This window comes from Candidatus Moraniibacteriota bacterium (assembly GCA_016699875.1).
Classification (GTDB): Bacteria; Patescibacteriota; Minisyncoccia; order Moranbacterales; family UBA1568.
The window spans coordinates 115,343-173,013 of the sequence record CP064989.1 but is presented as its reverse complement, the minus strand read 5'-3'; the positions used below and the strand labels follow the sequence as shown (position 1 = coordinate 173,013).

Below are 57,671 nucleotides of genomic sequence, written 5' to 3'. Positions count from 1 at the left end.
TTTGTGTAACTGTCGGAATGATGACGACTGGTTATGATTGCCAAGACATTTTGAATCTCGCGCTTATGCGCCCGATCTTTTCACCGACTGATTTTATTCAGATCAAAGGACGAGGCACGAGAAAATTCACCTTTGAATATACCGACGAATACGGTGAAAAACACAAAGCGTCAAAAGACCATTTCAAATTTTTCGACTTCTTCGCCAACTGCGAATACTTTGAAGAAAAGTTTGATTATGACGAAATTTTGCAACTGCCAATCAAACAAAAAGGAACTGGCGGGGAAGGACCTGTCGGCGTTGATATTGATGAAATAGAAGTTTTCAATCCCGATAAAGTAAAAACGCTCACCGAAACCCCTGTCGGAATCGAGGGGATGAAAGTTGATCGCAAACTTTTTGAAAAAGCCCGTGAAGAATTGCAAAAAGACACGGAAGTAAAATCAGCCGTTGAAAACGAGCAGTGGGACAAAGCCGTGCAAATTATGCGCGACAAATACGAAGATAAACCGCAATTATTCTTAAATCTTGAAAAAATCCGCAAGAGTGAAAATCTTGATCGCCGTATTTCTTGGCGGGAATTTTTGGAAAGAGCTTTCGGCTTGATTGATGTTTTCAAGTCCAAAGATGAAAAATTGGAAGAGGAGTGCGAAAAATTTATCTCAATCTACAAGCCCGAAAGCAAATATGTTCCGCATATCAAAAATTATCTGAAAGCGTATGTTGCGGACGAAAAATTCCGCGAGATTATCAACAAAAAGCAATTTGCGGAGTTGAATGTGTACGCTGGGTTTACAATGTCGGAATTTAAGGAATTAAACGGCTGGCGGGAAACTGTTCCTGAATATGTAAAAGACTATGTATCAGTTAATCAATATATGAGATAAATTTGTGTATAAAGAAATAATTTTGGAAGCTTTAAAAAAAGTTGTTACAGAAAATGGATATATGGTCGGCGATTGCAACCGAGATATTCATGAGCAATCTTTGTCACATAGATTGGCGCACTATCTAGAAAATTCGGGACATTTCTCTGGCTATAATATTGATTGTGAATACAATCGTTTTGAAGAAAGAAGCAAGAGAAATAGTCAGAACGATTTAATAAAACCAGATATAGTTATTCATTCTAGAGGTAATCAAAACGATAATTTGATTATAATTCAAACAAAAAAATTTAATGATTCAGCTGATGAAATTGAAAATGCAAAAACAGATCTAAAAAATGATAAAGGTCATCTCAATTACAAATTTGCATTTTTGATAATTTTTCCAGAGAAAATGGATTGTAATTTCGAAGATATAATCTTTGAATATTGATATGCTTGATCAAGTTACAAAAAGAAAACTTGACTCTGCGAGGCAAATCCTTGTCGGCAAAGTGCCAGACCCCAAGGCGCAAGTTGAGCAAATCACAACCGCTCTCGTCTATAAGTTTATGGACGATATGGACAAGGAATCGGAAGAACTTGGCGGAGAGGCAAAATTTTTCGCCAACGGATTTTCGCAATACGCTTGGACGAAACTCTTGGATAACAGGCTTTCGGGACAAGAACGCCTCGATCTGTATGTTCAGGCAATTACGAATATGTCGAAAAATCCGCATATTCCGCAATTGTTCCGTGATATTTTCAAAGGTGCATTTTTGCCATACAACGACTCGCGTACACTTTCGCTGTTCCTCAAAGAGATCAACGAATTTAATTACGAACATAGCGAAAATTTAGGCAATGCTTTTGAATACCTGCTTTCCATTCTCGGAAGCCAAGGCGATGCGGGGCAATTCCGCACGCCTCGTCACATCATTGATTTTATCGTTGAAGTGGTTGATCCGAAGAAAAATGAAACAATCCTTGATCCCGCTTGCGGGACGGCCGGATTTTTGATTTCTGCCTACAAGCACATTTTGAAAACCAACAAAGAAAAACCACTCACGCCAGATGAAAAATTGAAATTGATGAATAATTTGTCGGGCTATGATATTTCGCCCGATATGGTGAAATTGGCACTTGTGAATATGTATCTACATGGATTCCCAGAACCAAAAATCCATGAATATGACACACTTTCAAGCGAAAAAAGATGGGACGAAACATTTGATGTAATAATGGCAAATCCGCCATTTATGACACCAAAAGGCGGAATTGTTCCCCACAAAAGATTTTCTATTCAGGCGAATCGCGCGGAAGTGCTTTTTGTGGATTATATCGTTGAGCATTTAACAATAAAAGGACGGGCTGGAATAATCGTTCCCGAAGGAATAATTTTTCAATCAAATAATGCTTATACGCAGTTGCGTAAAAAATTAATTGAGGATGGGCTTTTTTCTGTCGTTTCGCTTCCTGCCGGTGTATTTAATCCCTATGCGGGAGTAAAAACCAGTATCTTACTTTTTGATAATGAGATTTCAAAGAAAACAAAAAACTTTTTGTTTGTAAAAATTCAAAATGACGGTTTTGATTTAGGCGCGCAAAGGCGGGAACATAATAAAAACGATTTGCCTTTGGCATTGGAAGTTATCAAGAAATACAAATCGTCTTTAGACGATAAAAAATTTAGCGAAGACGAAAAGCAAATCGCTCATATTGTTTCCAAAGAAAAAATAATTGCGGCGGGAGATTATAATCTTTCGGGAGAGAGATATAAAACTGTGCTTAGTTATTCTAATGTAAAATGGCCTCTTGTAAAACTTGGTGATACTGTGATTGACATGAAAGATGGAGGCACTCCGTCTAGAAGAAAACCAGAATATTTTGGCGGGGATATTTGTTGGTGTGTTGTGAAAGATATTAAATCAGAAATTTTTGACACTACGGAAAAATTAACCAAACTTGGGCTGGAAAATAGTTCTGCTAAAGTTTGGCCTGTCGGATCAATAATTATTTCTTTGGGTGCAACTATTGGCAATGTTGGAATTGCAAAAGTTCCTACAGCAACAAAGCAAGGATTGTCTGGGATTGTTGTTGATAAAAATAAAATTTTACCTGAATTTCTAGCCCGTATTTTAGAAAACAAAAAAGAGTATATCCAATCTTTAGCAACAGGGGTTACGATCAAAGAAGTAAGGCCATCAAAACTTAAAGAATTATTTATTTTTCCACTCCCGCCGATTGAAGTTCAAAAAGAAATTGTTGAGCAGATTGAAAAATATCAACATATTATTGACAGCGCAAAACAAATTATCAGTAATTATAAACCAACAATCAAGGTTGATCCGTCTTGGCAAATTATCGAATTAGGCAATTTATTTTTGGACACAAAGCTTGGGTTAGTTAAAGATAAATCAATGCAAGCGGATGTTTTTCCATATCCATATATAAAAATGGATAACATCACAATAGACGGAAATCTAGAGTTGGATTCCGTTGCTCATGTGGAGGCTAGTAAAGAAGAATTAGAAAAATACATTCTAAGCGACGGCGATTTTATTTACAACACAAGAAACGCCCCGAATTTGGTCGGTAAATCTACTGTTTATCACGGCGAAGACGGAAAATATTTGTTCAACAACAATATTTTAAGGATTAGATTCAGAAAAGAAACTGATCCTGATTATGTTAACTACTATCTCAATACAGAGGAAGGCAAACAAAAAATAAAAACTTTGGTGAGTGGAACAACGAGCGTTGCCGCCATATACCAGAAAAATTTTGCGACAATAACTGTGCCGCTTCCACCGATTGAAGTTCAAAAAGAAATTGTTGATGAAATTTCAAAAGAAAAAGAGTGTGTGTCGGCTTCAGCAAAAACGATTGATATTTTTGAGAAAAAAATATCCCAGTTGATTAACGATATTTTATAGATATGCGCAAGATTGAGTATGATAAAACCAAAGACGAAGAATACGATCTCGCTTGCATAAAGTGCGACGGCGAGACTTGTCATAAAGTTTTATTTTCCGTGAATGTCTTGGAATCAGAAGACGAAATTTCCGTTTCGCGTTATTACGAAATAATTATTTGTCAGGGTTGCAAAGAGGTTTCTTTCCGCACAACTTCTTCTTGTTCTGAAGATATGAGCTATGACCCAGAAACTGGCGAAGTTTATTATGATGAGGATATAAAACTATATCCAAGCAGAATTGCTGGCAGAAAACAAGTTAAAGACATGTATTTGCTGCCAGATGGGGTTTTGAAAATTTATAAAGAAACTCATGGGGCTTTATGTGGTCGGCTAGGTATTCTTGCTGGAATAGGGATAAGAGCTTTGGTTGAATCTGTGTGCAGAGAAAAAGAAGCACGAGGTGCCAATTTGGAAAACAAGATTGATGATTTGGTTACCAAGGGCGTACTAACTCAAGACAGCGCAGAAACCTTACACAGCACAAGACTGCTAGGCAATAATTCGGCACACGAAACAATCGCCGCAAGTGATGAGGAGCTTGATATCGCAATGGATATTGTTGAAAACCTCATCAAAACTGTTTATGTAATTCCGCAAAAGGCAAAGCGTTTGAATAAGAAATAAAATATGGACTTAAAAAATTACTTCATATTGCAGAAGAAAAAATTCCACAAATAAAACCCTTATTTTTGCTTGTTTGTCGTACTTGGGGCAATTGTTGCTATGGATAATTTAGTCATTAATTTGGTTTTTTTTGAGTTATTTTAAGAGAAACAATTTAGGAGATGATTTTCAAGATTTTGAAAATTTTGAAAAAAACACAAGTATTAATATCGATATATTGAAACAGAAATCAACAGCATATTTGAGAGAGATAAAACAGCAGATGAAGCTAAATTGAAGCTAAATTAGCCGCCGTCCCGCCGAAAAGTTTTGGGGGCGAAGCCAAAGCAGGCGAGCAAAAAGGAAGGGGGGGGTGAGAGAGTCACTTTTTCTTCTGGTTTTATACTAAAAAACGCTTCTTGTGGAGTCTTCTTTGTGATAAGGTGAAGAAGTGTAACGGGTTTTTTTTCGGGATGCACGAACTGCTTCTTTCGTTGTCTTTTGCGGTGAAGAGTCTTGCGGCGAATGCCGGGAGGACATTGCTCACGCTCTCGGGAATTATCATCGGGACAGTCGCCATCATGACAGTCGCGTCGGCGGGGGATGCGGTCGAGGGATTCGTGCTCGATCAGGTGAAGAGCTTCGGGGACAATAGCATTCAGGTCGAGGTGAAGGTGCCGTCGGCAGGGCGGAATTCGTCCGGGAATGCGACGGGAATCGCGCAGGGTATACAAGTGACGACGCTCACGCTCGACGATGCGGATGCGGTTGCGCGCTTGCCGAATGTCTCGGGGTACTATGCAGGCATCGTTGGGCAGGCGCTCGCGAGTCGGGATGAGACAAACAAACAGATATTTCTTCTCGGAGCGACGGCGGGTGCGCCGCAAATTGATCGGAATATTGTTCTGACCGAAGGGAGCTTCTATACGAATGCCGACGATCGAGGCATTGCGCAGACAGTAGTGCTTGGCGCCGGTATCAAGAAAACGTTTTTCGGAGAGAGCAGTGCGTTGGGGCAGTCGATTACGATCAAAGGGCAGCGTTATCGCGTTGCGGGCGTGATCAAAGAGCGCGGCTCGACGGGGTTTGTCAATTTCGATGATTTCGCGTATATTCCTCTGCGTACCATGCAGAAGAAAATCCTCGGTGTCGACTACGTGAGCTTCTTCACAGTGGCGGCACGGGATGGCTCTCGCGTCGACGAGACAGCGCGAGAGATATATGATCTCTTGCGTGATCGGCACGATATTCGCAAAGCCGGGCAAGAGGACTATGCCGTGACGACCATCAAAGAGGCGCAGACCTTGGTGCAGTCGGTCTTTGGTGCGGTGCAAATTCTTTTGGTGGCGCTCGCGTCTATCTCGCTCGTTGTGGGCGGAGTGGGCATTATGAATGTGATGTTCGTGTCAGTTGCCGAACGGACGCCGGAGATCGGGCTTCGCAAGGCGGTGGGCGCGCGGCCGCGGGATATCTTGCGGCAGTTTTTGGTGGAGGCGATTCTGGTGGCGATTGTCGGCGGGACGATCGGGATCGCACTTTCGTTTGTGATTATTTTCTTCGCTTTCTCGGCGATTGCAGCACTTGGATTTTCGATTGCCTTTGTGTTTTCGATATACAATGTTCTGTTTGCGGTGGCGTTTGCTTTTCTGTCGGGAATAGTCTTTGGGACGTATCCGGCGTGGAAGGCGTCAAAGATAGATCCGATTCGGGCGATACGCGGGGAATAAACGGATGTGGATACGCTTGTGTTTGAGCGAACTCGAAATCTTCGGCTTTCAGTGATCAAGCAGATGGAGCTTCAGGCTTCGAAGTTTCCGGATGCGATCTCGCTTGCGCAGGGCGTGCCGAGTTTTGATACGCCGTCGTGCATCAAACGCCGCGTAGAGCGAGCGCTTCGCGATGGAGTGGTGGCGCGCTATTCGCTCTCGCCGGGTTTGCCGGAATTGCGCGAGCTTATTGAAGTCTGTTTGGCTCGCGAGAATATGTTCTATGATTGGCAGAAAGAAATAGTGGTGACGGCAGGATCTATCGAGGGCATTACGGCGACGATCTTGGCGATTACCAATCCGGGGGACGAAGTGATTATTCCGGAACCGACCTATACCTCCTATCGGGAAGTGATCATGCTTGCCGGGTGCGTGCCGGTTTTCGTTCCGCTTGATGAGGAGCACGGCTGGGCGTTTGATTTGGAGAAATATGAGCGGGCGATTACGCCGAAGACAAAAGCGATCTTCTATTGCAATCCGAACAATCCGACCGGTACGACGTATACGAAGGAGCAGCTTCTCGGACTGGCGGCGCTTGCGGAGAAGCACAACCTCTTTCTTATCTCCGATGAAGTGTACAAAGATCTTGTTTTTGACCGTACGGAAAAACTGTTCAGTCTTGCGGAAATTCCCGAGCTGCGATCGAGGGTGATTCGGCTTTTCAGTTTTTCCAAAACGTATGCGATGACCGGGTGGCGGATCGGCTATCTTCATAGTGACCGATCGGTTGTTGCGGAAATTCTCAAAGTGCACGATTCGTTGGTTACGTGCGCGCCAGTGATATCGCAGTATGCGGCGATGGGCGCGCTCGAGACGGCGGATGAGGATGTGGAACGGTTCAATGTAGAGTATCGGGCGCGCCGCGATCTCATATGTTCCCGTCTTGACTGGCTCTCGGAATTTTTCCGTTACCGGAAACCGACAAGCGCCTACTATGTCTTTCCGAAAATTTTGCAGCCGGAGATGTTTGATGAAAACGATGAATTTCCGGGAAGCCTCTCGTGGCGCGCGTCGCTTGGATTGCTTTCGTCGGCACAAGTGGTAACTGTGCCGGGCGTCGCCTTCGGGCAGAACGGCGAGGGACACATCCGATTCAGCTTCGGCAAGACGGAAGAAGAAATCAATCACGCATTCGATCGAATCGAAGCATATTGTCGAAAGCGTCGTCCTTAGAGTGTCTTTGTATCTGTGTTAGCGATTCCTTGTCTCTTCAAGAGTTCTCTATGCGGTGGATTCTGAAATTGTTTCTCCGATACTTTCTTAAATGTATGGCGAAGCTTGCGCTTGCACTTCACCGTCCTTTGGTGATCGCCATCGCCGGTTCGACGAACAAATCGTTTGTCAAGGATGAGATATTGGCGATACTGGAGAAGGAATCATGCTCGGTGCGGGTGACGCCGCGGAATTTCAATACCGATATCGGTATGCCGCTTTCCATTCTCGGGCTCTCAAGCGGGTATGGCGACTATCGGGCGTGGCTACCCATTTTGTGGCAGTCGATTCATGCGGTGTTTCGGTCTTCTTTTCCCCGGGTGATTGTCTTGGAATTCGGCGTGTCGGATCGTGGGGATATGCGGTATCTTCTCTCGATTGTCCATCCGGATGTTGTCGTTCTCACAGATATGACGAGCCGATATGTTGAACGGTTTCCGGGTGTCGATGCACTGGCAAAAGAGTATCGGCTTTTGGTGCGGAGTATGAAGCCGAGCGGAGTCTTGATATTTAACGGCGATTCAGAGAGGTTCCGGGAAATTTCGAAAGCGTTTCCGGGAAGTCGGACATCGTTTGGATTTTCAGACGGTTCCGAATGGCAGGCAAGGGAAGTCGGGCGCGTACCGACCGGTGAGTCTTTCTCCGTGTGGCGGGATGGTGCTTGTGCTGGAACGGCTCATGTCGATCGGTTTGGTGAACATCATGTTCTGGCGAAGCTTGCTGCTCTGGCTGTCCGAGAGCGTATAAGTGGTATTTTTTCACATGTCTAAATATGAATGTGTATTTTACGTAACCCTATGACCCTATGTTGGAGCTCAGTAGTAGAATTGAGAGAGCGCTAACCCACTTAATTGGATGGCCACTGTTTTTTGTTGCAATCTATTGGTGTATCACGGAGGGCGGTTTTGTTGCTTGGACAGGAGTCAACATCGTAGATAATGTGGTGCAACTTGACCATTCTCGACCGATCTATACTTTGGTAGTAATTGCTGCTCATTCGGCAAGTAGGTTTATTCTCACCTTTTTTGCCGCTGGTCTTTTCAGTGTATTTCTCTTTAGCTCAATAAAGACTAGAATAGTGTTCTCACTCGCAGTTTCTTTTCTGTGCGCATTATTTGTACTGTGGTTAGGGATGAATATAGCTATGCATACATAGCTTTGACAAAATTATCATGAAATTTTTTAATAACAAACCGGGGATAGATCGTTTGTTTGGTCTCCCGATTTCCTATGAGGTATCGGCGGGAGCGGTGGTGTTTCGACGTGAGCCGGACGGGATGCGGCGGTTTTTGCTTCTGCAGTATCGCCATCGGCACTGGGACTTTCCCAAGGGGCATGTGGAAGTGGGTGAGACATTGGAAATGGCGGCGCGCCGGGAAACGGAAGAGGAAGCAGGTCTCACGAATTTGCGGCTTGTACCGGGTTTTCACCGAAGGATACATTTTTTCTATACGGCGAAAGGGACAGAACGGGAGCGCCGCCGGAAGGAGGGTCGTGCGCTTCTTATCTTTAAAACGGTGCATTTTTTCTTGGCGGAAAGTGTGCCGGAAGCGCCGCCGGTTCGTCTGTCCGAAGAGCATCTCGATAGTGTCTGGCTGTCATTTGATCGGGCGGTTGAGCGGGCGACATTCGACAATGCCAAGAGTCTTCTCCGATCGGCACAGTCTATTTTGTCAAAATGACTTGACTTTGTTTGAAAATCGTGGTAGAAAGAATACGACCAGTTTCGGTCGTGTTTGGAGGTACATTAAAAATGAAAACTAGGACTAGGTTACTTGTCGCGTTGGGCGTCTTGTTGGTTCTGTCCGGATGTGCCGGACCTGGGATATTTCAGGGGAATGGCACAGCGCCAATAGTTGCTGGCAATCCCCAATCGAGCATGACGCCGCTCGAACAGTGCGAGCCGACATATCGGATCCACGGAGTTAATAAGGATTATCGGCAGTGTCTCACCGATTACATCATTGCCGGTCTTTCCGATGACCAGAGATTCCAGCTCAAATTTTCAAAAGCGTTTCCTCAATGTGTCTCGCTTATCAAGAGTCACGCGACACTGGACAGATATGGCAGATGCCAAGAATTGGGGTTTGCTTTTGCCAAGCAGAAGCAGCTCGTGAAATTGCGGGTGCGTATGGCAAAGAAGGATCGGAGGATTGCCACGAGCAAAGTGTCCCGTCCTGCTCGCCCCGGGAAGTCACGGAAATGAAGTCATATCTTCAACACCGGTTCACGGCAGGTGGAGCCATCAGTGTTACTTTTTGCCTCATCATTGCTTTGGCACTGGTTGGGCATATGTTCTTTCGTTCCGCTGTGCCGAATGAACAGCTGTCCTCTGTCCGAATGGATAGTCGACCAACGGCTTTCAAGTGTTGGCAATGGTCAGAACAATATCCTCCTGATGCTTACAGAAGGTGTCAGGATCGATCCTATGCTTCCTACGAGACGAGGCAACCACAGTGAAATATCTGAAGAATTTTTGGAAAGTACTCTCCCTTGGTCGGCTGGCTAGTGGTTGCATGGAAATCTTACGAATTCTTAGGGAGCGGCCGGTTGAGATACTGGCCGTCCTTGCAGTCATTGGATTTGTATGCATTTTCATTAGTCTCGCCGGGAAGATATTCCTTGGCTGGGGTGGGACATAGCTCGCTCTGATCAAGGAGGGGGTTAAAAACGATAAAGTATAGGCGGGTTGCAGAGATGTGATCCGCCTTTTCATATACTTGTGGAAACGTCAAGAGTTGCGAGGAGGCGAGGAAGTTCGTATACTGAGCGTATTATGAACAGACGACGTGCACTTCGGCTTCGGTTGCTGGGAGTTGTTTTTCTCACAGTTTTCGCGGGGATACTGGCGTATCCTCGTTCGGTGTCGCGCGTGCCGTGGCTCGGGTCGGCGGTCTTGGGGTTGCGCGTGAATCTCGGGCTCGATTTGCAGGGCGGTATTCACCTTGAGTACGCCGTGGATACGTCGCAGATTCCTGAGGAAAAGCGCAATGACGCGCTCCAGGCGGCGCTTGCCGTGATAGAGCGGCGCGTAAACGCATTCGGCGTGGGAGAGCCTTTGGTACAGCTCTCGCGTTCGGGCAGCGAGGATCGGATTATCGTGGAATTGCCCGGAGTGAAGGATGTGGACGAGGCGAAAAAGATGCTCAAAGAAACGCCCTATCTTGAATTTCAAGAGGATAACTCCGAAGCAGTGCAGAAGCAACTCGATGTCTTGAATGAATTATCAAAGAAACAGGCGGAAGAGGTGTTCGAGCGCATCAAGAAAGGAGCTGACTTTGCCGAACTGGCGAAAACGGAGAGTAAGGATCCCGGATCCGCTGATAAGGGCGGCGATTTGGATTTTGTGAAGAAGGGACAGTTTGTGAAGGAGTTCGACGACGTGCTTTTCAATTCGGATTTCAAGGTCGGAACTGTGTGTCCGGATCTCGTTGAAACATCTTTCGGGTGGCATATTATCAAGAAGACGGATGAAAAGGGCGAGGGTGATGATTATCAGGTGCGCGCTTCGCACATTTTGTTTCCAAAGCAGACGCTCGACATGCTGCCAGAGACAGCGCGATTCAAGTCAACCGGGCTCTCCGGTAAGAATCTGAAGAATGCTTTTGTGGATTATGGTGGCGGGCAGGGCTTGGGTCTTCCGCAGGTTTCGCTCCAATTCGATACCGAGGGAGCAAAGCTCTTCGCTGATCTCACCAAGCGCAATATTGACAAGCAGATCGCAATTCTTTTGGATGGCGATATTATCAGTGCGCCGACGGTGCAGGCGGAAATTCCCAACGGGCAAGCCGTTATCACGGGAAACTATACGCTTGCAGAGGCAAAGGCGCTTGTCTCGCGACTCAACGAAGGAGCGCTTCCGGCACCAATCACGCTTATCGGTCAACAAACTGTGTCGGCATCGCTCGGTGAGCAGTCGCTTCGGCAGAGTCTCTTTGCGGGTGTGGTGGGCATTGGCGCGGTGATGCTCTTTGTCATTGCTTACTACCGATTCTTTGGATTGGTTGCCGCGTTTACGCTTTCACTGTATGCCGGGCTTCTTTTTGCAATATTTAAACTCTCGAGTCTGACGCCATTTCCCATTACACTCTCGCTTGCTGGTATTGCCGGGTTTATTCTTTCGATCGGTATGGCTGTTGATGCGAATATTCTTATTTTCGAGCGGACCTGGGAAGAAATGAAGCAGGGGAAACATCTTTCGAAAGCTATTGAAGAAGGTTTTCGGCGAGCCTGGCCGTCGATACGCGATGGAAACTACTCGACGCTTTTGACCTGTCTTATTCTTATGTGGCTGGGGACGGGTTTTGTGAAAGGGTTTGCGCTCATTCTTCTTATCGGTGTTTTGTTTTCGATGTTTACGGCAATCGTACTGACGCGAACACTGCTTGATGCGTTCATTGGTTCGTGGACAGAGAAATATCCGTTTCTGCTCTTGCCGAAACGGAAACGTCCGGATACCTCTTCTTCTTTGTGAGTATGAAACGACTTATTCAGCAGCGGAAATATTTCTATGCGCTCTCGACGGCGCTCTTGGTGGCGAGCGTTGCTATGCTTTCTGTGTGGGGACTCAGGCTGGGCATCGATTTCAAAGGAGGGACATTGCTTGAAGTATCGTGGAGCGAGGGGAATGTTCCCGATCGAAATACTATCGAAGAACATCTGAAAGACGTTCCCGGCGTCGGGAGTTTGGTGGTGCAACCGTCAGGAGATCATGCGGCGCTTATTCGCTATGCGTCGTCCGATGAGACTATCAATGAGGCCGTACTTACTGAATTGAAAAAAATCGACGAGTCGGTCGAGTTAGTGCGTTCTGAATTTATTGGCGCTTCGGTTTCCGAGAGTATCAAGAGGAATGCCGTACTCGCGCTCTTCTTGGCGGTTATCGGCATTATTCTGTATATCGCTTGGGCGTTTCGCGGCGTGTCGCGTCCGGTGTCATCGTGGCACTATGGTGTTCAGGCGACAGTCGCGCTTGCGCATGACATCATCATTACGCTTGGAGCGTTTTCCCTGCTCGGTCATTTTTATGGCATGGAAGTTGGCGCGCCATTTATTGCGGCACTTCTTACGATACTTGGCTATTCGGTGAATGATACGATTGTTGTCTATGACCGTATCCGGGAGAATCTGATTCGATCCGGTGGCATGGAAGATTTCGAGGAGGTTGTCAATCAATCGCTGAATCAGACGATTGCCCGATCCTTCAATACGTCATTTACCGTTATTCTCGTGCTCATTGCGATTAGTGTTTTTGGAGGTGAATCTATCCGATCTTTTTCTTTGGCGCTTCTTATCGGTGTGGCAGCCGGTACGTATTCTTCCATTTATATCGCGACAGCACTCTTGGTATCCGGCAATATTTTCCGGAAGAAGCGTCTGCTTCGGAAAGCCGAACTTTCCTTGGCTGGGAATGCAAAGAAAAAAGAATCAAAACAAAAATCGGCCGGAAGGGAAGTCGTATCTCGATCTGTTTCATCTCCGACCTCTTTGGGACTTGGTGATGGGGTTCTTGGTTCAGCTCCTGTGACGCCCGGTGCGGAGGCCTCTTCTCCATCGGTCATTTCTCCATTAACCAAGCGTCGTCAGAAAAGACGAAAGAAGGGTATCAGGAGAAAATAGTTGTTTGCTACAGAAAACACATCTTTCTGTTCTTTTTCAGGAATCTGTGAGTTTCGGCAGGGTATCGTTTGTAGCGAGTGTTTGAACAGTAGAACAGTAGAATAGTAATTGCGAATTTATGTGGAATCCATTTTCCAAGAAACCGAAAGATGAAAAGAAGCCAAAAGTTGTTGAGAAGAAAGATGAACGAAGTTTTGAAGAACAACTCGCTTCGATGCCGGGTGCGCCGGATCCGAAAAATATGGGTGTGTTTCAAAAGTTTGCCATGAAACAGCTCATGAAAATGTCGCCGGCGGAGCGAGAGAAAATCCTCAAGAAGGCGATGACGCCGAAGAATATCATGAAGCATAAGGATGAAATCTTGGCACAGCTTGAACAAGCGAGGAAGAGCGGCATGATGTCCGATGATCAGTACCGCTTGGCGCGAAGGAAAATGGGAATTTAAAACGGCGTCATTCCCGCGAAGGCGGGAAACCAGGTTCCACAAACTTTCAGAGGGTATACTGCAAATTTTTTTGTAGAGTGTTTGTGTTTAGCGGGTGGTGACTGGATTCCCGCCTTCGCGGGAATGACGAGAAGGGATGATGTGTAAAGTCGGTAGAATATAAAAGATTAAATTGTTATGGATTCAGAAAAACAGAAGCTTGAAAAACAAATAGACGAGTTGCTTTCGCGCGGTGTGGCAGAGGTGATCGACTGGGAGCATTTGAAGTTGCGCCTTCTCTCCGGGGAAAAGTTGCGGGTGAAGCTCGGTATTGACCCGACGAGTCCGAATATTCATCTTGGGCGTTCGGTATCACTTCTCAAACTTCGGGATTTTCAGAAACTGGGCCATACGATTGTCTTTATTGTTGGCGATTTTACCGGGCAGATCGGTGATACAAGCGACAAGGAATCGGAGCGCCCGATGCTCTCTGAAGATGATGTGCATGCCAATATGGCGACCTATGCGGAGCAGGCGGGAAAGATCCTCGATATGTCGCGCGTGGAGATTCATGCCAATTCGACGTGGCTCTCTCGACTGGGTTTTTCCGAAATCGGGAAAGAGGCGGATGCTTTTTCGGTGGCTGAGTTTATTGCTCGTGATAACATCCGGAAACGCCTCGATGCCGGAAAGCGCGTCTCGCTTCGCGAGATGCTTTATCCGCTGATGCAGGGGCATGATAGTTTTGAGGTTTCCGCAGATGTGGAAATTGGCGGTACGGATCAACGGTTTAATTTGCTTGCCGGGCGGCGACTCCAGGAGCGTATGGGGAAATCCCCGCAGGATATTCTCACAACCAATCTTATTCTCGGTACCGATGGACGAAAGATGAGTTCGAGCTGGGGGAATACGATCAATCTGACCGATGAATCGAAAGATATGCTCGGGAAGGTCATGAGCATTCCCGACGAACTCATCGAGAGCTATTTTGTGCACTGCACGCGCGTGCCAATGGAAGAAATCAGCGCTCTTTTGCGGGAAAATAATCCCCGTGATACGAAACTCCGGCTCGGTTTCGAAATCGTGAAGCTGTATTATGACAGTGAGGCGGCGCGTGAAGCTGAGAATCATTTTGTCTCTACTTTTTCGAAACGGGAAATTCCGGATGACATTCATGAGGTGAAATTGACTGGCGATATGAGTCTGCTTGATTTTCTGGCACAAGAAGGATTTGCAACGAGTCGGGGCGATGCCCGGCGCAAGATCGAACAGGGCGGTGTTGAGGTGGATGGAAATAAAATCACCGATCGTGATTTCATCTTGACAAATTTTGGTAAATCATTGATAGTAAGGTGTGGCAAGAAAGATTTTGCCCGAGTAGTTTTCTGATCCAGTTCTTTTCTTTACATTTTCATATTTCTCGCGAAGTATTCTTCTTACTCTGATTGGAGGTATATTCAAAATGTCTTCTCATTTCAGCGTTCATTTCTGTGGGAAGTTAGTAAGACGTATTCCTGAAGAAGTAAGAGCTCAGCTACTTCAGAAGGTGCAGAGAATTCTTTTGAAAGTAAGATTTGCTCAGCCACAAAGAGTAACGGTTGTCATAAATGGAATTTATATCACCGTTGTTGTGGCTCCGAATCGCACTATTACCACCTATAAAGAGGGCACGCGAGCGCATAAACTGCATGCCAATAGGAGGAATGGTCGAAAAAATCGGAAGGATAAGAAGTTATCCGGAGGAAGAAAGAAGAGGTCTTCATCATAGTCTTTACATTCAACGGTCACCTCCTTAGAACAAGTATATATGAGGTGATCGTTTCTTTTTGACAGCGGAGAGGGGTGTGGATACAATGAGGGGTATGAATACAGATACTTTGGATGAGCTGAAACGGCTGGCGGTCTCGGCGTTTGAGAGGGTGGAGAGTTTGGATATGCTGCGAGAGAGCCAGGTGGAATTCTTGGGGCGGAAGAGTGCGCTCACGCAGTTTTTGAAGAGTCTTTCGACGCTTTCGCCGGAGGAACGGCGCGAGCTGGGAGGTCGTGCCAATGTGGCAAAGCGAGAGATTGTCGAAGCGTGTGAAGCGGCGACAGCACGATTGGAATCGGCGAGCTTCGATGCGGAGAAGGAATGGATCGATGTGACGGATCCGGGAGACGTGCTTCCGGTCGGACATCTTCATATTCTAACGCAGGTGGAACGGGAGATTTATAAGATTTTTCGGTCGCTCGGGTTTGATATTGCTGACGGTCCTGAAGTCGAGACAGAGTTTTATAACTTTGATGCTTTGAACATGCCGGCGCACCACCCGGCGAGAGATATGCAAGATACATTCTGGCTAAAATCAGGAATCAATGAGCAAGGAAAAATAAACAGGGAGCAGGGAGTTGAAAAGAAAAAAAATGACCGACTAGCGCTTCGATCTCAAACATCCGCGATTCAGGCCAGATACATGGAAACGCATACCCCGCCGTTTCGAGTTATTGTTCCGGGGAGATGTTTTCGGGCTGAAGCAACGGATTCGACGCATGAACACACATTTCATCAGTTTGAGATGCTTGCTGTTGAGAAGTCGGCGAACGTTGGGAATCTTAAGTATATGGCAGAATTTTTTTTCTCGCGGTTCTTTGGGAAAGTTGTTCATGTTCGGCTCCGTCCCAGTTATTTTCCTTTTGTTGAACCAGGGTTTGAATTCGATATTTCCTGTCTTGCTTGCGGTGGTACGGGATGTTCGTCATGCCGAGGTGCTGGTTGGCTTGAGCTTGGTGGGGCTGGTATGGTAAATCAAAATGTTTTTGTGTCGGCGGGATATGATCGGGATCGGTATCAAGGATATGCGTGGGGATTCGGTTTGGAACGTCTTGCTATGATGCAATATAAGATTCCCGATGTTCGCCTTTTTCAGAGTGGTGATCTTCGATTTCTCAACCAGTTCTAGTATCATATGAAATTCAGCTATCGTTGGCTCAAAGAACTTTCCGGAACAGAGAAAACTCCCGAGGAGCTCGCGGCTTTTTTGACGATGCGCGCATTTGAGGTGGAAGAAGTGGTTCCGGTGGGTTTTTCGCTGCCGGATATCGTTGTTGGAACAGTACTTTCGGTTGAACAACACCCGAATGCGGATCGCTTGCGTGTGGCGCGCGTGAATCTTGGCGAAGGAAATGAGAAAACAATTGTGTGCGGTGCGCCGAATCTTGCACTGAACCAGAAGGTGGCGGTAGCTCTGCCGGGAGCATCGCTTCCCGGAGATGTGTTTATCAAACAAACGGATATTCGCGGCGTTGTTTCCGACGGCATGATTTGTTCCCAGAAGGAGTTGGGTCTTGGAGAGAATCACGAAGGTATTCTTGTTTTGCCTGAAGAGGCGGAGGCAGGTACTGGAGTTGCGGACTTTTTGGCAACTGCGGACTCGGTGCTTGATGTGAAGGTGCTGCCGGATCGAGCACATGACTGCTTGTCACACGTGGGGCTTTCGCGGGAGATTGCCGCACTAGAACATCGGAAGATGGATTATGATTACGATGGACTCCTTTTGCCGAAGTCGGAGGATATGCTTTCATCTTTCTTCTCCATTTCACTTGAAGCGAAGGGGAAAAGTGATCGGTATATCGGGGCGCTCGTCCGGAATGTCACCGTTGATGTATCGCCCAAGTGGCTTGTTGACCGGTTGAGCGTCTTTGGAATGCGATCTATCAATAACATTGTTGATGCGACCAATCTTATCATGCTTGAGTTGGGGCAGCCGCTCCATGCATTCGATTGGGATGCTATTGCCGGATCAGAACAGAAGAAGATCGGTCCGCGCCTTGCAAATCCCGGGGAGACTCTTGTGCTCTTGGATGGGAAGTCGCACTTGCTTGACGCGGAAGATATTGTCATTGCCGATAGCGAACGAGCACTTGCTTTAGGGGGCATTATGGGTGGTGTCGCATCCGGAGTGACATCGAAGACGAAGCACGTGTTCTTTGAAGCGGCTCATTTTGATCCGGTCTCTATCCGGCGGACGCGGACGCGGCTTGGTATTGAGAGCGACGCCTCGGCTCGATTCGAGAAAGGTCTTTCTCCTGATCTTGCTGAGCGAGCATTGGTGCGACTCTTGGAGGTGGTATCACATATTGCGGGCGGTGAGGTAGTCTCCGTTTCTGAGGAACGCAGTGCTTTTGCTCTGCCGAAATCTATCGAATTTTCTTCGCGGGCAGTGACATCTCTTTTGGGTACGGACGTCTCGGTGAAAGAAATGAAGTCAATCTTGGAATTGCGAGGGTTTGAAGTATCTCTTGAGGAGAAGACGGTATCCGCTACGCCGCCACCCTATCGGATTGATGTTGAATCGGTTGCGGACATTGCCGAAGAGATTGGGAAAGGTATCGGCTATGATCGTATTGAGAGCGTAGCGCCGAGCTTTTTACTGGGTTCTCCTTCTGATGACCCGATCCGTGCTCACGAAGCCTCTCTTCGGGATTTCCTCTCGGCAAATGGATTCACGGAATCATATAACTATTCTTTCTATAGCGAATCGGATGCCAGTCGGCTGCATTTCGAGAAAGATGCCCACCTTTCTCTTGCCAATCCGATGAATCCGGATCAGACTTTGGTTCGAAAGAGTCTTTTGCCGGGGCTTTTGAAGAATATTGCTTTCAATGGCCGGCGTTTTCACGATATCAGAATGTTCGAACTTGGAAAGGTGTATGAGCGGTCTGGAGAATCTGTTGTGGAAACCAGGTTGGTGTCCGGGGTGGCTCGAGTCTCGTCGAAGCGTGGTGGTGAGGCGTCTCCTTTTGTCTTACTGATGTCAGAAATGGCCCATCTCTTGGATTCGCTGCGAGTTGTTTATTCTGTGCGCCCGTATCAGAATACCGCCTTGTCTTTGTGGCATCCCGTCCGTACGGCGGATATATTTTCCGCCCGTGGAGAGCGTATTGGTACCTTGGGCGAGGTGCACCCGGCGCCTCTCAAGGGGATGGGTATATCGGGGAGAGTTGCTGCTTTCGAATTCGATACGCGAGCATTGCTTTCGGCGATTCCGGGAGAAGGCATCTTTGCTCCGATCCGAAAGCAGCCGGAAACGTTGCGCGATCTTTCCTGTTTTGTTCCTTCGCGCACTACTGTCGCTGAGGTACGGGATTGTATCGTTTCTTCCGGTCAGGGATTGGTATTGGATGCTGAGTTGTTCGACCGCTATATGAGTCCCGATGAGGGGCGAAGTCTTGCTTTCCATATTCGCATGGGACGAGAGGACAGGGCACTGACTGGCGAGGAGGCCGACGTTGTCTTTGCGGGTATTGTCCGGGCTATTGAGACACATATCGGAGGGACTCTCCGTGTATCGTAGCGGGGAAACATTCTCGGAACGTGGCTTTTATGAGCCAATTTATCGAGTATCCGCTTGTGGGTAAACATTGACATTTCTTGTATTTTGTAGTAGTATTGTTTGGTGGAAATTGGTCTTTGACAAGAGGGGATATATCAAGGCGGGCAGGCAATTGCCCGATCCCACCTCGGTGGGAAGGGAGGAAAGTCCGGACACGTGCTGACGCGGCGATCAGGAATCAGCTTCCGGCAATCGGTCGGATATTGGGAGCTGAGTGCTGATAGCTGCGTCAGAAAATGGTAGCGGGTAACGCCCGTCGCTCGCGTTTCGGCGCGAGAGAGGTGCGAACAGAGACGCTCGAAACGGGAAACTGATCGAGGCATTTCGAGTGGCGACATTCGAAATGGAGCCTCTCGATATAATCGGGAGGGTGAAACGGCTAAATCCTTACTGGCGTGCAAGGCCGTACCAAGCTCTCTGTCCTTTGTGGAGAGAGCGTGGTGTGCCGCAAGGATTGTTGCGGCAACGCAACAACAAGAGAAATGATTGCCATTTATTTTTCTTGGAAAGATAAAGACAGAATCCGGCTTATCGCCCGTCTTGATATATTCCTTGGCTCTTATCTTCGTATCTTTTATGAAGCGATCGGAACTTTTCTTCAGTGCCATTCGCGTGCCGATGGATTACTGCATGATAGTTTGTGCGGCGCTTTCGGCATTTATGATTCGCGATCTTCCGGAGACGCGCATGTTTTTTGACCTTGGCCGCATTGGCGGCATATTTTCATTCGACGAATATTTCACGATTACACTTCTCACAGCTCCGTTTTTTCTACTTATTTACGCATTCGAGGGACTCTACGATATTCGCACGACGCGGAAGTTCTGGCAGGAAGCGTATAAGGTGTTCTCTGCGACGTCGCTTGCGCTCGTTGTTTTAATTATTGCGGTTTTCTTGAAGCGCGAATGGTTTTCGTCACGCTTTATTATATTGCTTGCGTGGACGCTCTCGGTTCTTTTTGTTGTTATCGGTCGATTTTTGATCCATTCGGTGCAGCAGTGGTTGTTGATACATCGGGGCATTGGCGTGCATCGAATTGTGCTTGTGGGGAGGAATGGCGTCTTGGAACGTCTCTCAAAAACTTTTATTGAGAAGCCGTGGCTTGGATATCGTCTTTCGGCGACAATCGGTTCGGCAAGTATTCGCGAGATCAAAGAAATCCGGAAAACGCGGGGTGTTGATGAAATTATTGTGTGCGATCCGTCCGTGCCCGATGAAGAACAGACAAAACTGCTCGACTATTGCCAGGTGAACAATATCGTCTACAAATATATTCCGACAACACTTCAGACATCGCGGTTCTCTATTCGAATGTTTGAGGGGGAACCATTTATTGAAGCGGAGCATACGCCGCTCGATGGGTGGGGAAAAATCTTGAAACGTGCGTTTGATATTATCGCCTCGGCACTGCTCATCGTGCTCTTCTCACCGCTCATGCTTGTAGTGGCGATTCTTATCAAGTTGGAAGATCCGGATGGTCCGGTGATTTACCGAAACAAACGCATCGGCGAAGATGGGAAGGAATTTTTCGTCTACAAATTCCGCTATATACGATGGAAGTACTGTATTACGAAGGAGAATCCCGACTTCGAACACGCGCTTGCTTATGAACAGCAGCTTATCGCCGAGCGGAATGTGCGCGATGATGTGCTCTACAAAATCAAGGATGATCCGCGGAAAACGAAGGTCGGATCATTTATCGAGCGTTTCTCAATTGATGAGTTGCCACAATTCTTTAACGCGTTCTTGGGGTCTATGAGTCTGGTCGGACCGCGACCGCATCAGGCGCGCGAGGTGGAGAAATATAAAGAGTATCACCGCCGTCTCCTGACGATCAAGCCAGGCGTGACCGGTATGGCACAAGTATCGGGCCGTTCCGACCTTTCGTTCGAAGGCGAGTATAAACTCGATATTTTCTATATCGAGAACTGGTCGCTGTGGCTCGATATTTCTATTTGCCTCAAAACGCTCCGCGTGCTCTTGCGACGGCGAAGAAATGTGTGAGCATGTTAGGCGCCTTTCCGGTAAAAATTCTTTTTTGCTTGTCTTACACTTCGTACGAAAGCCGCAAAAAAGAATTTTTACCGGAAACGCTTTGTTTTCTTTTTTCCTGTGCTCTCATGATATTGTTGGAGATCTGCGGTTCTATTCTTTCTGTTTGACGTATGCGTATTGCCACTGATTGGAATGACTACGAATTGATCGATGCCGGAGACGGAGAGAAGCTGGAACGTTGGGGGGAGTTTATTTTGCGACGTCCGGATCCGCAGGCGATATGGCCGAAAGGAAACGGAAAAGAGTGGGAAGCGCCTCACGCCCGGTATCGTCGGAGTCGTGACGGCGGTGGCGCGTGGGATATTGTCCAAGATATTCCGAAGACATGGACGATGCGATATCGTTCGCTTGTTTTTCGTATCGAGCTCATGGGATTCAAGCATACGGGTTTATTCCCGGAGCAGTCAGTGAATTGGGACTGGATGGCTGAGAAAATCCGATCGGCATCGAGGCCGATTCGCGTTCTCAATCTCTTTGCCTACACCGGCGGCGCGACGGTTGCGGCGGCAGCCGCCGGCGCGGAAGTTTGTCATGTGGATGCCTCGAAGGGTATGGTGACGCGCGCGAAGGAGAATCTTGAGCTGAGTGGACTTGTCAATGTGCCAGTTCGCTTTATTCCCGACGATGCTCTGAAATTTGTTGAGCGGGAAGCGCGACGCGGACATCAGTATGATGCGATTATCATGGATCCGCCTTCATTTGGACGCGGTCCCAAAGGAGAGATATGGAAAATCGAGGAGCAGCTCTTCTCTCTCCTTGAGCAGTCGGCAAGCATCTTGTCGCAGAATCCGATCTTTGTGCTCGTCAATTCCTATACGACCGGACTCTCTCCGCAAGTGATAGAGAATATGCTTGCACTGACTGTTGGAAAGAAGTGTGCTGGCTCCTGCTCGTCATTCGAACTCGGCCTTGCAACAAAAAGAGATTCTCTTATCCTCCCGTGCGGTTCTTCCGCCCGGTGGGAGAAGTGAAGTATGCGGATCGGCGGCGGTGCCTGATGAAAGAGTTGAGGCAGAACTTTCCCCAGAACGGCATTCGGTACGATTTTTCATGATGAGTTGATGGCGCTTTGGGCGCTGTTTTTGTAACAATTTCTGTGGTTTTTTGCTTGATTTAAGGGTAAGAGCGGTTTATGATAAGAGAATGAAAAAGAATATGCAAGACATGCCAGAGATTGATAGACCGCGGGAAAGACTTGTAAAATATGGACCGGACAAACTTGCGAGTGAGGAACTTTTAGCGATCATTCTTGGGTCGGGCACCAAAGGCATGAATGTGCTGGCACTTTCGCGAGTGATACTCAAGCGCGTTGCTGGTCTCGGTGGCGCACGGGTAGTGCCGGATGATCTGAAAAGTATTCGCGGTCTTGGTGCGGTGAAGCAACTTCAAGTGGTTGCGCTTTTTGCACTGAGCAAGCGACTGCAATCACAAGATAGTCAAGAGATTCTTTCAGTGAAAGATGTGTGGAATATGTGTAACGATTTCTATGCATCCGCGAAAGAACACTTTGTTGCGTTTTATTTGGATACGCAATTGCGACTCATTGAACGTAAGCTTATTTCAGTTGGTACCTTGGACGCAAATATTGTCCATCCTCGTGAAGTATTCGAGCCGGCACTGACGCTTCATGCAGCTTCAGTGATTGTAGCGCATAACCATCCGTCAGGAGATACTCGACCATCTTCGGCAGATATCACGCTTACCAAAAAGCTTGCAAATGCCGCTCGGCTGCTGGGTATTTCACTTGATGATCATGTCATTGTATCGAGAAAAGAGTATGTCGGCATGAAACAGCAAGGTTTGTTTCCAGTTTTACATGATTGAATTATGGAAAACTTTAGTCAAAAAGCGGCCATGATTTGGAGTGTTGCGGATATCCTCCGTGGCGGGTGGAAGCAACACGAATATCAAGATGTGATCTTGCCGCTCGTGGTCTTAAAGCGTCTCGACTCGATTCTTGCCGACACGAAAGCGAAAGTGCTCGACAGCTATAATCAGTACCATGGCAAGCTCAAAGACCTTGATCAGATACTCAAGCATGCTTCTGGTGTCGCGTTCTACAACACCTCACCGTACGACTTCAAGAAACTCTTGGAAGACCCACACAGTATTGCGAAAAACTTCAAGCACTACCTCAATGGCTACAGCGAAAACATCCAAGACATCATTGAAAAGTTTGACTTCAAGAAACAGCTTGATCGGCTCGAAGGCGGCGGGCTCTTGTTCCTTGTGCTCCAAGAGATCAACAAGGTGAGTCTGCATCCGAGCGAGGTTGATAACCACACGATGGGCATCATCTTCGAACACCTCTTGCAGAAGTTCTCGGAAATGTCGAATGAGACCGCCGGAGAGCATTTTACGCCGCGCGATGTGATCGATCTGATGGTCGACATTCTTCTCAGTCCTGACAAAACTCTCCTCAAAAAGCCGCACCGCATCTTCAAGGTGTATGATCCGGCCTGCGGTACGGGCGGTATGCTTACGGTGGCCAAAGACCATATCCGTAAAGAAATTAATTCGAAAGCCGATGTCTATCTCTACGGTCAAGAGCTTAATTCGGTTACGTATGCGATGGCAAAGTCGGACATGCTGATAAAGGGCGAGAATCCCGATTATATTCGCGGTGGTGAGAAGAATCATGCACAGGCAAGTACTTTATCAAACGACCAGTTCTATGGTGAGGTCTTTGATTACGGTCTCTCAAATCCGCCCTATGGTGTTGATTGGAAGAAGGATAAAGAAGCGGTCGATCGCGAAGCGCGGCGCGGGTATGCGGGGAGATTTGGTGCGGGGACACCGCGCATTTCCGACGGGCAACTTCTGTTCTTGCAGCATCTTGTGTCTAAAATGAAACCGATCAAAGACGGCGGTTCCCGCATCGGCATTGTTCACAATGGCTCACCGCTCTTTACGGGCGACGCGGGCAGTGGTGAGAGTGAGATCCGTCGCTGGCTTCTTGAGAAAGACCTGCTTGAGACGATCGTGGCGCTGCCTGACCAGCTTTTCTACAACACCGGCATCAACACATATCTGTGGTTTATCTCCAACAGGAAGAGTGACGAACGCAAAGGCAAAGTACAACTCATAGACGCACGTACATTCTTCACCAAGCGTCGCAAGAGCTTGGGCAACAAGCGTAACGATATCGATGAAAAAGCACGCGAGCGTGTGCATGATCTCTATGAAGCATTTGAAGATGGAGAATACAGCAAGATATTCAATACGACCGACTTCGGGTACCGCCAGATCACCATCGAGCGACCGCTGCGGCTCGACTTCCAGGTGAGCGACGAACGACTTGAAAGGCTCAAGACCGAAAAGGTATTCGAAAAACTCAAAGCTACAGAGCAAACCGCGCTCATTGAGTATCTCAAAGCGTTCCCATACAAAGAGCTCTATACCAATCGCGAGCAGTTCCTCGAAGTGTTCGAGTCATACCTGAAACCAAAAAAGCTCGGCACGCCACTAAAAAAGGCAGTGCTCAACACGCTCTCAGAGCGAAGCGACTCGGCAGACATCTGCACAGACACGCACGGCGACCCCGAGCCAGACAGCGACTTGCGCGATCACGAGAATGTGCCGCTCGATCAAGATATCTATGAGTATTTTGAGAAAGAGGTGAGACCCTATGTGCCCGATGCATGGATCAACGAATCAGTCCGTGATCACAAGGACAACGAAGTCGGCAAGGTCGGCTACGAGATACCGTTCACGCGCTACTTCTACAAATACGAACCGCCGCGCGAGCTTGAAGCGATCGAGAAGGATATCGAAGAGGTGGAGAATGAACTTCTGGATCTTCTGAAGGAGTTGTAGTATGCCAACGCTGAAGCTGACAAAAAAATACGATCGCTATCCCAAGTATAAAAACTCGGGTGCGGAGTGGGTTGGTGAGATGCCTGCTGAGTGGGACGCTAAAAAGCTGTACTCGCAGTTTGATTTTCGTAACGATAAGGTAAGTGATGAGGACTATGAAGCACTCTCTGTGACGTACGGCGGCGTGGTACCGCAAATTGAGAATGCCGCAAAATCTAATGCAGAAGGAAGTAGTCGAAAGCGAGTGAAGAAAGGTGACATTGCAATAAATGGTAGATCGGACAGGCGTGGTGCTGCCGGGTTGTCAGAATATGATGGATCGGTATCCTTGGTATATCACGTACTTAAGGCTCGAAGTGGTGAAGAAACATCGCGCTACTTTCACTACCTCATACGAAGCGCAATTTTTGGTGATGAGTTCTATCGATGGGGACGTGGCATTGTCGATGACCTTTGGACAACACGTTCAAATGAAATGAAGCGCATTATCATACCTGTACCCTCGACAGTAGATCGAGAAAAGATTGCCGCATACCTCGACGAAAAGACGGCGCTCGTCGACGCGATCATTGAGAAGAAAAAGAAGCAGATCGAGCTTCTGCGCGAAAAACGCGCCGCCATCATCAACCGCGCGGTGACAAGTGTGGATGGTGAGACGATTCGACTAAGACATCATGTATTGGTGAATCCAAGTAAGCGGGAAGTACCAAAACTCGATCCAAATAACATCGTTGCTTTTCTTCCAATGGAAGCAGTTTCAGAAACTGGTGTGGTGACGTCGCAGGAGCGTAAGTACGGTGACGTAAAAGACGGCTTCACGTATTTCAAAGATGGAGATGTGGTCTTGGCAAAAATTACGCCGTGCTATGAAAATGGAAAAGCTGCCGTGATAAGAGGTTTGAATGGTGGGTTTGGTTTTGGCACAACAGAGTTCTTGGTACTTCGGTCTGATGAGTCAATTCTGCCAGAATACTTATATTACATTGTCTATGCTGATAACTTTCGAAAGCATGGTGAAATTGAGATGCGCGGATCGGCAGGACAAAAACGAGTTTCGGACAAGTTTGTACGGAACTACCAACTGAAACTCCCCTCTATTGATGTGCAACAAGAAATTGTAAGCCATCTCTTAGAAAGACTGATGCTCATTGATCAGATCATGACCAATGTCGAAAAGTCGACAACCCTATTACAAGAATTCAAATCCGCCCTCATCTCGCATGTGGTGACGGGGAAGGTGAGGGTGTAAATCACAAATATGTCTACAAATCAAAAATTATTGTCTGCGGTTCGTACGGTCGGTATTCTCAAACCAAAATTTAATCCTGTAGCAAAAGGGTTTGACTCGCCACGCCTTGAGGTTAATGGCACGGGTTTCTGGATCGATAATGGATCCTTTATTACGTGCGCCCATGTGGTCGAAAACCTTCTGAACCAGCCAATTGAAATTACAGGCATTCTTGTTGTTGGGGGAAATTTGAAACCGTATCGGAAAGCGACTGTTAGTGTTTTGGATTATAAGCATGATCTCGCGATTCTTAATATCGAACCAAACGATGATGATGACGTTAAGTTGCTCGAACACGAGGTTTTGGAGGGTCTCGAGATATGTTCCGAACATCTTGATGTTGGTGAAAAGATTGCTTACGCGGGATTTCCGTTTGGTACACAATTGCTCAATGAAAAACATTCACCTTCGTATGCAGAAGGTGTAATAGGTAATGATGTGAACGACGAAGGAGCGGGTTTTAAAACAATTCAGATATCGGGTCCGATTGTGGGAGGATATAGTGGTGCCCCAATCGTGATGAGAAAGAACTTTCAAAAGGTCGTAGGAGTGGTGTCGCATTCGCCTTCTCTTGAAGTAGGTCCAGCAAGTATCTTTCGAAGTATACATTGGAAGCATATCAATGAGTTAACGGAGCTTGATAAATCATAGTACTATGTCCGATTTACGAACAAACACCAAAGAAATAGGATTTGAAGAATTCATTGAGCATGAGCTCGTGGAGAAGCATGGGTATCGTATTCGTAGCCCGCGCGAGCATTATGATAAACGGCTTGCGATGGATGCCGGACTTTTGCTGGAGTTCGTGCGAACTACGCAGTCGGATGAGTGGCAGGTGCTTGAGGGGCAGTATGGTGCCGATGTGCAAGAGCGATTTTTGGAGCGGGTGGATGAAGAGATTGCGAGTCAAGGGCTTTTGAAAGTGCTTCGAGAGGGAGTGAAAGATCGCGGAGTGACGGTCAGGCTTATGTATGCCGAGCCGCAGACGAGCATGAACCCGGATGCGCAGAAAGATTTTGATGCGAATATTTTGAGCGTGGTGCGCCAGCTCAAATACAGTGAGCAGAATGAGAGCTCGATTGACATGGTGCTGTTTTTGAACGGATTGCCACTCTTTACTACCGAGCTTAAGAATCAGTTCACGGGGCAAAATGTTTTGAATGCCGTGCGACAATATCAGGCCGATCGCGATCCGAAAGAGAAACTTTTGTCATTCAAGCGTTGCCTCACGCACTTTGCGGTTGATGCCGAACAGATACTCATGAGCACCAAGCTCTCGGGACTCAAGACATATTTCTTGCCGTTTAACAAAGGATACAAAGAGAGCGCAGGCAATCCTCCTGCTGATAAGAAATACAAGACGCATTACCTATGGGAGGATGTGTGGAGCAAGTCGAGCGTGCTTGATCTTGTATCGCGTTTTATACAGGATGTGTGGGAGGAAAAGGAATTGCCGAATGGTAAAAAGACAAAAGAAAATAGACTCATCTTTCCGCGTTATCACCAGCTTGATACCGTGCGGCGATTGATCGCAGATGCGCGGAAGAATGGTCCGGGGTGCAACTATCTTATTCAGCACAGTGCGGGATCGGGGAAGAGCAATACGATCGCATGGGCGGCACATCGTTTGTCGGAGTTGCACGATGAGTATGATACAAAAGTATTCGATGGCGTGGTAGTGGTTACTGACCGGCGTGTGCTTGATCGACAACTTTCCGAAACGGTCGAGAGTTTTTCTCAGGTAAAAGGTGTTGTGAAGCATGTGGAGAGTTCTATTGAGCTTCGTGAGGCACTTGAGAAGGGTACGCGTATCATCACGAGTACGTTGCGGAAGTTTCCGGTGATCGTCGAGTCTATTGATGCAACCGAGGGCAGTCGCTTTGCGGTGATCGTTGACGAAGCGCACTCCTCGCAGTCGGGAGAGTCGGCCGCTGATTTGCGCGAGGTGCTGACGCTTGAAGATGCTGAGCGTGAGCAAGAGAATCGAGAAAAGGCGTTCAAGACGGTCGAGGATCGTCTCGTCGAGCGCATGAAGGCGCGCAAGGTGAAGGCGCCGAACGTAAGCTTCTTTGCGTTTACCGCCACCCCGAAACAGAAGACACTGGAGCTCTTTGGCGTGCAGAGTCTGGTGGATGGGAAATTTTACCCGTTCTCGCTGTACTCGATGAAGCAAGCGATTGAAGAGCGCTTTATTCTTGATGTACTCAAAAACTATACAACGTACGAAACGTATTTTGGACTTCTGAAGAAGGTTGAGGATGACCCGGAATTTGACAAGAAGAAAGCTGAGCGGCTTCTGGTGGGCTATGTCGAGCGACACGAGCATGCGATCGGCAAGAAAACTGAGATCATGGTTCGGCACTTTGAAGAAAAGATCGCGAAGCAAGATGGCGGCAAGGCAAAAGCGATGGTTGTTACTAAGTCGCGGCTTCATGCGGTTCGGTACAAACTGGCGTTTGACAAGTACCTCAAGGAGCAAGGCTATGATCACAAAGCGATGGTGGCATTTTCGGGTACGGTGAAAGATGATGGTCGTGAGTATACCGAAGCGCAGATGAACGGTGTACCGGAAAAGCAGACGGCGGACGAGTTTGACAAGGATGAATACAAGTTCTTGATCGTGGCGGAGAAATTCCAGACCGGATTTGATCAGCCACTTCTTATGGCGATGTATGTCGACAAGAAGCTTTCCGGCGTGAGTGCGGTACAGACACTCTCGCGACTGAACCGTATTCATCCACCGCTCAAAGAAGAAGTGTTTGTGTTGGATTTTGTGAACACAACAGATGACATAGAGAAAGCGTTCCAACCGTACTACACAACCACAATACTCTCCGAGGCAACCGACCCGAACATCTTATATAATCTTGAACGCGATGTACTCGGATACAAACTGTTTGAGACTTGCGAGATGGAGGGATTTGTAGAGATGTACATGATGGGCGCGACCCCTGATCAGCTCAATGCGGCGATGGATGCGGTGGTGGAGCGTGCGAAAGACTGGCTTGCTGAGGAACGAATGGACTTCAAGTCAAAAGCGGCGGATTATAATCGCAAGTATGCGTTTATCTCGCAGATCGTGACATTTCAAGATCCGGCGTTGGAGAAGCTATATATATTCCTCAAGTTCTTGATTAAGAAATTGCCAAGGGAAAAAGATGCGTTGCCGAAGGAGGTGCTTGAAGCGGTGGATATGGAGCTCTATCGTGTCGAGGACAAAGGCATGCGACAAATCAAACTCGCACATGAATCTGGCGAAATTGAACCGATGGGGAGCGGCGGTTCGAAGTGGGAGGTGCATGAAGAGATTGACCCACTTTCAAAGATTGTCAAAGAGATAAACGAGCGTTATGGCACGAATTTCAATTCGGACGATCGCGTGATTTTGAATGATTTGAGCGAGCGTTTAGTTGGCAATGCTGATTTGTCGGGCACTATTCGCGCCAATAGCAAAGACAGTGCCAAAATCAAATTCGACCATCTCTTCAATGATGAATTGGTGCGTATGCTTAATAGTCATTTTGAACTCTATAAAAAGCTCGACGAGAATCCTGAATTGCGAAAGTTTGTAAACGATCGAATATTTGAGCACGTGCGCGAACGAGTTCAAGAGAAAGTGTAAATGGAATCTGTGTGCTCCTCCTGCTTTGTTGGAGAATGGATAGGTTATCACTTACGGATATATTGTTGACAAAAATACCGATATACATTAAATTATTTCCACGCATATGAAGCCCTCAAACAAGCGGATTATTCTTGGTGTCGTAGCGTTGGTCTCGATTGCTGCCGCTGTGGCAGGATGGTGTGTTCTTCGTGATCGACAGTATGCACAAAGCGAACACAAGAACCCTGTTCAGTCGACAGACAATGTGGAGGATGTAGCAGTTTCAGAATCCGACGATGCTTCAACATGGAAGACATATCGGAATGAAAAATACGGATTCGAATTCAAACTGTCGGACGAGTATTCTGTTCCGGAAAATATGAAGAATCAAGTGAGGGCTGAAGGAAATGTTGTATACTTGGATCCTCAGAAAACGGAATATATGTTCAATAGCCGGAGAGGATTGAAGATTTCCGATCCTTCTCTCGGCGGAGGAGACGCTGTAGATTCTTGGGTTATCAATGTGTCGGTTTTTGATTTCTCGAAAGAATTTAGCAATAACTTTGAAGGGTGGATCGGGAAAACTCACGATGCCGATGTGGAGAGGTTTGGAGTTAATAAATTGTTCTCCGGTTCTAATGCTTGGCAAAGTGAGAATTTTATCAGCTGGGCATCGATTTGTAGTGACTATAGTGCCTTTTTCACAAATAATAAATATATTATTGAGATAAATACTTGTGGATCAAGTTATTTGTTTGATGGTAAATCAGATTATTTTTCCTCTATTTTAGGTACATTTCGATTCTTCTAGGGGCATATTAGGAATTCGAAACCCTTTGTTTTTCCATCTTGTTTCCAAAAATTTGGGGACAAGTAGAGAATCAAAGGAATGTTCTTTAACAATCTCAGGATGGCGTTATCGAAATTACTTTTCACCCTTTCTGCAAAGGAGATAGTCTATGTTTCCGAGAAGGTTTCTTGCAGTTGTGTTTCTTGTCATTATGCCGGGGCTCACATTCGCTCTTGGCGCTGACGTTCCTGATTATCGCCAGAACGGATGGTCATCTCCCGTAGATTTCCGTTCCCGTGAGTACTGCGCTCAGTTCTCTCAATACTCGGGCGATCCCGTTGGGTATGACGGACATGTTGGCGATGATATGTGTCGCGAAGTCTATACGCCAATCACTGCAATAGCTGATGGTTGTGTGGAAGACTATAGTTTAGATGCCAAGAACTATGGTGGTGTTGGAATTAAAGGCGGCGTTATACTTCTCCGTCACTATACAGATACGGGGCAGGTATTCTTTACCGTCTATGGACACGATACTCCTGATGCAGCCTATCTGGATGCTAGGAGGTGCGGGAGTAAGACGATTGTGAAGAAGGGCGAGGAAATTGCCACTGTTCATTCATACTACCAAAAGGATGGATCTCGTGCGGATCATTTACATATTGGGATTCGTCCAGATGTAAAAGATCCAGAAAAGGAATACCGAGGCAACAGTTGCTACCAATCCGATCACTGCGGTTGGGTAGAGCCTTTCAAGTTCCTCAAAGATAACCGTCCCGCCACCCTCATTCCAAAAGGTACACAGGGTTTTCATCATGTGGGAGACTATGTTCTCCAGGGGTCCAACCGATGCGATACGGCAAATGCTCGTTTCAAAATCATTGACGGATTAAAGAGTGACAACTGGATTACACAGGAGGTGAGTCAGAGCGAGGCTTGCTCGGGAGTCGAGCAGGCTATCGAGTCTACACTGCAAAGTGCGGAGAACAATGGCGGTGTCGTCAAGGTGGACGATATCGTCGATGTGAAAAAGGCGCCGTGGTGGTCATCGTGGATCAGTCCTTTGACGAGTCTGTGGCATTCACTGTTCGGACTCGCGCAAACGCCGACCGCTTTGGCTGCCGATTCGTCGATTCAACAACAGCTCACTGTCTACCGGATCGGTGAAGTCTATGAAATCCAGGGAACCAATCGGCAGGTGGTTGTCTTAACGGATGGTCCTGGTATGCATGGCGACAAAGCTATCGACTGGGGCGCCTATGCCGAAACGGATCCTACCGGCGAAGTTTTCTCACCGGCAGTTGGAGCTAATGCGGACGGAAAGCGATCCGATCTGGTTGTGACCAAACTTTGGACAGAGCGTAGTAGCGGCCATGTCTGGGATACTATCGGTTGGGGGGATACGGTGTGCTTTGTTGCCGAAAGCAAGAATGCCGGAAACAAGAATGTGTTGAAAGACATAAAGATCACTTTCTATGTCTCGAAAGGCGGATGGGGGGATAAGCATCCGAACCCGGTCGGGTCCGAAATGATACCGGCGAAGTATCTTGCCAAAGCAAGGACTGCCAAGGCAACGACAAAGCACTGTGTCAATATCCATGGCGACAATTACCCGTCCCTCTATCCGGGACACTTCAACTTCGGGGCATATATTGATCCTGACAACAAGGAGTCTGAGTCGAATGAGAAAAACAACGGGAAGGATGAACAGCCTTTCGAGTTGACGGAGAATCCGCATCTCTCCATACCACAGATATGGTTTTCCAATCCCACTGTGAAACCCGGAGAAGGGGTGACAGTCTATGTAAAGATTCGGAACGATGGAACGCCATTTGCATCGAGCAAGGTGAATACGCAGTGGCGGGTTCAGGGTCCGCAGTACGGTCCCGACCCGATTGTGATCGGTATTGACCAAACCAAGCGGGAACACTTGAGAGACGAAGGCGACGAAGCGCAGGAAGAAGTTTCGTTTGTCATGCCGACGGTCCCGGGCGACTACGTGCTCTCGGCGGAAGTTGACTACGACTTTCGCACGACGCAGTCCGATAGGGGTGGTATGACCGCTTCGCTTTTGTTTACCATTCCGGAAACAGCGGATGGTGACGAAATCGATACGGTTTCGGATCCGAGTGCTCCGGTTTCATGCCCGCTCATTACGGCGGACACCTGGGATGTATGGAGTGTTCAGCACTACTCGCCGCCGTTTGATTGGTATGAAGGGAATCGCCTGACTATTTCTCCCATCTGTTATCCGAACCAACCGGAGAGGCTCGATGTGGAACTCGGGAAAGATGGCGATGAGAATGTTCTTGTGTACAAGACGGCGTATGTGCGGAATAGCAAAATGGGTGTGGATTCGACCTTTACCGTTGAATGTTCTTCTGGTGAATTATGGGAGGACTATTGTCAGGGAGGAGCCCGACTCACTATCGCAGGTCCCCAGGTGGATACGGGCTCAACGGCGAAGCCTATGCTCATTCTCGCCTATATCTGCCATTTGGTAGACAATGTTTGGAAGTGCGGATGTCGGGATGTCGGTTGTACGGCGTCCGGCTATCAGCAGCAGGCGGCTGCTCTCGCCGAGTGATGAGTGAGTTGGTGACAGCGACGGATATGTGCTTGTAGTATTTACCCCCCGCAGACAGGATGTCTGGCGGGGGAGTTTTTTGTTTGGATGGGTATTTTTCTTTCGTTTCGAGCGAGTGGTGTGATGTCGAGCTGGAGCGCCACTGCTTTCGTGTCGGACTTGATAGTGTGGTTCGGAAATCTTTTGGAAGTCCGTGTATTGATCTGCCGGGAAGTGTTTGTTTGGACATGCTATTTTTGAGTCTCTATGTATTTCTTGAAGTTCTCAAGATAGGCTTGCCAACCAGCGCGTTGCATCTCCAGAGGGTTTTCATGTTCGGGATCGAACGATTCGGTGATACGAGTGTTCCCATTGACTTCTTCGAAAAGCACAGAGACGATGCGTCCATCAGTGATGGTATATTCGATGCGCTGATGCGGCTCGACGAGAGTGTAGACTCCTTCGAAATCAAAAGAAGCGCTGCCATCTTTGGCGAACATTTTGTGTTTGAAATGGCCCCCTATTTGCAGATCATTCTCAGTACTCTCCGCGCCCCATTCTGGCGTGGCAAATGCCCAATGAGGAATGTGTTTTGGGTCATTCCAGTATTCCCACACAGTCTTCCTTGGAGCATTAACAGTGATGCTGACTGTAATTTTTTCCATAAGCAAGAACGTTCTTTCTTAACATTGAAAACTATTTTTTCGGCTGGAGCATGCTGGCAAAATTTCCTTCGGTATCGGAAAAGGCGATGTAGAGACCGACGTTGGGGATATCTATCGGTTCGCCGAATACCTTTCCGCTCGCCTCGCGCACTTTTTGCATAGCGCTTTGGATATCGTCGACTGATATGACGATGCCGGGCTGCGGTGCATCGGGACGCTTCGGGTAAAATCCGCCATTGATGGCGCCGGGAGTTTTGATCATGTTGTTTTCATCTGTTTCAGTGGTACGTGCCATGATGTAATTTCCCATATCCTCACCAAACCGATTCATATTCCATCCAAAGGCAGTTTCATAAAATTCGGTGACGCGAGCGGCATCTTTGTAGGGCATTTCGAAATGGACGACCGGGTGCTGGTTTTTCATATGTTTACCAAAAATGTATACTCTGGTTTATTGTACCAAGATGCGATAATTAAGAAAACAATGATCGCATTGTGTGGTGTCTTGAACGGCATATGCTGGTGCGGTAAGATGGAGCTGGTACGTAATTTATATACTTCTTATGAGTCAGTCCAAATTGCATGTGTCGGTTATTGCGGGGAGTACGAGGGAAGGGCGCTTCAGCGACAAAGCGGCGCGCTGGATTGCGAGCGAGGCGGCGAAGCGATCGGGAGTGTCTGTTGAAGTACTCGATCTTCGTGATTATGAGATGCCTTTCTTCGATGATCCGGTGAGTCCGTCATACAAGAACGAACCATACGCACACGAAGCGGTTGCGCGTTTCACGGAGAAAATAGCAGCGAGTGATGTTTTTATCATGGTGACGCCCGAATATAATCACGGTACGTCCGGCGTCTTGAAGAATGCGCTTGATTGGGTATATCGGGAGTGGAACAACAAATCGGTCGGTTTTGTGAGTTACGGGAGTGTCGGTGGTGCGCGAGCGGTCGAGCAGCTTCGTTTGAATAGTATCGAGCTTCAGATGGCGCCGATTCGCGAATCGATACATATTCCCGGCGAGCGGTACTTCCCGGTGGCGATGGGCGAATCGAGTGCGGAAGAGCTCCTTACTTCGCTTGAAGGGAAAGCAAAAATATTTCTTGACCAGCTTCTCTGGTGGGGAAAGGCTCTCAAAGATGCGCGCGAATAGCTTAAGGGTATGCGCACTTTTGTGACAGTTCGCGATCGGATGCAAAGCGGCTATCGATACGAATTGACGAAACCGGAGGGGAAGCATTTTGATCTGTCCTTCAAGCCGGATCTTTCTCCGAAAGATATGCTCAAGATGGGTGTTTTTGGCGGTGTGTATATGCGGGACTGTGCGAAAGAGTTTCCGAAAGAGTGGTTCGTACGGGCGAAGTTTGCAACGGGCTGTCGAGATCCGAAACTGAACTTCTTCGGTGTGGATGCGAGTCAATCGCTTTCGGTCTGGCGGGAGAACGGATGGATTCATCCGGATGATCCGCGCGGGTGGTTTCAGTGGTACTGCCGTTACTATCGTGGTCGGCGGCACGAAGACGATTTGCGGCAAATCAATCGGTGGCGCGCCATGCGGCGGCATGCTGTGCAGATTGCAAAGCACTGTCATTGCGGCGATCTGACATGCCGTCCGCGTCAGCGCCAAGCGCTTCTCCAGTGGGCGTATGATAGTCGGAAACTGTGATATTTTGGCTTGTTTTCCGTGTTACTTCTCTTTACTGAGAAACTCCAAGTATGATCGCTTTGTGGCTTGTTGACAAAAGAGAAATCATTGGTTAGAATGCTCAGTGCTCTCAAAAAACCAGTTTTTGCAATCGGAACGGAGACGTTCGGATCGACGCGCGAAAGAAACGCTAGCATGAGGAATGACTTTCTCGAGAGACCGGTCCTTGGCTTGTGTATATTCGTCGGCGGCAATAATATCCGCCGTTTCTTTGCGCGTATTTGCATTTTCGAGTGGTTTCCTGTATAGTTCCCAGACGGGCGTTGGAGAGAGTAATGCCTTGCATTTTGTCAGTTTCCGAAAGTGATGGAAGTATTTTAGTAGCATTGCCCTTTGGGCGTATATGGGTTCGAACAAAGACAAAGAAATCATCCGTGTCGAGGGGGAAGTGATTGAGTCGCTTCCGAGCACATCATTTCGAGTGCGACTTGAAAATGGACATGAGGTGCTTGCACATATTTCCGGAAGGATGCGAGTTAATTATATCCGTTTACTTCCCGGGGATCGCGTGACGCTTGAGATGAGTCCTTATGATTTGAACCGTGGTCGCATCGTACATCGCCTCAAGTAGGGAAAATGTATCTGGGTTTAGTTTCAGTGGTTTCCTCTTTACCTCATAGCTATGAAAGTGAGAGCTTCTGTCAAAAAAATGTGTGCGCACTGCAAGGTGGTGAAGCGAAGAGGATATCTCTATGTAATCTGCACGGTCAAGAAACATAAGCAGCGGCAAGGGTAATCCCTCTTTGTTTTATCCTGATTAAGAGAGAATTTTATGGTTCGTATCGCCGGCATTAATATTCCCGATCAAAAGCGCATTGAAGTGGCGTTGACGTCTGTGTACGGTATAGGACTGGTGACAAGTCGGAAAATCTTGGAGGAATTGTCGATCAATCCCGATACTCGTTCCAAGGATCTCCTTATTGAGGACGCTAATCGTTTGCGCGACTTCATTGAGAAGAAATATCGTGTTGAAGGCGAGCTTCGACATTCTGTCAAAATGAATGTAAAGCGACTCAAAGAGATTGCCTGTTATCGAGGAGTTCGCCATCAAAAGGGTCTTCCGGTTCGCGGACAGCGCACAAAGACAAATACGCGGACTATTCGTGGCAATGTTCGAAAGACAATGGGAAGCGGTCGTCGCAAGGCTGCTGAGAAGACATAGTTCTGAAGAATGATACACCCCTTTTGATACGTGAAAAAAGAAAGATTACCTCTCCAACTGACATATTTTATGGTCGAAGAAAAGGACAAATCGGAACAATCAACTGAAGAGGTTGAGATGGCAACTGTTTCAAAGGAGGCATCTTCCGATGTCGATGCTGCGCCGACAAAGAAAAAGAAGAAATGGAAGAATCAGATCGCCCGCGGACGTGCCAGTATCCGTTGTAGCTATAACAATACCATTGTTACTCTTGCTGACATGAATGGAGCGACGCTGGCCTGGTCAAGTTCCGGGCATATGGGGTTTAAGGGTGCTAAGAAATCGACTCCCTATGCTGCGACGCAGGTAGTGAGTGAAGTTGTGGAAAAAACTCGGAAGTTTGGGCTTCAAGAGGTTGAGGTGTTTGTGCGCGGTGTCGGGAGTGGCCGGGAAGCAGCTGTCCGAGCATTGGCAAATAACGGACTGACTTTGCTCTCAATTCGCGACATTACGCCGCTTCCTCACGGAGGATGTCGTCCGCGGAAGCCACGTCGAGTATAGGTTGGACATGAGTCTCTATTTTGTTTGTAGCATGGATTATGGCGAGAAATTTAGATAAATGTAGATTGTGCCGTCGGGCTGGTGAGAAACTCTTTCTCAAGGGAGATCGTTGTTTTTCTCCGAAGTGCGCTATGGTAAGAAAGGCGTATGCGCCGGGAGTTCATGGGAAAACGGTTTCGCGGGGGCAGAGTGAGTATGGGAAGCAGCTTGCCATGAAACAGCGTATCAAGCGCATTTATGGTGTCTTGGAGAAACAATTCCGCAAACACTATGAGGACGTGAGTCGGCGGAAGGGTGTTGCCGGAGATCTTCTTCTCGCTCGCTTGGAGATGCGCTTGGATAGTGTTGTATATCGTCTGGGATTTGCCTCTTCGAGGGCTTTGGCTCGCCAGTTAGTCTCACACCGGGCATTTCGAGTAAATGGAAAGCTTCTTTCAATCCCGTCTGCGGAAATTCGTGTGGGAGATACGGTTTCAATTGCTTCTACTAAGATTGAAAAAGAATATTTCAAGAAAAAGAAAGAGGAGATACTCAACAAGAAAGATGTTCCGCAGTGGCTTGAGCTTGATGCTGCTACACTATCCGGGAAGGTAATAGGCATGCCGACTCGTACGGATATCGGTATTCATGTGGATCCTCAGGCAGTTGTTGAATATTACTCAAAATAAGTTTTTGTTTCGTTGATTTACTCTTAACCGCTTTCTCGCGCATCTCTTCCAGTTCTCTTGGTTTCCCTGGAGTTTTCTGAAGAAGAGGTGTGTCTTGGGAGGAACGGAAAACGGTATGCAGACTATATCTCTTCCGCAAGAGCCGAAATATACGGCGATCGGCGAACATTTTGGAAAATTTGAGATCGACGGATGCTATCCCGGATATGGCGCTACTCTGGGAAATGCACTTCGCCGGGTATTGTTGTCGTCTCTTGAGGGAGCCGCAATTACGTCGGTGAAGATTATGAATGTTTCTCATGAATTCTCGACGCTCCCGGGAGTGCTCGAGGATGTGGTGAAGATTATTTTGAATCTGAAGAAAGTACGTTTCCGTATCCATGGCGATGACGAGCTGGTGAAAGTGACTTTGAAGGCAAAAGGCGAAGGTGCAGTGTGTGCCGAGAAAATTCATGCCCCTTCTTCTTTGGAAGTGGTGAATGGTGGTCAACTGATTGCTACTTTGACCGACAAAAAGGCGGAACTCGAACTTGAACTTACCGTAGAACGTGGTCTTGGATATGTTGCTGTCGAACACCAGGTCCGACATGAGAAGGAGATTGGAGTTATTGCTATTGATGCTATTTATACGCCAATTGAGCGTGTCAATTACACTGTGGAGAACATGCGTGTCGGAAAGCGGACCGATTTTGATCGTATTACGCTTGAAGTTTTGACTGATGGGAGCATTACTCCCGAGGAAGCCTTCCAGCGAGCGGTGGCTATCTTGATCGGTCAGTTTTCTGCCCTGCGGAGTGCGGAAGTGTTGCAAAAGGATCGCGAGAAAGAGGGTGATGCGGAGCTTGGCATGTTCTCGTCTCGTACACGGAAGGTCTTGGAGGCATACGATGTGCGGACACTCTCTGACATAGCGGCACTCTCCGAGTCAGAAGTCCGTGACTTTTCCGGTATGGGCGAGAAAGGTTTTGAAGAGGTCAAGGAAGCTTTGCAAGCGGCAGGGCTTTCCTTTATAGTATCGGCATAATTTTCCGCGAGGAACGAGACGACTATGAATCATCAGAAATCTGGGCGAAAACTTGAACGGAATCGAAATCAGAGGCGGGCACTGGTAAAGAGTCTCGCTGAAGGCTTGGTGCTTCATGGACGTATTTGCACAACGGAAGCGCGTGCGAAAGAGATGAAATCCCGGATTGATCGATTGGTGAATCTTGCCAAAGAGGGTATCGCTGTTCCTGATCGGCGCGTGGCAACAGTTCGCCTCTTGAAACAACGGGTTTCCGGTATTACGCTGGATCGTCTGTGTGACGCTGATTTCTTGAAGAAATTCGGAAAGCGTACCAGCGGGTTCACTCGTGTTGTAAAATTGGCTCCCCGAAAGACTGATGGAGCAAAGGTTGCTATCCTTGAATTTGTCGACTAATTGTATGAAAGAGCAGTCTCAACGGAAACACTTTCTCATTGATGCGCAAGGGCAGGTTCTTGGTCGTTTGGCGACACAGGTTGCGAAGACTGTCTCTGGGAAAGGAAAAGTGGATTTTGCGCCGCATATCGACGGCGGTGACTTTGTGGTGGTAGTGAACACTGACGGCATAGTGGTAACTGGTAAGAAGCTCGAAGATAAAGTGTATCATCGCTTTAGTGGCTATCCCGGAGGGATTACATCTACTCGACTCAAGGATCAGATGAAGAAAGATTCGAGGAAAGTGCTTGAGATGGCGGTGTATGGCATGCTTCCGAAGAATAAGTTGCGGGATCGCATGATGACGCGATTACTCCTCTATCGTAACTCGGATCAAAAGCATGCTATTGATGAGACGCTTGCTCTCTAATACCCTCTAAATTTTTCTGTTCTCCTATCTCCTATGGTAACTAAGAAAGATTCTGTAAAGAAGACCGCCCGCGAGTCAAAGAACCTTGCTCTTCATGAGAAGAGTTCGGTTTCAGATCCTGTCATTGCAGTGTCGACAGACAAATATTTTTCAGGTGTCGGACGGCGAAAGACGGCGGTTGCTACGGTTCGTATTTTTGAAGATGCTTCTGATAGTGAGAGTGATGTCTCAGTAAATGGGAAATCTGTGAAAGTGTACTTCCCAACAGCTCGTCTTCAGAGTCTTCTTCTCGATCCGATTCGTGCTGTGGGATTGGAGAATAAGTTTCGCATCTCTGTTCATGTGCGTGGTGGTGGTCTTTCCGGGCAAGCGAGCGCATCCGGACTCGGCCTTGCTCGTGCTCTGGTTGTGGCAAATGTGGATCACAGGCCACTTCTCAAGGCGGGGAGCTTTTTGACTCGGGATGCCCGCAAAGTGGAGCGCAAGAAGCCTGGTCTCAATAAGGCTCGTCGTGCCCCGCAGTGGAGCAAACGATAGATATTCTTTGGCATTAGATTTTCCAGAGAAGTCCCTTCAGGGGGCTTCTTTTGTTTTCTGGTTCAGTTTGGTATACTGCTGGGACGGAGGTTTTTCTTATCTGTTATACGGCATAACGGTATGTTTCGATATACGGAACTCAAGAAAACGGATGAAAAAGTGATGTCGGCAATAGTGGGGGAAATGAAGCGGCAGGAGGAGGGATTGGAAATGATCGCATCGGAGAATTATGCATCGCGAGCGGTGATCGAGACCTTGGGGACGGTGTTTACAAACAAATACTCCGAAGGATATCCGGGGCGCCGGTATTATGGCGGACAGGAGTTTACCGATAGTATTGAGATGCTGGCGATTGATCGAGCGAAGAAACTTTTCGGCGCAGAGCACGCAAATGTCCAACCGCTTTCAGGTGCCTCGGCAAACATGTCTGCGTATGCCGCTACATTGCAACCGGGTGATACGGTGCTTGGTATGGACCTCTCTCATGGCGGGCATTTGACGCATGGGCATCCGGTGACATTCACCTCCAAGATTTTCCGATTTGTACGTTACAAGACGGAACCAGATGGAAGTATTGATTATCGGAAACTTGAGGCGCTCGCCAAGGTCGAAAAGCCGAAGTTGCTACTCGCGGGGTTTTCTTCGTATACTCGCCAGATTGACTATGAGAAGTTCGTGGCGGTTGGGAAAAAAGTGGGAGCTATCACTATGATGGACATGGCGCATATTGCCGGCTTGGTTGCAGGAGGTGTCGTGCCGAATCCGGTCGAACATTTTGATATTGTGACAACAACGACACATAAAACACTCCGCGGTCCCCGGGGCGGTATGATTCTCTGCCGAGAGAAATTTGCCAAAGCTATAGACAAAGCGGTGTTTCCGGGTGTCCAGGGGGGGCCGCATATGAATATCATTGCTGCGAAAGCGGTTGCTTTCCAAGAAGCGTCGAAAGCAGGTTTCAGAAAATATGCGGCGCACGTGCTGAGGAATGCGAAAGTACTTTCGCTTGAATTCGAACGTCGAGGGTATACTATTCTTTTTGGCGGAACGGAAAATCATATGCTTCTGCTCGATGTGTGGGGAACACTTGGTGTGAGCGGTCGAGATGCCGAAGCGCTGCTTGATGCTATTGGCATTACTATCAACAAAAATGTGATACCGGATGAGCCGAGAAGCCCGATGGATCCTTCGGGGATACGAATCGGAGTCCCGGCAATAACAACTCGAGGCATGAAAGAGCGAGAGGTGAAGAAAATCGCCGAGTGGATGGATCGAGCGCTTCGGTCGGGAGGTGATCGGGTTATCCTTCGGGAACTTCGAAAAGAGGTGTGTATCTTGTGTAAGAAATTTCCGCTTTATCGGTAAAAGAGTCTTTGAATAAACCAGGAAGATAATTTTGAATTTTCCGCTGAACTGAATTTTTAGGAGTATCGATATGGAACATGCAAACATTAAGAAGGCGATTCTTCCGGTAGCGGGATTTGGGACAAGATTTTTGCCGGCAACGAAAGCGCAGCCGAAAGAGATGCTTCCGGTAGTTGACAAACCAGTGGTGCAGTACCTGGTTGAAGAGGCGGTTGCATCTGGTATCGAAGAGATTATCTTCGTGACAGGTCGCGGGAAACGCGCGATTGAAGATCATTTCGATGTCTCCTATGAGCTTGAAGATACGCTTGTTGAAAAGAACAAGCTTGACTTATTGGAGGCGGTCCGGAAGATTTCCGGTTTGGCTAAGTTTTCTTATGTGCGGCAGCCGATTCCTTTGGGGGATGGTCATGCGCTTTTCCAGGCGGCACATTTGGTTGATGACGACGAGAGTGTCCTGGTGATTTTCGGTGATTGTATTTACGATAGTTCGATTCCGGCATCGCGCCAACTTATTGAGGCATATGCCGAATATAAGACGCCGATCATTGGACTTGCCGATATTCCGAGAGAGGAAGTGTCAAAATTTGGCGTGGTAGCTGGCGATCATATGAATGATCGCGATATCCGCATTCGAGAGATCGTGGAAAAACCATCGATTGAGGCGGCGCCAAGTACTATTGTGGCACCGGGAAAATATATTCTCACGCACGATGTGTTTCAGACGCTTTCCACTATGACAGAGGGAGAGTCGGGCGAGATACGACTTGTTGATGCTTTTAATATTATGTTGCGTGAGGGAAAGTCGATTCACGGAAGGATCCTCGATGGAGAGTGGTATGATACCGGCGATAAGTTTAATTTCCTCAAAACGACGCTACATTTCGGTCTTCAGCACCCAGAAGTAGGACCGAAGCTTCGCGATCATCTCAAACAGCTCACTCGGAATTTCTAGCATGTGTTGCGGAGCGGAAGTGTCGGTGTGAATGCGTATCATTTTCAATATTGCAGCGTGCTGTACTGAAGTATGTATTGGATATACCTCTCATTGTTTGTCCTCATCGTTCTTATTCCGAAGATTATCAACGGTGATCGGCTGTTCCTCATTGAAGATGACCAGGAATCTCTCCTTATCTTTTTTGTTGGAGCGATCGGTCTTCTAATTTATCTCTGGAAGGAGAATCAGTTGAGGTTTCAGATGCGAGAAAAACTCAAGCTTCAAAAAGAAACTTCTCGCGTTTCTCGCGATCTCGCCGATTCCTATTCGTATATTGCGGAAATCAACCGAAAAATGGAGATTGTGAAGAATATCGCGTTGGGTCTTCCTGAAACGGCATCGATTACGCCGGAGCGTCTCAAGGAAGTGTATGAATCTATTATGGAAGCGCTTGCGCTTCTCGGAAAAACCGACGTTTTCTTTCTGTGTATTGTCGATGTCCGTTCGGGCGTCATTGAGAAGAAATTCGATGTGCGCGGAAAGCGTTGTCCGGTTTTGAAATATCAGGATCTGGCTAAGCGTACGGAAACGGTGATACGAGAAGGGGACTACTGTATTATTCGATCTCCCCGACGAGTAAGAGGTTGTCTTGCTTTTATTGTGCTCCGCAAGAAGACGGGTACTGTAGAAGATCCGGAAATTTTTAAGGCGCTTGCTGCTCAGGCACTTTTCTTGTTTTCCGCCGAACAGGAGCAACTGGCTGCGAAGAAAACAGAGAAGAGGGAGGCGGCAGAGTCTGTTATTTCGAAATCATGAAAATCGGCATCGACGCTCGATTCTACGGTCCGGCTGGCAGGGGCGGTCTTGGACGATATACGGAAGAGCTTATCCGATCGCTTGAAGCGATCGATACGGAGAATGACTACATTATTTTTTTGCGCCGGGAAAATTTCGATCACTACGTTCCTGTGAATCGGCGTTTTCGGAAGGTGCTTGCGGATTTTCAGTGGTACTCTTTCGCTGAGCAGATATTCTTTCCGTTTGTGCTCTTTCGCGAGCGGCTTGATTTGATGCATTTTCCGCATTTCAATGTGCCCATTCTCTACTGGAAACCCTTTGTTGTCACGGTACATGACCTGATCCTTTTGCGCTTTCCAACGTTGCGGGCGACAACTCTGAGTCCGCTTCTATATCGTCTGAAATTCTTGGCGTATCGACTGGTTATTCGAAATGCGCTGTTTCGTTCTCGTACTATTATCACTATTTCGGAATACACCAAGCGGGATATCCTTGAGCGATATCGTGTTTCTTTTCGCAGAATAGTGGTTACCTACGAAGCAGCAAGTCCCACATGTCGGATATTGCGACATGAAGCGGCGATGCAATTTTTTATCTCAATCGGTATTTTATCCGAAGAGGATTCCAGGGCAGTGAAGAGCGGTTCATTCTATGCTACACTGAAGCCGTATGCGCTGTATGTTGGCAATGCGTATCCTCACAAGAATCTCGAGGTGTTACTGTCTGCATTCGACTCGTTTCCGGATAAGTCAGCACGTCTTATTTTGGTGGGTGGAAAGGATTACTTCTATCGCCGACTTAGGGCATACGCGAAGCGCCGGGGTATGGATAGAGTGATTTTTGCAGGAGTGGTTTCCGATACGCACCTTGATCTTTTATACCGATATGCGCGCGTTTCGGTATTTCCCTCGCTGTGTGAAGGTTTTGGACTGCCTCCGCTTGAGGCGATGGCAAAGGGATCGCCGGTTCTTGCGGCTCGTGCGACGGTGTTTCCGGAAATACTTGGTGATGCGGCGCTTTTCTTTGATCCGTACGATATACTATCTCTGCGGTCAGCACTGATATCTGTCTGGAATGATGCGGCACTTCGAGCGCTGCTTCGCAATCGGGGGTTTGCTCGGACTAGTGACTTCTCTTGGGCACGGATGGCTCGTGAGACACTTGCAGTATATCGATCGTGTTCAGAAAAACGGTAACACAAGAAAGGCTGTTTCTTACTTTGTATTTGGTTTTCAGGATCTTCCTTATCTCACAATCATGAGGACGCCTGTTGCTCAACGCATGTCGGATATTCGGGCGGTGAAGCGGAGGGCGCCTGCAATGGGTGCCTCTCTTTCAGCTCTGCCGAATAAGGCTGGTGGTATATCAAGGCCAAGGGAATATCCACCCTCTACTCTTCGGAATCGTCGCTTTTCTGGGCGAAGTCAGCCTCATCTGTTACATGTGGCTCCGGTATCAGTTTCTGGTAAACCAAGCGAGGAAATGGACGGGAAGGGGGAGCATTCGCTTGAGAGAGTGCAACATGCTGTTTCTTCACGGGGTCAATCGGCCTCTTCCAGCAATCGGTCAATGAGATCATCTCGGGAGAAGCTATCTTCTTGGTGGTTCTCTTTTGCTTCGTCGCTCTCTTCTTTTTCGAAGATATTCGGAGTTGTTGCCGACCGCGGTCGATTTCTTACCATTCTCGTTTTACTTCTCCTGCTTGCAGGAGGTGCGTGGCTTGGAGTCGGACTCTTTGCGCGAGGGATGAAGATGAAGGGAGAAGTGCTGGGTGTGAGTACCGATGGTTACGAAGAGCTTTCACAAGCGGTTGAGACGGCGAAGTCGAAGGACTTTTCGAAATCGGGTCAATTGTTTCAGGAAGCATTCGTCTCTTTCTCGACCGCGTCCGACCTGTTCGCGTCGTGGAACGGCACTGTTATCGAGGCGGCGCGGTTTCTTCCGCTTGTTTCCAAGCTATCGTCGGGAAAGTACCTCGTGGATGCGGCTCGAGATATTTCGGCAGCGGGCGAGGCGATGTCGACGGTCGGCGGTTCGATTTTTTCGCTCGGAAATCCCCTATCCGGCGATCGAAATGTTTCATTTCTTTCAGTGTTTCGAGAAACGCGCGGGGCAATTGAACGTGCGGACACGCTTCTTTCGAGCGCGCTGGAAAGTCTCGGCAAAGTTTCTGTGGCAGATCTTCCGGAAGACAAGCGGGAACAATTCTTATCACTGAAGACAAAGTTGCCGGAAGCGCTCTCCGGCATGCGGCTCTTTCTTGATCATGGTGATATCTTGGCGGATGTTCTTGGTGGAAATGGACCGCGGAAGTTTTTATTTCTTTTTGAAAACAATCAAGAAATGCGAGCAACTGGCGGGTTTATTGGGAGCTATGCGTTTCTTGATGTGAATGACGGGCAGGTTCGAAAATTTTTTGTTGATGGCATATTCAACCCGGATGGTCAGCTGCATACGGACATTGTTCCACCGGAACCGATACAGAAAATCAGCGCTGGCTGGAGTCTGCATGACAGCAATTGGTTTCCTGATTTTCCGGTTTCTGCGGAGAAAGCAATTTCATTTTATGAAAAGACGGGCGGTCCGACAGTTGATGGCGTTATTGCGTTTACGCCGGAGATTCTTCGAAAGTTTCTCGCTATTACCGGACCGATTCGCATGGATGCGTATGGCGTGACTGTTGATGCGGATAATTTCCTGGAGACTATCCAGTATCAGGTTGAGGTTGCGTATGATAAAGAGGAAAATAAACCAAAGCAGATCCTCTCGGATTTAGCACCGATATTGCTCGATCGAATCTTTGGAGAGCAGGCTGTTCCGGGAGCGTTCGGAAAAGCCTTGTCGGCTGTAGAGGAGGGACTTTCGGAAAAACATATGCTGTTCTATTTTCGCAATAGCGACATGGAACGGCTTGTCAGAAATGTTGGGTGGTCTGGCGAAGTGCTTTCTTCGGATCGGGACTATTTGAGTGTGATTCATTCCAATATAAACGGGTACAAAACAGACGGCGTGATAGATGAATTGATTTCGCATCGAGCGGATATCCGCGATGACGGAAGCGTACTTGACACGGTGACGGTGAAGCGGACGCATATGGGCGGACATACCGATCGGGAGTGGTGGGATCGGGTGAATGCCGATTATATGCGAGTCTATGTGCCGCTCGGGTCGACGCTTGTTTCCGCTGATGGGTATACTCGCGAGACCGTAGAACCGCCACTTGATTATGATAGACTTCATTTTGCACGTGATCAGGACGTTGAGCGCGAGCGAATGGGAATGCGAATCGATCCCGTATCCGGTACCCGTATTTCTGAAGATGCCGGGAAAACGGTGTTTGGAAATTGGGTTTATGTGAGTCCGGGCGAAAGCGTCGAGGTGACGTACGCGTATCTTCTTCCATTTCGTGTTGATCCGCATCGATCGGACAATTCGCTTGATTCGTATTCAATCGTATTCCAGAAACAATCCGGTTCGCGAGGGAGCTCTCTCGATTCCGAAATACTCTTTCCGGAACGATTTGAAAATGTTTGGCAATCGGAGGGAAATCTGGTACCGTTCGAGCATGGCGTTCGTTGGCAGTCTGATTTGCAATATGATCGGTTTGCTGGCATTCTCTTTTCGGAGAAGGATCGGTAATACTTTTCGCGTATGAGGGGGATTTTATTTCGGGTACGGAGGCTGCTTGTTTCTTTGTTTCATGGGAGAGCAAACAGGACGGTGAGTGGCGCGGCATTGGTGATTGCTGTCTTTGGTATAGCAAGTCGATTGCTTGGCTTTGTCCGGGATCGAATTCTTGCGGGAACATTCGGTGCGGGTGATGTGCTTGATGCGTATTACGCCGCGTTTCGTATCCCGGATTTTCTCTACGGACTGCTTGTTGCCGGAGCGCTCTCGGCGGCATTTGTGCCGGTCTTTACCGAGCTGCGCGAGAAGAAGAGCGAGCAATCCGCGTGGGATCTTGCTGGCGGAGTATTTTTGTTGCTCATTATTTTGCTTGGCGCAGTGTCTGTGCTCTCGGCTATTTTTGCGGGGCCGATAATGCGGGCGATTGTTCCGGGTTTTTCACCGGAGAAACAGCTTCTTGCTACGAATCTCACTCGCGTGATGCTGATCGGGCCGATATTTCTTGGAGTAAGCGCTGTTTTTGGGAGCGTGCTGGTCTCTTTTCGAAATTTCATTGTTTTTTCTTTGGCGCCGGTTTTCTACAATGTCGGCATCATTCTCGGTGCGGTTATTTTTGCGCGGTTTTTCGGTCCGATCGGTCTTGCCATGGGCGTCGTCCTGGGAACGATATTCCATGCGTTGGTGCAGTACCCAAGCGTACGAAAAGCGGGATTTCAATTTTCGTTTCATGCCGCTTCGGCGGTGAGCCGAGAAGTTTGGCGGGTGGTACGACTGATGGTGCCGCGTTCGTTGGGGATTGCAGTGGGACAGGTGAGTTTTCTTGTTGTGACATTTTTTGCGTCCGCACTTGCTTCCGGGACGCTCGCCGCTTTTACGCTTGCCAATAATATTCAAAGCGTTCCTTTGGGACTTTTTGGTGTGGCGTTCTCTCTCGCGGCGTTTCCAACGCTTTCCGGATTCGCCGCTAAGGATGAACGCCGTCGATTCTCCGATATGCTTTTGAAAACATCGAGAAAAGTATTGTTCTTTGTGATCCCGGTGAGTTTTATGATGATTGCGCTTCGCGCGCAGATCGTGCGCGTCATACTGGGAACGGGACACTTCGACTGGGAGGATACGCGTATGACATTTGAAATACTCGGCGTCTTGTCGATTAGTCTCTTTGCGCAGAGTCTTATCCCGCTCTTTGCTCGAGCATTTTTCTCTTTGCAAGATACCAAGACGCCGCTTCTCCTTGCCGCTTTCTCTGAGGCGATTCATATTGCCATTCTGGCTGTCTTTGTTGGGGAGTGGGGCGCACTCTCGCTCGCTCTGTCCTTTTCTATTGCAAGTGTGGCGAATGCGTTTCTTCTCTACGTGTTTCTTCGGAGGCGAGTCGAGGGATGGGATGATCGATCGTTTCTCATGTCTTTTAGTAAGGTGACGATCGCATCTCTTGCCGCCTTGCTTGCCGTGCAGGCGGGCAAGTTTTTTTTCGGACTTGGAAACGTCGAGTTAGATACGTTTTTCGATGTTTTCTCGGAGTTGGTATTGTCCGGAGCGCTTGGTATTGCCGCATTTATCGCGGCTTCTTGGCTTCTCAAAATAGAGGAACTCGAAAGCGTTCGCTGCTTCATTGTCTCTCGCTTCTTGAGACAACCCCAACTTCTCAAAGAAGCCGAAGAAGAATCCGCTCGCCCGGTGGTGTGACGAAGAGACGGTTGCGATTGCCTTTTTCGGGGGTCTATATTACTGTGAAGGAGCTGTAAGAAGCTTCTTTTTGTTTTGAGTAAGGGGAAATATGGACCAGCGGTTTATTAGAAATTTCTGCATTATCGCGCATATCGACCATGGGAAGTCGACTTTGGCAGATCGGCTCTTGGAAGAGACGGCAACAGTCGAGAAGCGGAAGATGAAAGCGCAACTTCTGGATCAGATGGATCTGGAGCGCGAGCGCGGTATTACAATAAAGCTTCAGCCGGTTCGGATGGAGTATGAGTATCAGGCAAAGGTAGGCGGTAAGAATTTGGGAGGAGAGAATGATAAATCTGAGGCGGGGAATCAGGAATCCAGAAGCCGCAAGAAGGATGTCTCCACTATTCCTTTTGGGAAGTACGTGCTGAATCTTATCGATACGCCGGGACATGTGGATTTTCATTACGAAGTGTCGCGGTCTCTGGCGGCGGTTGAGGGTGCGATTCTCTTGGTAGATGCAACCAAGGGTGTGCAGGCGCAAACGCTGGCGAATCTCTACCTGGCAATCGAAGAGGGGCTTGAAATTATCCCGGTCATCAACAAAGTGGATTTGCCGGCGGCAAATGTTGAAAAGACAAAAAAAGAAATCCTCCATGTGCTCGGGTGTCTCGAAACGGACATTCTCTTGGCGTCCGGAAAGACGGGTTTGGGGGTCTCGGATATTTTGCGCGCTGTTGTTGAACGCGTGCCAGCGCCTCGAGGAAACAGGGACGAACCGCTTCGCGCGCTTATTTTCGATTCCGCTTACAATACGTATAAGGGTGTTGTGGCATCGGTGCGTATTGTGGACGGCATGGTTCGTCGGGATGATGTGCTTCGCATGATGGCGACATCGACTGAGAGCTTGGCGATTGAGGCGGGTATTATGAAGCCGGAGCTTGTGCCGGTTGGCGAGTTGTCCGCAGGCGATATCGGCTACTTGGCGACGGGACAAAAAGATGTGGCCTCCTGTCGTGTCGGAGATACTATTACAATCGCTATTCGCGGTGACCGACAATCGGGCGTGGGAACGGTTGAGGCGTTGCCCGGTTATCAGGATGTGAAACCGATGGTGTATGCGAGTCTCTATCCGGTTGATGGTGATGACTATGCGGAGATGCGCGATGCGTTGGATAAATTGAAATTGAATGATGCGGCATTTGCATTCGAACCGGAGAGTAATGTGGCGCTCGGGCGAGGATTCCGATGCGGATTTTTGGGACTGCTCCATCTCGAAATAGTGCAGGCGCGACTTGAGCGTGAATTTGAAATTACGCCAACAATAACAACGCCCTCGGTTATTTATGAGCTGGAATTGCGCGGAAAAGAAGGTCGCGTGCCGTTGTATTCTCCTATGGATATGCCGGACCCGGCATCGATTGAAGCAATATATGAACCGTATGTCGATCTCAAGGTGGTGGCACCCACATCGTTCCTGGGAGCGCTCATGGATCTCTCGGCATCGATTCGCGCAGAGTATCGGAATACGGAGTATCTTGATGAAGAGCGTGTGTTGCTGACCTTCGACGCGCCACTCATGGATGTGATCGTGAGTTTTCACGATCGGCTGAAAAGTGTTTCATCGGGGTTTGCATCGATGAACTACGAGCCGATCGGTTACCGGAAATCGGACGTGGTCCGTCTGGACATCATTGTCGCGAATGAGCCGGTTGAGGCGTTTTCCCGTATGGTGCCGAAATCCCGAGCGTTCTCAGAAGGGAAAGAGACGGTTGAGAAATTGAAAACGGTGATTCCTCGGCATAATTTTGCCGTTGCTATCCAGGCGGCTGTGGGTGGCAAGGTTATTGCGCGCGAGACGATATCGGCCTTTCGAAAAGATGTGATCGCAAAGCTCTATGGTGGCGATGTGACCAGGAAACGCAAGCTTCTCGAAAAACAGAAGAAAGGAAAGAAAAAGATGCGCGCGATTGGCGGCGTGACAATTCCTCCGCAAGCATTTCTCGATGTTCTCCGGAAGAATGATGGATAGCGGCGGGTCTTTTCTGTCGATTCTTCTCTGTGATATACTGGTGATACTGAGGGGGATAATCCGAATAATGACACGCCTATGCTGCATGAAGAGCGAGGGAAGTTGAGCTCCGAGGCGCTTGATATGAAACGGGCGATCGATTCTCTGCGAGAAGAGTTGGAGGCGATTGACTGGTACAATCAGCGCGCCGAGATAGCGACTGACGAAGAACTTCGAGGTATTCTCGAGCACAATCGGGACGAAGAAAAAGAACATGCCGCAATGCTCTTGGCCTGGATTGGCAAGCGCGACGGAGTGTTTGCGCATGAGTTATCAGATTTCCTTGGTGGCGAAGGAAAGGGCGGAAACATTCTCCAGAAATCCCATTAGCCTGGTATTCTCAGTTTGTTTCCTTGTCTTTTGTTGTTCCGATGATGTTGCAAATGAGACAATACGTATCGTATCAAATAATTTCAAGTAGTATGGCACATACATTTACTGACGATAATTTCGAGGAAGAGGTGTTGAAGAGTGAGCAGCCGGTATTGGTGGATTTTTGGGCGCAGTGGTGTGGCCCGTGTCAGGCGATGGGTCCGGTGATTGAAGAACTCGCCGAGGAAGTGAAATCGACGGCAAAGGTGGGCAAGCTCGATGTGGATGAGAATCCGAAACGCGCTTCAGAATATGGCATCATGTCTATTCCGAGTCTCAAGATTTTCAAAGGCGGGAAAGTCGTGAAAGAGTTTTTGGGTCTTCAACAGAAGGATGTGCTCAAAGATGCTCTGTCGAAAGCATAAAACACAAAAGAGGAGGGTATGAGAATACACAAACAGGTCGTTCCCTTTGAGAGTCGGACGCAGATCGACTTCGTGGATATTACGGATCGTGTGCGCGATATCGTGCGCGAATCAGGTATTCGGCAGGGGCAGGTGACGGTATTTTCGGCGCATACGACAATGAGCGTTGTGATCAATCACAACGAGCCGCTTCTTTTGCAGGACTTCATGCGTATTCTCTACAAAGTGGCGCCGATCGACGATCACTACTCGCATGATCTCTTCGAGCTTCGCAAGGAGCGCCCTTCCGACGGGCGGAGCAATGGGCATTCGCACTGCAAGGCGCTGCTTGTCGGATCGAGTGAGACGGTGCTGATCGAGCGCGGCGATCTTATTCTCTCGCCGCTCCAAAGTATTTTCGCACTCGAGTTTGATGGCGCCAGGAAGCGCGATGTTGTGGTGCAGGTGATGGGGATTTGAGCGCAGAGATATTCGAGATGTGTTGTTGAGTCGAAAGTCGACAATCAGTTGAGTGGAGAGCTCACGGGTATATATGACAAATGTCGCTATGCACACTGTTCTGGATTTACCGATTAAATAAACGTCAAAAGGAATTAGCTGTTCTTGAAAGGGAATCATTTGAACAAACAATAGGAAAGAGCTTATGGATAGGGCACAAAGAAAATCGAAAAGTTCAGGATGTTTTGGACCTTCCAATTGAAGAACAAAGACGGCTGGCACAATCTTCAGGAATGTCACTAGAAAGCTGGATACAATTCCAGCGGAAGCTAACAAATGAAGTGGAAGAGTGGAAAACTTTATTAGCTTCTAAGAGAGGAAAGAGACCGGCAGGCTGGACAGAGGAGGATGAAAAACGGGCGAAACGATTTCAAGTAATAGTGGATTCCGAGGTCCCCGGATGGATGGATGAGCAAAGAACATTGGCGGCTCAAAATGGAAAAACACTGGAGCAATGGCTTGAAGATATGCGGAAAGAATTAGAATAATCTTGTGCTCAGGAGGCTTTTGTTTGGATTCCTTGGGTTGTGTATTTTTGCTGGCATTGGTGCTGGTGTTTTTGTCTATCGAGCGAAATCAGTACAGAGCGAATTTGTTGGGGAGCGGCTCTTTCATATCAATGAGCATGAAAACGTGTTCTCGGTAGCGAATCGCCTTGAGAGCGAGCATCTTGTGGTATCACGATGGTATTTCTTGTGGAGCGCGTGGCTGGGGGGTCTCCGAGGAAAGATTCATGCAGGGGATTTTGTAATCCCCGGAAAACTCACCTCGCCGGAAGTGGTGACGATATTCCTCTTGAATGACGGGAAGCCAAAGGAGATCACGCTGACATTCCCCGAAGGATGGACGGCTCAACAGATGGCCGCTCGACTCTCGGCGAACGAGTTTGACGGCAATGGATTCTTGGCGCTGGTTACGAACCCGCTTGCTGAGTGGCGTGAGAAATATCCGGTGCTGGCGGGTGTGCCGGAGCGCGCGTCGCTCGAGGGATTTCTCTTTCCGGATACGTACACGTTTCTTCTCTCGGCGACTCCGGAGGATATCATTTCGAAAATGCTTCGGAATTTCGAGACGCGCTTCACAGCTGATATGCAAACGGAGACGATGCGACAAGGGAAGAGTATTCTCGAGATTGTGACGATGGCGAGTATCGTCGAGCGGGAGATCGGCACGGCGAGACAGTCTGCGGAAGATATCGTACGCGAACGGGGAATGGTGAGCGATCTCTTTTGGCGACGGCTTGCCGATGGGCACGCGCTTGAGAGTGATGCGACGGTGCAGTACGCGCGAGGCGGCGCGACAAAGATTCAGCATTCCGCCGAAGATATCGCCGTCGATTCGCCCTACAATACCTACGCCAACAAGGGGCTTCCGCCCGGACCCATATCGAATCCGGGACTTGTCTCGCTTCGCGCCGCGCTCTTCCCGATCGCCAACGACTACTACTTCTTCCTCAATAACCCTCAAACCGGCCAAACCTTCTTCTCCAAAACCTTCGAGGAGCATGTGAAGAATAAAGCCAAAAATGGATTGTAGGCTACATTTTTTAAATTTTTTTCGCTTTATCGCCTCGGACATACTCTCTTGAGAGTGGCAATGTGTTTAGTGGTACAATCTGGATGTATCTTGGGTGCAGGCTTTTTGATTTTCGTGATTTGGTTTGATTCTATGTAAATGAAAGATATGTCGATGTCGAACCCTCTTAAAGTGGTAAAAAATGGAAGAATTAAAGCAGTGGATTTCTTTTCAGGTGCTGGTGGTCTTACGTATGGTCTACGCATGGCTGGTATTAATGTGATTGCAGGGGTAGATAACGATAGTATCTGTAAAGAAACATATGAAAAAAACAATCCGGGGGCGGTGTTTTTGGATAGAGATGTGACTAGCTATTCACCAAAGGGCATGGAGAAAGATTTGAATTTAAGGAGAGGTGATGATAATCTTCTGTTTGCCGGATGCGCTCCGTGTCAATTCTGGAGTATTATCCGCACGAGCAAGAAGAGGTCTGAGAAGACAAAAAATCTTATTCTCGATTTTCAGAAATACGTTGAATACTTCATGCCCGGATATATTTTGGTGGAGAACGTCCCGGGGATTTCTTCTTCGAAAAAAGGCGGTCCCATAAATTCATTTATAAAGTCGATCGAGAAAATCGGGTACAAGTTCAATGATTTTCATGTTGTGAATATGTCTGAGTATGGCATTCCGCAAAGACGTCGACGCTTTACGCTGTTGGCCTCGCGGGTAGCCGGTGTCGAGTTGCCAAAACCAATAAAAAAGCGTAGAACGGTCAGGGATGCTATCGGCGTGAACAATGGGTTTGCGGTAGTGGTTGCCGGACATAAAGATGGAACAAAGCGGATGCACACCGTGGCCGGCTTGAGCAAAAAGAACCTGGATCGTTTGAGGATGACGCCAAAGGATGGAGGGGATCGCAGTGTTTGGCAAAGCAAGAAAAGCCATGCGCTCGCCTGTTTCTCATCTGATGACGGCAAGAAAAAGAAATTCTCTGATACTTACGGTCGTATGTGGTGGGACAAACCTTCTCCCACAATCACCACCAAGTTTTATAGCATCAGCAATGGTCGGTTCGCTCATCCAGAAGAGGATCGAGGCATTTCACTTCGCGAAGGAGCAACACTGCAAACCTTTCCGAAAAGTTACGAGTTTATCAGCGCAAACACAGCGGATGTTGCCAAAATGATTGGTAATGCAGTTCCTCCCGAGTTTGCAAGAATCTTGGGTGAGCAAATCATAAAGTCTGTTGATGGTAACGTAAAGTCCAATGCCTGAGCCAACACTGACAATGAAATTCGATCCGCGCACCATAAAGCACCTGGGCGTTCGGCTATATTCAACTTTGCCACCCGTATTGGCAGAGCTTGTTGCTAATGCGTATGATGCGGATGCGGAACAAGTACATATTCATCTTCTGGACGACGGCACGAATAAAGAAATTGTTGTGTCAGACGATGGTCATGGAATGACGTTTCAAGAAATTGACGAAAAGTTTCTGATGATTGGCCGCGACCGTCGTCACGAGGATCAAACAGATGTTAGTCCAGGCGGCCGAAAGATAATTGGCAAAAAAGGTTTAGGAAAACTATCATTTTTTGGCATAGCTCACGAAGTGGAAATATCCACAAAGAAAGCCGGTAAGCATAATACATTCAAGCTTCGATGGGATGAAATTCAAGCTGAAGAAAAAGAGTACCACCCAACAGTTGTTATCAATGATGAAGATTGTGGAGATGAGATGGGAACCACCGTTATGCTGAGAGAAATCCAACGCGAATCGGATTTTGATGCTGAAGAAGTAGCCAATAGTCTATCAAAAATGTTCATTGTGGACGAGGATTTTGGAATTTCTATACAACTTAACGATGGTGATACAGTGCCGGTTGAGAACGAACGAAAATACAACGATTTGGATAAGGAGGTTGAGTGGAGTATCCCCAATGATCTGGCAGAAGAATGGGAATGCGAAGTAAAAGATAAGATATCAGGACATTTGATTGCAACAAAGAAACCAATTTCACCTCGTACAAATATGCGAGGTATTACGTTATTTTCTCGCAAAAAGCTCGTTAATCTTCCGGAATACTTTTCTGACAGCACATCAAGCCACTTCTTTTCGTATTTGACTGGCTGGCTTGAAGTGGACTATATAGATGAGCTAGACGAAGATGTGATATCGACAAACCGTCAAGCTCTCAACTGGGGTCATCCTGAGATGCAGAAACTTAAACTGTGTCTACAAAGGATGATTAATTCGCTTGAACGAGATTGGCGCAGAAAACGAGCAGATTTGCGTGCAGAAGAAGCCGAAAAACGAACAGGAATGAGTATTGGCGAATGGCGAAGCCACATTCCAGAAGAAATAAAGGATGATCTTGACCCCGTTATCGGCGCCCTACTTAGTGAATCTGAACTTGCAGATGACGATCTCACAAGCAGCTTGAAAGGATTGCAGAAAATCATTAAGCCATATCCATATTTTCACTGGAGAAACCTACACCCCGAATTAAAGACTTTGGCCTTTCGTTATTATAAGGATGGCAACTACTACACCGCTGTGTTCGAAGGAGTAAAAAAGTACATAAATAATCTAAAGGCAAAATCCAGCTCTACGATCACGGACCGAAACCTGATCGAAAATGTGTTTGCGCTCAAAAATCCAAAAATGTCAGTTACCGATGCTTTTAGTAAGCCAAACGGCGATTCGTTTGAGGCTGATACTGTCAAAAATATCACTGAAGGTCATAGAATGCTTGCACTCGCAATGTGGGACGCATTCAGAGATCCAATTTCACATGAAGAGGTTGAAGATTTGGGACAGTCAGGATTATATACTGACCGTGATTGTCTGGATGCGCTTGCACTACTTTCTCACCTGTATTACAGGTTAGATAATGCAGTTGTGCTGTAGGTCTTTATATGGACATTTACACGGACAGGAAGCGGAGTGAGATAATGTCTAAAGTTAAGAGTAAGGATAGTAAAATCGAGGTTGATTTTAGAAAGAAACTTTGGAAGCGGGGATTCAGATACTTAAAAAATTCAAAGAAATATCATGGTAAACCCGATCTAGTTCTACCAAAATACAAAACTGTGCTATTTTTGGATTCATGCTTCTGGCACGGATGCCAGAGACATGGTTCTATTCCGGAAACTCGAAAAGAATTTTGGATGAAGAAGATTTCCCGAAATAAGGAACGGGACAAAGAGGTTACTCTCCACTACAAAAAACTCGGGTGGAACGTAATACGAATATGGGAGCATGATTTGAACAACAAGAACTTCATGTTCAATTTTGATAAAATTACTAAGCGATAACAGCAATATAGCGCTTGTAGTTCGCTCTTTTTCGTAAATGTATCTCTGCAGTCTTTGGAATTAGCACTCACTTTTGGTGATTGCTAATTTTTTGAGTTTGGGGTAGACTGAAAGCATTGCTTGTATACTTTCTGACTATGGCGAAGGATTACTATCAGACACTTGGTGTTGCCCGAGGGGCGTCGGCGGACGAGATTAAGAAGGCGTATCGAAAGCTCGCACATGCGCATCATCCGGATAAAAAGGGTGGCGACGAGGCAAAGTTCAAGGAGATCAATGAGGCGTACCAGGTGCTTTCGAATAAAGAGAAGCGGGCGCAGTATGACCAGTTCGGCGAGACGTTCTCGCAGGGTGGCGGCGGAGGTGCCGGGTTTGGCGGTTTCGATTTCGGCCGCGGCTTCGAGGGATTCTCGAATGGCAACTTTCATTTTGAGGGGGGTTTCGAAGATATTTTCTCGGATATTTTCGGTGGCGGCCGGTCAAGAGGCAGTCGGTCGCGGCGGCGCGGATCTGACATTCAGGTAGACGTTGAAATTTCATTTGAGGAAATGGCGGCTGGCGTGCGGAAAACGCTCTCGCTTCGACGAGAAGTGGCGTGCTCTTTGTGTTCAGGCACGGGCGGCAAGCGCGGGTCGAAAGAGCAAAACTGTCCGACATGTCATGGCGCCGGACAAGTGAGGCGAACGGTACGGAGTATCTTAGGGACATTTCAGCAAGCGGAAGTGTGTGGCGATTGCGGTGGGCGCGGGAAAGTGTATGCGGAGAAATGTCTGGAGTGTCGCGGTTCGGGACGTGTGAAAAAAACCGATGAAATTCCGTTGGATATCCCGGCCGGTATCGAGGATGGGCAGATGCTTTCGCTTTCGGGTGAGGGCGAGGCGGGAGAGGCGGGGAGCCAGCCGGGCGATCTTTTGGTTTCGGTGCATGTGCGACCGCACCCGGTCTTTTCGCGACGAGGCAATGATGTGCTTTCGAATATTTCTGTCTCTGCTGTGCGAGCGGCGCTTGGCGATACGGTGGATGTCGAGACAATTGATGGATTGGTATCTATGAAAGTTCCTGCCGGCAC

Annotated in this window: 54 protein-coding genes (2 of these 54 running past the window's edge); 51 read left to right on the top strand and 3 right to left on the bottom strand. The window is 47.8% G+C overall.

The features are described 5' to 3' along the window. The 15 genes from IPK84_00825 to IPK84_00755 all read left to right on the top strand — a co-directional run. Nucleotides 1-887, top strand: partial view of a DEAD/DEAH box helicase family protein gene (locus IPK84_00825; GenBank protein QQS15897.1) — the end only. Its footprint begins 1,630 nt before the window's first position; the window shows 887 of its 2,517 coding nt (coding positions 1,631-2,517); its start codon lies beyond the left edge, outside the window; it ends in the stop codon at nt 885-887. 4 nt (nt 888-891) lie between these two features. Continuing rightward, nucleotides 892-1,320 carry a hypothetical protein gene (locus IPK84_00820; protein QQS15896.1) on the top strand — a complete coding sequence of 143 codons (429 nt, stop codon included), beginning with the start codon at nt 892-894 and terminating at the stop codon, nt 1,318-1,320. A gap of 1 nt (nt 1,321) precedes the next feature. Further along, on the top strand, nt 1,322-3,802 hold the full coding sequence (locus IPK84_00815; GenBank protein QQS15895.1) for an N-6 DNA methylase: 2,481 nt from the start codon (nt 1,322-1,324) through the stop codon (nt 3,800-3,802). A 2-nt stretch (nt 3,803-3,804) separates the two neighbouring features. Further along, entirely contained in the window at nt 3,805-4,467 is a 663-nt protein-coding gene (locus IPK84_00810) for a DUF4145 domain-containing protein (GenBank protein ID QQS15894.1), read from the top strand. A gap of 452 nt (nt 4,468-4,919) precedes the next feature. Further along, nucleotides 4,920-6,173, top strand: coding sequence for an ABC transporter permease (locus IPK84_00805; GenBank protein QQS15893.1), 1,254 nt, complete (start codon nt 4,920-4,922; stop codon nt 6,171-6,173). Between the two features lie 6 nt (nt 6,174-6,179). Beyond that, nucleotides 6,180-7,385, top strand: coding sequence for a pyridoxal phosphate-dependent aminotransferase (locus tag IPK84_00800; protein QQS15892.1), 1,206 nt, complete (start codon nt 6,180-6,182; stop codon nt 7,383-7,385). A 95-nt stretch (nt 7,386-7,480) separates the two neighbouring features. Then, on the top strand, nt 7,481-8,194 hold the full coding sequence (locus IPK84_00795) for a hypothetical protein (GenBank protein ID QQS15891.1): 714 nt from the start codon (nt 7,481-7,483) through the stop codon (nt 8,192-8,194). A gap of 453 nt (nt 8,195-8,647) precedes the next feature. Further along, the gene (locus IPK84_00790) at nt 8,648-9,106 is read left to right on the top strand and encodes an NUDIX domain-containing protein (protein QQS16244.1); all 459 of its coding nucleotides are present in this window, start codon (nt 8,648-8,650) and stop codon (nt 9,104-9,106) included. A 71-nt stretch (nt 9,107-9,177) separates the two neighbouring features. Then, the gene (locus IPK84_00785) at nt 9,178-9,630 is read left to right on the top strand and encodes a hypothetical protein (GenBank protein QQS15890.1); all 453 of its coding nucleotides are present in this window, start codon (nt 9,178-9,180) and stop codon (nt 9,628-9,630) included. 570 nt (nt 9,631-10,200) lie between these two features. Next, complete coding sequence (secD, locus tag IPK84_00780) at nt 10,201-11,898, top strand: protein translocase subunit SecD (GenBank protein QQS15889.1); 1,698 nt, start codon at nt 10,201-10,203, stop codon at nt 11,896-11,898. 2 nt (nt 11,899-11,900) lie between these two features. Next, the gene (gene secF / locus IPK84_00775) at nt 11,901-13,043 is read left to right on the top strand and encodes a protein translocase subunit SecF (protein ID QQS15888.1); all 1,143 of its coding nucleotides are present in this window, start codon (nt 11,901-11,903) and stop codon (nt 13,041-13,043) included. Between the two features lie 118 nt (nt 13,044-13,161). After that, nucleotides 13,162-13,488, top strand: coding sequence for a hypothetical protein (locus IPK84_00770; GenBank protein ID QQS15887.1), 327 nt, complete (start codon nt 13,162-13,164; stop codon nt 13,486-13,488). Between the two features lie 177 nt (nt 13,489-13,665). Next, complete coding sequence (locus tag IPK84_00765; protein QQS15886.1) at nt 13,666-14,856, top strand: tyrosine--tRNA ligase; 1,191 nt, start codon at nt 13,666-13,668, stop codon at nt 14,854-14,856. Nucleotides 14,857-15,329: 473 nt separating this feature from the next. Further along, nucleotides 15,330-16,406: a phenylalanine--tRNA ligase subunit alpha gene (pheS, locus tag IPK84_00760; GenBank protein ID QQS15885.1), complete on the top strand. Its 1,077-nt coding sequence runs from the start codon at nt 15,330-15,332 to the stop codon at nt 16,404-16,406. A gap of 6 nt (nt 16,407-16,412) precedes the next feature. After that, the gene (locus tag IPK84_00755) at nt 16,413-18,800 is read left to right on the top strand and encodes a phenylalanine--tRNA ligase subunit beta (protein QQS15884.1); all 2,388 of its coding nucleotides are present in this window, start codon (nt 16,413-16,415) and stop codon (nt 18,798-18,800) included. A 134-nt stretch (nt 18,801-18,934) separates the two neighbouring features. Here the strand turns inward: IPK84_00755 and IPK84_00750 are convergent, their stop codons facing one another. Then, nucleotides 18,935-19,447: a hypothetical protein gene (locus IPK84_00750; protein QQS15883.1), complete on the bottom strand. Its 513-nt coding sequence runs from the start codon at nt 19,445-19,447 to the stop codon at nt 18,935-18,937. Here IPK84_00750 and IPK84_00745 point away from each other — a divergent pair. The 9 genes from IPK84_00745 (at nt 19,416) to IPK84_00705 (ending at nt 32,979) form a co-directional block, all read left to right on the top strand. Then, nucleotides 19,416-20,843: a sugar transferase gene (locus tag IPK84_00745; protein ID QQS15882.1), complete on the top strand. Its 1,428-nt coding sequence runs from the start codon at nt 19,416-19,418 to the stop codon at nt 20,841-20,843. The genes IPK84_00750 and IPK84_00745 overlap by 32 nt on opposite strands. A 161-nt stretch (nt 20,844-21,004) precedes the next feature. Beyond that, nucleotides 21,005-21,865 (top strand): class I SAM-dependent methyltransferase, encoded by an 861-nt coding sequence (locus IPK84_00740; GenBank protein ID QQS15881.1) that lies wholly within the window; start codon nt 21,005-21,007, stop codon nt 21,863-21,865. A 172-nt stretch (nt 21,866-22,037) separates the two neighbouring features. Continuing rightward, a complete protein-coding gene (gene radC / locus IPK84_00735; protein QQS15880.1) occupies nt 22,038-22,718 on the top strand; it encodes a DNA repair protein RadC in 681 nt (226 codons plus the stop codon). A gap of 3 nt (nt 22,719-22,721) precedes the next feature. Next, complete coding sequence (locus tag IPK84_00730; GenBank protein ID QQS15879.1) at nt 22,722-24,710, top strand: SAM-dependent DNA methyltransferase; 1,989 nt, start codon at nt 22,722-22,724, stop codon at nt 24,708-24,710. Between the two features lies 1 nt (nt 24,711). Further along, nucleotides 24,712-25,959, top strand: a complete 1,248-nt coding sequence (locus IPK84_00725) for a restriction endonuclease subunit S (GenBank protein ID QQS15878.1) — start codon at nt 24,712-24,714, stop codon at nt 25,957-25,959. 9 nt (nt 25,960-25,968) lie between these two features. Continuing rightward, the gene (locus IPK84_00720; GenBank protein QQS15877.1) at nt 25,969-26,649 is read left to right on the top strand and encodes a trypsin-like peptidase domain-containing protein; all 681 of its coding nucleotides are present in this window, start codon (nt 25,969-25,971) and stop codon (nt 26,647-26,649) included. 4 nt (nt 26,650-26,653) lie between these two features. Next, on the top strand, nt 26,654-29,620 hold the full coding sequence (locus IPK84_00715) for a type I restriction endonuclease subunit R (protein ID QQS15876.1): 2,967 nt from the start codon (nt 26,654-26,656) through the stop codon (nt 29,618-29,620). A 106-nt stretch (nt 29,621-29,726) separates the two neighbouring features. Next, nucleotides 29,727-30,413, top strand: coding sequence for a hypothetical protein (locus tag IPK84_00710; GenBank protein ID QQS15875.1), 687 nt, complete (start codon nt 29,727-29,729; stop codon nt 30,411-30,413). Between the two features lie 148 nt (nt 30,414-30,561). Further along, nucleotides 30,562-32,979, top strand: coding sequence for a hypothetical protein (locus IPK84_00705; protein QQS15874.1), 2,418 nt, complete (start codon nt 30,562-30,564; stop codon nt 32,977-32,979). Between the two features lie 230 nt (nt 32,980-33,209). On the opposite strand, the gene IPK84_00700 is transcribed toward IPK84_00705, so the two are convergent. Both IPK84_00700 and IPK84_00695 read right to left on the bottom strand, forming a co-directional pair. Next, a complete protein-coding gene (locus IPK84_00700) occupies nt 33,210-33,623 on the bottom strand; it encodes an SRPBCC domain-containing protein (GenBank protein QQS15873.1) in 414 nt (137 codons plus the stop codon). 31 nt (nt 33,624-33,654) lie between these two features. After that, a complete protein-coding gene (locus IPK84_00695; protein QQS15872.1) occupies nt 33,655-34,047 on the bottom strand; it encodes a VOC family protein in 393 nt (130 codons plus the stop codon). A gap of 139 nt (nt 34,048-34,186) precedes the next feature. Here IPK84_00695 and IPK84_00690 point away from each other — a divergent pair, with 139 nt between their 5' ends. From IPK84_00690 to dnaJ, 27 genes are all read left to right on the top strand, one after another. Then, a complete protein-coding gene (locus IPK84_00690; protein QQS15871.1) occupies nt 34,187-34,774 on the top strand; it encodes an NAD(P)H-dependent oxidoreductase in 588 nt (195 codons plus the stop codon). A gap of 9 nt (nt 34,775-34,783) precedes the next feature. Beyond that, nucleotides 34,784-35,287, top strand: a complete 504-nt coding sequence (locus IPK84_00685; protein ID QQS15870.1) for a hypothetical protein — start codon at nt 34,784-34,786, stop codon at nt 35,285-35,287. A gap of 382 nt (nt 35,288-35,669) precedes the next feature. Further along, on the top strand, nt 35,670-35,897 hold the full coding sequence (infA, locus tag IPK84_00680) for a translation initiation factor IF-1 (protein QQS15869.1): 228 nt from the start codon (nt 35,670-35,672) through the stop codon (nt 35,895-35,897). 51 nt (nt 35,898-35,948) lie between these two features. After that, a complete protein-coding gene (gene rpmJ / locus IPK84_00675; protein ID QQS15868.1) occupies nt 35,949-36,062 on the top strand; it encodes a 50S ribosomal protein L36 in 114 nt (37 codons plus the stop codon). Nucleotides 36,063-36,098: 36 nt separating this feature from the next. Next, nucleotides 36,099-36,488, top strand: a complete 390-nt coding sequence (rpsM, locus tag IPK84_00670) for a 30S ribosomal protein S13 (protein QQS15867.1) — start codon at nt 36,099-36,101, stop codon at nt 36,486-36,488. A 117-nt stretch (nt 36,489-36,605) separates the two neighbouring features. Further along, nucleotides 36,606-37,028 (top strand): 30S ribosomal protein S11, encoded by a 423-nt coding sequence (rpsK, locus tag IPK84_00665; GenBank protein QQS16243.1) that lies wholly within the window; start codon nt 36,606-36,608, stop codon nt 37,026-37,028. 38 nt (nt 37,029-37,066) lie between these two features. Continuing rightward, entirely contained in the window at nt 37,067-37,696 is a 630-nt protein-coding gene (gene rpsD / locus IPK84_00660) for a 30S ribosomal protein S4 (GenBank protein QQS15866.1), read from the top strand. A gap of 115 nt (nt 37,697-37,811) precedes the next feature. Further along, a complete protein-coding gene (locus IPK84_00655; protein QQS15865.1) occupies nt 37,812-38,720 on the top strand; it encodes a DNA-directed RNA polymerase subunit alpha in 909 nt (302 codons plus the stop codon). A gap of 24 nt (nt 38,721-38,744) precedes the next feature. Continuing rightward, nucleotides 38,745-39,116 carry a 50S ribosomal protein L17 gene (gene rplQ, locus IPK84_00650; protein QQS15864.1) on the top strand — a complete coding sequence of 124 codons (372 nt, stop codon included), beginning with the start codon at nt 38,745-38,747 and terminating at the stop codon, nt 39,114-39,116. A gap of 4 nt (nt 39,117-39,120) precedes the next feature. Then, nucleotides 39,121-39,525, top strand: a complete 405-nt coding sequence (rplM, locus tag IPK84_00645; GenBank protein QQS15863.1) for a 50S ribosomal protein L13 — start codon at nt 39,121-39,123, stop codon at nt 39,523-39,525. Nucleotides 39,526-39,558: 33 nt separating this feature from the next. Continuing rightward, nucleotides 39,559-40,062 carry a 30S ribosomal protein S9 gene (rpsI, locus tag IPK84_00640; protein ID QQS15862.1) on the top strand — a complete coding sequence of 168 codons (504 nt, stop codon included), beginning with the start codon at nt 39,559-39,561 and terminating at the stop codon, nt 40,060-40,062. Between the two features lie 120 nt (nt 40,063-40,182). Further along, nucleotides 40,183-41,427 carry a serine hydroxymethyltransferase gene (locus IPK84_00635; protein QQS15861.1) on the top strand — a complete coding sequence of 415 codons (1,245 nt, stop codon included), beginning with the start codon at nt 40,183-40,185 and terminating at the stop codon, nt 41,425-41,427. A gap of 70 nt (nt 41,428-41,497) precedes the next feature. Further along, on the top strand, nt 41,498-42,382 hold the full coding sequence (locus tag IPK84_00630) for a UTP--glucose-1-phosphate uridylyltransferase (protein ID QQS15860.1): 885 nt from the start codon (nt 41,498-41,500) through the stop codon (nt 42,380-42,382). A 72-nt stretch (nt 42,383-42,454) separates the two neighbouring features. Then, complete coding sequence (locus tag IPK84_00625; protein ID QQS15859.1) at nt 42,455-43,180, top strand: hypothetical protein; 726 nt, start codon at nt 42,455-42,457, stop codon at nt 43,178-43,180. Then, nucleotides 43,177-44,358, top strand: a complete 1,182-nt coding sequence (locus IPK84_00620; GenBank protein ID QQS15858.1) for a glycosyltransferase family 4 protein — start codon at nt 43,177-43,179, stop codon at nt 44,356-44,358. The genes IPK84_00625 and IPK84_00620 overlap by 4 nt, the downstream gene beginning before the upstream one ends. Nucleotides 44,359-44,731: 373 nt before the next feature. Continuing rightward, a complete protein-coding gene (locus tag IPK84_00615; protein ID QQS15857.1) occupies nt 44,732-46,801 on the top strand; it encodes a DUF4012 domain-containing protein in 2,070 nt (689 codons plus the stop codon). A gap of 54 nt (nt 46,802-46,855) precedes the next feature. Further along, the gene (gene murJ / locus IPK84_00610; GenBank protein ID QQS15856.1) at nt 46,856-48,478 is read left to right on the top strand and encodes a murein biosynthesis integral membrane protein MurJ; all 1,623 of its coding nucleotides are present in this window, start codon (nt 46,856-46,858) and stop codon (nt 48,476-48,478) included. A gap of 91 nt (nt 48,479-48,569) precedes the next feature. Next, nucleotides 48,570-50,492 (top strand): elongation factor 4, encoded by a 1,923-nt coding sequence (lepA, locus tag IPK84_00605; GenBank protein QQS15855.1) that lies wholly within the window; start codon nt 48,570-48,572, stop codon nt 50,490-50,492. Between the two features lie 78 nt (nt 50,493-50,570). Then, complete coding sequence (locus IPK84_00600) at nt 50,571-50,861, top strand: ferritin (GenBank protein QQS15854.1); 291 nt, start codon at nt 50,571-50,573, stop codon at nt 50,859-50,861. Nucleotides 50,862-50,953: 92 nt separating this feature from the next. After that, complete coding sequence (gene trxA / locus IPK84_00595) at nt 50,954-51,268, top strand: thioredoxin (protein ID QQS15853.1); 315 nt, start codon at nt 50,954-50,956, stop codon at nt 51,266-51,268. Nucleotides 51,269-51,286: 18 nt separating this feature from the next. Further along, complete coding sequence (locus IPK84_00590) at nt 51,287-51,727, top strand: YjbQ family protein (protein QQS15852.1); 441 nt, start codon at nt 51,287-51,289, stop codon at nt 51,725-51,727. Between the two features lie 80 nt (nt 51,728-51,807). Next, a complete protein-coding gene (locus tag IPK84_00585; protein QQS15851.1) occupies nt 51,808-52,254 on the top strand; it encodes a hypothetical protein in 447 nt (148 codons plus the stop codon). A 19-nt stretch (nt 52,255-52,273) separates the two neighbouring features. After that, on the top strand, nt 52,274-53,302 hold the full coding sequence (gene mltG, locus IPK84_00580; GenBank protein ID QQS15850.1) for an endolytic transglycosylase MltG: 1,029 nt from the start codon (nt 52,274-52,276) through the stop codon (nt 53,300-53,302). Between the two features lie 147 nt (nt 53,303-53,449). Continuing rightward, nucleotides 53,450-54,559: a DNA cytosine methyltransferase gene (locus IPK84_00575; GenBank protein QQS15849.1), complete on the top strand. Its 1,110-nt coding sequence runs from the start codon at nt 53,450-53,452 to the stop codon at nt 54,557-54,559. Then, nucleotides 54,552-56,195: a TIGR02391 family protein gene (locus IPK84_00570; GenBank protein QQS15848.1), complete on the top strand. Its 1,644-nt coding sequence runs from the start codon at nt 54,552-54,554 to the stop codon at nt 56,193-56,195. The genes IPK84_00575 and IPK84_00570 overlap by 8 nt, the downstream gene beginning before the upstream one ends. A gap of 8 nt (nt 56,196-56,203) precedes the next feature. Beyond that, nucleotides 56,204-56,602 carry a very short patch repair endonuclease gene (locus IPK84_00565; protein ID QQS15847.1) on the top strand — a complete coding sequence of 133 codons (399 nt, stop codon included), beginning with the start codon at nt 56,204-56,206 and terminating at the stop codon, nt 56,600-56,602. Between the two features lie 137 nt (nt 56,603-56,739). Next, nucleotides 56,740-57,671 carry the 5' portion of a molecular chaperone DnaJ gene (dnaJ, locus tag IPK84_00560; protein ID QQS15846.1) on the top strand. It continues 163 nt past the right edge of the window, so 932 of the gene's 1,095 nt are visible here — the first part of the coding sequence; it begins with the start codon at nt 56,740-56,742; its stop codon lies beyond the right edge, outside the window.

Excerpts from the sequence above, each read along its gene's own strand:
- IPK84_00815 (QQS15895.1), top strand. The coding sequence starts at position 1,322 with ATGCTTGATCAAGTTACAAAAAGAAAACTTGACTCTGCGAGGCAAATC.
- IPK84_00810 (QQS15894.1), top strand. The coding sequence starts at position 3,805 with ATGCGCAAGATTGAGTATGATAAAACCAAAGACGAAGAATACGATCTC.
- IPK84_00805 (QQS15893.1), top strand. The coding sequence starts at position 4,920 with ATGCACGAACTGCTTCTTTCGTTGTCTTTTGCGGTGAAGAGTCTTGCG.
- IPK84_00795 (QQS15891.1), top strand. The coding sequence starts at position 7,481 with ATGGCGAAGCTTGCGCTTGCACTTCACCGTCCTTTGGTGATCGCCATC.
- IPK84_00785 (QQS15890.1), top strand. The coding sequence starts at position 9,178 with ATGAAAACTAGGACTAGGTTACTTGTCGCGTTGGGCGTCTTGTTGGTT.
- secD (QQS15889.1), top strand. The coding sequence starts at position 10,201 with ATGAACAGACGACGTGCACTTCGGCTTCGGTTGCTGGGAGTTGTTTTT.
- secF (QQS15888.1), top strand. The coding sequence starts at position 11,901 with ATGAAACGACTTATTCAGCAGCGGAAATATTTCTATGCGCTCTCGACG.
- IPK84_00770 (QQS15887.1), top strand. The coding sequence starts at position 13,162 with ATGTGGAATCCATTTTCCAAGAAACCGAAAGATGAAAAGAAGCCAAAA.
- IPK84_00765 (QQS15886.1), top strand. The coding sequence starts at position 13,666 with ATGGATTCAGAAAAACAGAAGCTTGAAAAACAAATAGACGAGTTGCTT.
- pheS (QQS15885.1), top strand. The coding sequence starts at position 15,330 with ATGAATACAGATACTTTGGATGAGCTGAAACGGCTGGCGGTCTCGGCG.
- IPK84_00755 (QQS15884.1), top strand. The coding sequence starts at position 16,413 with ATGAAATTCAGCTATCGTTGGCTCAAAGAACTTTCCGGAACAGAGAAA.
- IPK84_00745 (QQS15882.1), top strand. The coding sequence starts at position 19,416 with ATGAAGCGATCGGAACTTTTCTTCAGTGCCATTCGCGTGCCGATGGAT.
- IPK84_00750 (QQS15883.1), bottom strand. The coding sequence starts at position 19,447 with ATGGCACTGAAGAAAAGTTCCGATCGCTTCATAAAAGATACGAAGATA.
- IPK84_00740 (QQS15881.1), top strand. The coding sequence starts at position 21,005 with ATGCGTATTGCCACTGATTGGAATGACTACGAATTGATCGATGCCGGA.
- radC (QQS15880.1), top strand. The coding sequence starts at position 22,038 with ATGAAAAAGAATATGCAAGACATGCCAGAGATTGATAGACCGCGGGAA.
- IPK84_00730 (QQS15879.1), top strand. The coding sequence starts at position 22,722 with ATGGAAAACTTTAGTCAAAAAGCGGCCATGATTTGGAGTGTTGCGGAT.
- IPK84_00725 (QQS15878.1), top strand. The coding sequence starts at position 24,712 with ATGCCAACGCTGAAGCTGACAAAAAAATACGATCGCTATCCCAAGTAT.
- IPK84_00720 (QQS15877.1), top strand. The coding sequence starts at position 25,969 with ATGTCTACAAATCAAAAATTATTGTCTGCGGTTCGTACGGTCGGTATT.
- IPK84_00715 (QQS15876.1), top strand. The coding sequence starts at position 26,654 with ATGTCCGATTTACGAACAAACACCAAAGAAATAGGATTTGAAGAATTC.
- IPK84_00710 (QQS15875.1), top strand. The coding sequence starts at position 29,727 with ATGAAGCCCTCAAACAAGCGGATTATTCTTGGTGTCGTAGCGTTGGTC.
- IPK84_00705 (QQS15874.1), top strand. The coding sequence starts at position 30,562 with ATGTTTCCGAGAAGGTTTCTTGCAGTTGTGTTTCTTGTCATTATGCCG.
- IPK84_00700 (QQS15873.1), bottom strand. The coding sequence starts at position 33,623 with ATGGAAAAAATTACAGTCAGCATCACTGTTAATGCTCCAAGGAAGACT.
- IPK84_00695 (QQS15872.1), bottom strand. The coding sequence starts at position 34,047 with ATGAAAAACCAGCACCCGGTCGTCCATTTCGAAATGCCCTACAAAGAT.
- IPK84_00690 (QQS15871.1), top strand. The coding sequence starts at position 34,187 with ATGAGTCAGTCCAAATTGCATGTGTCGGTTATTGCGGGGAGTACGAGG.
- IPK84_00685 (QQS15870.1), top strand. The coding sequence starts at position 34,784 with ATGCGCACTTTTGTGACAGTTCGCGATCGGATGCAAAGCGGCTATCGA.
- infA (QQS15869.1), top strand. The coding sequence starts at position 35,670 with ATGGGTTCGAACAAAGACAAAGAAATCATCCGTGTCGAGGGGGAAGTG.
- rpmJ (QQS15868.1), top strand. The coding sequence starts at position 35,949 with ATGAAAGTGAGAGCTTCTGTCAAAAAAATGTGTGCGCACTGCAAGGTG.
- rpsM (QQS15867.1), top strand. The coding sequence starts at position 36,099 with ATGGTTCGTATCGCCGGCATTAATATTCCCGATCAAAAGCGCATTGAA.
- rpsK (QQS16243.1), top strand. The coding sequence starts at position 36,606 with ATGGCAACTGTTTCAAAGGAGGCATCTTCCGATGTCGATGCTGCGCCG.
- rpsD (QQS15866.1), top strand. The coding sequence starts at position 37,067 with ATGGCGAGAAATTTAGATAAATGTAGATTGTGCCGTCGGGCTGGTGAG.
- IPK84_00655 (QQS15865.1), top strand. The coding sequence starts at position 37,812 with ATGCAGACTATATCTCTTCCGCAAGAGCCGAAATATACGGCGATCGGC.
- rplQ (QQS15864.1), top strand. The coding sequence starts at position 38,745 with ATGAATCATCAGAAATCTGGGCGAAAACTTGAACGGAATCGAAATCAG.
- rplM (QQS15863.1), top strand. The coding sequence starts at position 39,121 with ATGAAAGAGCAGTCTCAACGGAAACACTTTCTCATTGATGCGCAAGGG.
- rpsI (QQS15862.1), top strand. The coding sequence starts at position 39,559 with ATGGTAACTAAGAAAGATTCTGTAAAGAAGACCGCCCGCGAGTCAAAG.
- IPK84_00635 (QQS15861.1), top strand. The coding sequence starts at position 40,183 with ATGTTTCGATATACGGAACTCAAGAAAACGGATGAAAAAGTGATGTCG.
- IPK84_00630 (QQS15860.1), top strand. The coding sequence starts at position 41,498 with ATGGAACATGCAAACATTAAGAAGGCGATTCTTCCGGTAGCGGGATTT.
- IPK84_00625 (QQS15859.1), top strand. The coding sequence starts at position 42,455 with ATGTATTGGATATACCTCTCATTGTTTGTCCTCATCGTTCTTATTCCG.
- IPK84_00620 (QQS15858.1), top strand. The coding sequence starts at position 43,177 with ATGAAAATCGGCATCGACGCTCGATTCTACGGTCCGGCTGGCAGGGGC.
- IPK84_00615 (QQS15857.1), top strand. The coding sequence starts at position 44,732 with ATGAGATCATCTCGGGAGAAGCTATCTTCTTGGTGGTTCTCTTTTGCT.
- lepA (QQS15855.1), top strand. The coding sequence starts at position 48,570 with ATGGACCAGCGGTTTATTAGAAATTTCTGCATTATCGCGCATATCGAC.
- IPK84_00600 (QQS15854.1), top strand. The coding sequence starts at position 50,571 with ATGCTGCATGAAGAGCGAGGGAAGTTGAGCTCCGAGGCGCTTGATATG.
- trxA (QQS15853.1), top strand. The coding sequence starts at position 50,954 with ATGGCACATACATTTACTGACGATAATTTCGAGGAAGAGGTGTTGAAG.
- IPK84_00590 (QQS15852.1), top strand. The coding sequence starts at position 51,287 with ATGAGAATACACAAACAGGTCGTTCCCTTTGAGAGTCGGACGCAGATC.
- IPK84_00585 (QQS15851.1), top strand. The coding sequence starts at position 51,808 with ATGTCGCTATGCACACTGTTCTGGATTTACCGATTAAATAAACGTCAA.
- IPK84_00575 (QQS15849.1), top strand. The coding sequence starts at position 53,450 with ATGTCGATGTCGAACCCTCTTAAAGTGGTAAAAAATGGAAGAATTAAA.
- IPK84_00570 (QQS15848.1), top strand. The coding sequence starts at position 54,552 with ATGCCTGAGCCAACACTGACAATGAAATTCGATCCGCGCACCATAAAG.
- IPK84_00565 (QQS15847.1), top strand. The coding sequence starts at position 56,204 with ATGGACATTTACACGGACAGGAAGCGGAGTGAGATAATGTCTAAAGTT.